Origin of the sequence: Dietzia sp. KRD202 (assembly GCF_017168155.1) — a bacterium.
GTDB lineage: Bacteria > Actinomycetota > Actinomycetes > Mycobacteriales > Mycobacteriaceae > Dietzia > Dietzia kunjamensis.
On the sequence record NZ_JABFAN010000018.1, the window covers coordinates 64,473 to 116,426 of the forward strand.

Here is a 51,954-nt window from a genome sequence, read left to right on the forward strand (position 1 = left end):
CTCCGGGTGTGGCGACTCTCGTTCCCGGCCTCCCCGTGCCGGTGCCGTCCAGCCTGGTCCCCCCGCCGCCTCCGGGGATGCCGGTCATCCCGCTCCCGCTCGACGGGCTGCGGATCTCGACCACGCTGCAGATCCCGATCGACACCCAGCGGATCCAGGATTTCCTGTCACCGACGACCGGACGACAGGGTGACGAGGCGGATGACGACCGGGTGGTGCCGGCGCCGACGCCGAGCCGCACCACCGTGACCCAGGTCCCGACTCCCACGCAGCCGGCGCCGACCGACTCACAACAGACCTCGCAGTCGGTCCGGCCGACGAACTGACCCCGGGAAACGACTCGATCCCCGCCCCTCTCGGAGGGACGGGGATCGAGTCGTCCGGGCCGGGCCGGGCCGGGCCCGGGTCGAACGGGCGGCACCCGCGCGCGGCGACCGCCTATGCTCAGCGGCGCCAGTTGAGTCGACGGGGGCGCAGGGCCCGGGCGGCGTCCGCGTATCCGCGGCAGTACTCCCAGGTGACGTAGTCGTCCGGGATCGGGTCGAAGGCAGGCTCGTGGGGGAGGAGGGAGCCGTCCTCGAGGAGCTGCATGAGGTTGGCGCGGAGCATGTCCCACTCGTGGTAGTGCTCCTCGGCGCAGTCGTCACACTGGACCGCGACCCCCTTCACCCCGATCGGGGCCAGCAACCGACGGAACTCCGAGAGATCCGCGAGGTCCTCCTCGATCGCCCGCCGCTCGTCCGCGTCGAGCGGGCCCGTGGGCATGTCGTCATCGACGGGGTCGAGCTCGGCCAGCTCCGCGGCCGGATCATCCGGATCTCCGGCGAACGGGTCGGGCGGCATTCCGTGCCGTAGGGGATCGTCCACGACCTCCACCGTACCCGTGACCACGGTCTCACGTGGTCGACGGTTCGAGCCGTGGCCCCCGGAACCACTATCCTCGAAAGTCAGCACCTAGACGACCCCCCAGGAGGACGGCAGATGAGCGAGTCGAATGGCCCCGTGCGCACCGGCGGCGACGACCCGACCAAGGTCGCGATGGTGGGCCTGACGTTCGACGACGTGCTCCTCCTCCCGGCCGCGTCCGAGGTGGTCCCGAGTGAGGTCGACACCAGCACCCGCCTGACACGGGACATCACCCTGCGGGTGCCGCTGATCTCGTCGGCGATGGACACCGTGACCGAGGCCCGCATGGCCATCGCCATGGCACGGCAGGGCGGGATCGGCGTCCTTCACCGCAACCTCTCCGTGGGGGACCAGGCCGCCCAGGTCGAGACGGTGAAGCGGTCCGAGGCCGGGATGGTGACCGACCCGGTGACCTGCGCGCCCAGCGACACGTTGGCGGAGGTCGATGAGAAGTGCGCCCGCTACCGGATCTCCGGGCTGCCGGTGACCGACGAGCGCGGTGAGCTTGTCGGCATCATCACCAACCGCGACATGCGGTTCGAGATGGACAAGTCCCGACGGGTCGACGAGGTCATGACCCGGGCGCCCCTGGTGGTCGCGCGGGAGGGTGTCACCGCGGAGGCGGCGCTCGGCCTGCTGCGCCGACACAAGATCGAGAAGCTGCCGATCGTCGACGGTGACGGGCGCCTGACCGGACTCATCACGGTGAAGGACTTCGTCAAGACGGAGAAGCACCCCGACGCCACCAAGGACTCGGACGGCCGGCTGCGCGTGGCCGCCGCCATCGGCACCGGGGAGGACGCCTGGCAGCGTGCCGGGGCCCTCACCGACGCCGGGGTGGACGCCCTGGTGGTCGACACCGCCCACGCCCACAACCGCAACGCCCTCGACATGGTCGCCCGGGTCAAGCGGGAACTCGGCGACCGCGTGCAGGTGATCGGGGGCAACCTCGCCACCCGCGGTGCCGCCCAGGCGATGATCGACGCGGGTGCGGACGCCATCAAGGTGGGCATCGGCCCCGGCTCCATCTGCACCACCCGGGTGGTCGCGGGCGTGGGTGCTCCCCAGATCACCGCGATCCTCGAGGCCTCGGTCGCAGCGCATGCGGCGGGCATCCCCGTCATCGCCGACGGCGGTATGCAGTACTCCGGTGACGTGGCCAAGTCGATCGCCGCCGGCGCCTCGGCCTGCATGTTCGGGTCCCTGCTCGCGGGGTGCACCGAATCGCCGGGGGAGCTGATCTTCGTGGACGGCAAGCAGTACAAGGTCTACCGCGGCATGGGTTCGCTGGGCGCGATGCGCGGGCGCGGCAAGCCCGGGCAGGAGAAGTCGTTCTCCAAGGACCGGTACTTCCAGGACGACGTGCTGTCCGAGGAGAAGCTGGTGCCCGAGGGCATCGAGGGGCGGGTCCCGTATCGGGGAGACGTCGGTCAGGTACTCCACCAGCTCGCCGGCGGGCTGCGCGCAGGCATGGGTTACACCGGAGCCGCCACCATCCCGGAGATGCACCGTGCCCAGTTCGTCCAGATCACGGCCGCGGGGCTCAGGGAGAGCCATCCGCACGCGATCCAGATGACGGTCGAGGCCCCCAACTACAACGTCAAGGACTGAAGTCGCGTGCGCAATGTCGTGGAGATCGGCCTGGGTCGCGAGGCCCGTCGGATGTTCGGGCTGGGCGAGGTCGACATCGTCCCCTCCCGCCGGACCCGTAGCTCCAAGGAGGTGTCCACCTCCTGGCAGATCGACGCCTACCAGATGGGCATCCCGGTGATGACACACCCGACCGACGCGGTGGTCTCCCCGGCCTCGGCGGTGGAGTTCTCCAGGCTCGGTGGTCTGGCCGTGCTCAACGGAGAGGGACTCTGGGCCCGTCACGCCGATCCCGATGCCGTGATCGCCGAGCTGAGGGAGCTCGCGCTGGAGGACGTGACCGGCCACCGGGCCGTGGCGCGACTGCAGGAGCTGCACCGTGCCCCGATCGACCGCGAGCTCCTCGCCGCCGCGGTTCACCGGATCCGCGACGAGGGCGCGACCGTGGCGGTGCGGGTCTCACCGCAGCACGCGCGCGAGCTCACCCCGGGGCTCGTCGCGGCGGGGATCGACCTGCTGGTGGTGCAGGGCACGATCATCTCGGCGGAGCACGTCAGCGGTGAGGACGCCCCGCTCGACCTCAAGGAGTTCATCGGTGGCCTCGATGTCCCGGTGATCGCCGGCGGCGTGGTCGACTACAAGACCGCCCTTCACCTCATGCGCACGGGCGCCGCCGGTGTGATCGTGGGATACGGCGGGGTCGACGGCATCACCACCACCGGCCAGGTGCTGGGTATGGAGGTCCACATGGCCACCGCGATCGCCGACGCGGCCGCGGCCCGGCGGGACTACCTCGACGAGACCGGAGGCCGCTACGTGCACGTGTTGGCCGACGGCGACATCTACACCTCCGGTGACATCGCCCGCGCCGTGGCGTGCGGCGCCGACGCGGTGGTCCTCGGGCCGCTGCTCGCCGGCTCGCTGGAGTCCCCGGGCCGCGGTGTCTACTGGGACGCGGTCTCCGCCCACCCCAAGGTGCCGCGTGGGCATGTGTCCGAGGTGGAGGACGAGACGGCCCTGGCGCCACTGGAAGAGGTCCTCGAGGGGCCCACCAGTGTCCCCGACGGCACCCGCAACCTCATGGGCGGACTGCGTCGCGCGATGGCGAAGTGCGGTTACTCCGACGTCAAGGGTTTCCAGAAGGTGGACCTGTCCGTCCGGCCCTGATCGCCGGACCGTGGGTCGGACGGCCCCGCTCTCTGGACAAATCGTGACCTACTGTCGGGTAGGTTCGAGGGTGCTCGGGTACTGTGATGCCCACCATCGACCACTCCTGGGAGTTGCACCATGACGCCGCACACACCGTCGACCCCGACCGACGCCCCCACCACGCCGACGGACACGGATGTCGTCGTCATCGGATCCGGTTTCGGTGGCAGCGTGACGGCCCTGCGGTTGTCGGAGAAGGGGTACCGCGTCACGGTCATCGAGGCGGGTCGCCGCTTCGAGGACGCGGACCTGCCCAAGACGTCCTGGCGACTCCACCGGTACGTGTGGGCGCCCAAACTCAAGCTGTTCGGGATCCAGCGCGTCCACATGATGCGCGACGTGATGATCCTCGCCGGCGCGGGCGTGGGCGGGGGATCGCTCAACTACGCCAATACGCTGTACAAGCCCACGAGCCAGTTCTTCAAGGACCGGCAGTGGGGTCACATCACGGACTGGGAGTCCGAACTCTCCCCGTTCTACGACCAGGGCCGCCGCATGCTGGGCGTGGTCACCAATCCCACCCACACCCACTCGGACGAGGTCATGAAGAAGGTGGCCCGCGACATGGGCGCGGAGGACACCTTCGTCTACACCCCGGTCGGCGTGTTCTTCGGTGAGAAGACCGGCGGTCAGGGCAAGCCCGGTGAACTCGTCCCCGATCCGTACTTCGGCGGGGTGGGACCGGACCGCAACGCGTGCATCGAGTGCGGCGAGTGCATGACCGGCTGCCGGCACAACGCCAAGAACACGCTGATGAAGAACTACCTCGCCCTGGCCGAGCGCGCGGGCGCCCGCATCCTGGACCGGACCACGGTCAGCGACCTGCGTGAGCGCGGCGACGGCACGTGGGAGATCACCCTCGAGCGGACGGGCGCCTGGACGCGTCGCGGTAAGCGCACCACCACGGTGACCGCCGGTCAGGTCGTCGTGGCGGCCGGCACCTGGGGAACCCAGCACCTGCTCCACTACGCCAAGGACTCCGGGTCCCTGCCCAGGCTCTCGGATGCGATCGGTCGGCTCACCCGGACCAACTCTGAGGCGATCCTCGGGGCCATGCGTCCGAACTACAAGCCGGAGCAGGACTTCTCCGAGGGGGTGGCCATCACGTCGTCGTTCCATCCCCGGTCGGACACCCACATCGAACCGGTCCGGTACGGCAAGGGCTCCAACGCCATCGCCATCCTGCAGACCCTGCTCACGGACGGTGACGGGCCGCTCCCGCGGTGGCGCACCCTGCTGAACGAGGTCCGGCGCGAGCCGGCCATGTTCATGCAGCTGTTCTACCTGCGCCGCTGGAGCCAGCGCTCGGTGATCGCCCTCGTGATGCAGAACCTGGACAACTCGCTGCAGACCTACGTCAAGCGCTTCGGTCCGTTCAGGTACGTCACCAGCAAGCAGGGTCACGGGGAGCCCAACCCCACCTGGATCCCCGCCGGAAACGAGGCCACCCGCAAGATCGCCGAGGAGATCGGCGGCCTGCCCGGGGGCACGTGGGGCGAGATCGCGAACATCCCGCTCACCGCCCACTTCCTGGGCGGCTGCGTGATCTCGGATTCGCCGGAGACCGGGGTCGTGGACCCGTACCACCGCGTGTGGAACTACCCGACGATGCACATCGTGGACGGATCGGCGATCTCCGCGAACCTCGGTGTCAACCCGGCGCTCAGCATCACCGCCCAGGCCGAGCGGGCCATGTCGCTGTGGCCCAACAAGGGTGAGGCCGACCAGCGCCCGGCCCAGGGCGAGGACTACCGGCGCCTGTCGCCGGTCCCGCCCGTGTCGCCGATGGTCCCGGAGGCCGCGCCGGGAGCCCTGCGGCTGCCGATCGTCCAGGTCAGCTGACGGTCTACCCGTGGTCAGGAGGCGGTGAGCCCGGTCAGGGGGCGGTGAGCTCGAGCAACTCGTCGAGCGCCGCCGCGATCCCACGGGCCACCGCGTCCGGGTCCGGCACCAGGTGTTCGCACGAGATCACCCCCAGGTCGAGCCGCCCGTCGGTCGACAGGCTGGTCACGGACAGCCCCGCACCGTGGAGCAGCGGGCCGAAGGGGTGCATGTGGGTGATCCGCGCGCCGAGGAAGTAGAGGGCGTGACGGGGGCCGGGCACGTTCGAGACGATGAGGTTGTAGATCACCGGGTGGACGTCGGCGAGTCTCAGCGCCTCGTACGCCCGCATGCCCATGTCGAGTAGCCGACGGGGGCCCATGCGGGCCCAATTGTCCAAGAGCGCCGGTCGGATGCTCGCGGCCTGGCGCTTCGTGGTCTCCGCTGCGGCGGAGATCCGCTCGTACCGTTCGACCGGGTCGGCCACATCCGTGGCCAGGGAGGCGAACATGGCCGACACCTGGTTGGCGCCACCGGTGGCCAGATCGTCTCGGGTGGACATGGGGACGATCGCCGCCATGGACGAGGCGGGGGCGTCTCCGTGGGCCTCGAGATAGGACCTGACAGCGCCGCCGACCACGGTGAGGAGGACGTCGTTGACGGTGCCGCCGAGGCGGGCGGTGACGAGCTTGACGGACGCCAGGTCGAGTGACGCGGTGGCCACGGCGCGGTGCGGGGTGAGCGAGTGGTTGAAGAGGGTCCGCGGCGCCGTGAACGGGGCCGGCATGGATTCCCCGTGGCCGGCCCGGCCGCGGGCGCGTCTCATGGCCGCGGGGACCGACAGCGTCTCGGGGAGCAGACGGAGGAGGGCCAGGGGCCGGCCCAGCACGTCGCGGGCGCCACCGGCGATCAGTTGCAGGGTGTTGGCCCGTCCGACGTGCGTGCGCGCGAGCGCGGGATCCTGGTCGGGCGTGGTGGCGTCCGTCGCGGCGAGGGCGGAGAGCAACTCGGCGCCCAGCATCCCGTCGATCACCGAGTGGTGGACCCGGCAGAACGCGCTGACGGTCGGCGCGTGCGGGTCACCCCGCTCGAGGATCCAGACCTGCCACAGCGGGTGGGCGCGGTCCAGCGGGGTGGAGGCGAGCCGACCGCACGTCTCCAGCAGCTCGTCCTCGGTGCCGGCCGGCCCGAGTTCGATCCGGCGTAGGTGGTGGGTGATGTCGAAGTCGAAGTCCTCGACCCACGCCGGGTGGCCGGGGTTCCACGGTGAGTCGTGGACCTTGCGGCGGAACGGGGGGACGGCCTTGACCCGGCGGGCAAGCCCGGATCGGAGGCGTTCGAACGAGTAGCCCTCCTCGATGGTGGTCACGTCGAGGTGGACGAGGCCGTTGATCACCATCACCTGCTCGGGGGTCTCGAGGTAGAGGAAGCTCGCGTCGAGCCCGGTCATCCGTTCCACGTGTCAGCGCTCCCCGGCGGCCGCCGACCGCGCCGCCTCCCGGGTGAGTTCCAGCATTCGGGCCATCGCCTCCCGGATCCCGGTGGCGAGCAGGTCGGGGTCGGGGGCGAGGTGCTCGCAGGCGTTGATCCCCACGTCGAGTCGACCGCCCATGGACATGGCGGTGACCGAGAGTCCGGAACCGTGCATGAGGGGCCCGAGCGGGTAGACGTGGGTCACCCGGCATCCGAGGAAGTCCAGTCCCTGACGGGGCCCGGGGATGTTCGACACGACGAGGTTGTGCACGACGGGATGCAGGTCCGCCAGGTGGAAGTCGCCGTAGATCCGCATCAGCATCTGCAGGGTCCGGGCGGGGGCGAGCGTGGCGACGTCCTGGATGAGGTCCGGCCGCATGCCGTTCTTCGACTGCTTCTTGCCCCGGCTGGTGCGGGCGGCGATGGCGCGCAGGCGCTCGAGCGGGTCGGCGATGTCGGTCCCCAGGGACGCGAACAGGACCGTCACGCGGTTGTTGCCCCGGGCGTCCTCGGCGTCGCGGGTGGAGACGGGGACCACGGCGACGAGCGACGTGTCGGGCAGGTCGTCGTGGGAGCGCAGGTACCGCCGCAGCGCGCCGCCCATCACCGCGAGGAACACGTCGTTGACGGTCACGCCGAAGGCGTCCTTGATCTCGCTGATCTCGCCGAGGTCGAGTGGGGCACCCCAGACCGCCCGGTGGGGGGTGATGGTGGCGTTGAAGCGGGTGCGGGGCGCGGTGAACGGTGCCGCCCTGGGGACGACGACGCCGTCGTCCGTGGCGTCGGCCGTGCCCGTTTCCCCCGGGGCCGGATCGTCCGACTTCTTCTTGGCGGCCGTGGCCCTGCGCAGTGCGAAGGGGAGCGCGACGACCTCGGGTACCAGCCGGGCCAGGGTCAGCGGGCGACGTACGGAGAAATCCCACCACCCGCCGGCGAGGAGCCGGATGGGGTTGGCGTTGCCCGCCTCGACGCGGACCATGTCGAGGTCGCGGGCGGAGGGCTGCTCTCCGGCGGAGGCGAACTTGCGCAGGATGTTCGCGCCGTTGGCCCCGTCGAGGATGGCGTGGTGGGCCCGGAAGTACACGACGATGGTGTCCGGTTCGGCGAGCCGCTCGAGGACCCACATCTCCCACAGGGGGCGTGACCTGTCCAGCGGGCGGCTGCCGAGGGTGCCGCACATCTCGAACACCGCGCGGTCGTCACCGGGGTGGTCCACGTCGACGCGGCGGACGTGTGCGGTGATGTCGAGGTCGTATTCCTCGACCCAGGCGGGGTGGCCGAGGTTGAGCGGGGAGTCGTAGATCTTGCGGCGGAGTTCGGGCAGTTCCTTGATCCGGCGGCCGAGCTCGGTCCGGAGCCATTCGAAGGAGTACCCGACCTCGAGGCCGGAGACGTCGACGAAGAGGACTCCGCCCACCACGAGGGGTTGCTGGGCGGTTTCCATGTACAGCAGGCTCGCGTCGAAACCGGTCATTCGCTCCATCGATGCGCTCCAGCTCTCTCGGTCCCGGGCCGGCCGGGGTCGTGGTGGGGTTCATTGTGAACCCCGGCACGGGGGATGTGGCCGAGTTCGGCGGATGGGCCGCGGGGCCTAGACTCGACCCCGTGGCCGAGAACGCACAGACCGACTCCCAGATCGCCGCCGAGGCGGTGGCGCCCCGCCCAGTACTCGTGGTGGACTTCGGCGCCCAGTACGCGCAGCTCATCGCGCGCCGCGTGCGCGAGGCGCGCATCTACTCCGAGGTGATCCCGCACACCGCGACGATCGAGGAGATCCGCGCCAAGGATCCCGTCGCCCTGGTGCTGTCCGGCGGACCCGCGAGCGTGTACGCCGAGGACGCGCCCTCGCTCGACCCGGCGGTGTTCGAGCTGGGTCTGCCGGTGTTCGGCATCTGTTACGGCTTCCAGGCGATGGCCGGTGCCCTCGGCGGCGAGGTCGCGCACACGGGTAGCCGCGAGTACGGCCGCACCGACGTGAGCGTGTCCGGCGGCCTCCTGCACGCCGGCCTGCCGGAGCGCCACCCGGTGTGGATGAGCCACGGGGACGCGGTCACGGCCGCGCCCGAGGGGTTCACCGTCACCGCGTCGTCGTCCGGTGCCCCGGTCGCCGCGTTCGAGTGCACCGAGCGGCGCATGGCCGGAGTGCAGTACCACCCGGAGGTCCTGCATTCGCCGCACGGCCAGCAGGTGCTGAGCCGCTTCCTCACCGAGGTGGCGGGGCTCGAGCCGACGTGGACCGCGTCGAACATCGCCGACCAGCTGGTGGAGGCCGTCCGCGAGCAGATCGGCGACGGCCACGCGATCTGCGGCCTGTCGGGCGGCGTCGACTCGGCCGTCGCGGCCGCCCTGGTCCAGCGTGCGATCGGGGACCGCCTCACGTGCGTGTTCGTCGACCACGGACTGCTGCGTGCGGGTGAGCGCGAGCAGGTCGAGAACGACTTCGTGGCCGCCACCGGGGCCCGCCTCATCACGCTGGACGACTCCGATGTCTTCCTGGGGCACCTCGCCGATGTCACTGACCCGGAGACCAAGCGCAAGATCATCGGCCGCGAGTTCATCCGGTCCTTCGAGCGGGCGGTGACGCAGGCGCTCGAACTCCAGGGTTCCGGTGAGGCCGCCGCCTCCTCCGTCGACTTCCTCGTCCAGGGCACCCTCTACCCGGACGTCGTCGAGTCCGGTGGCGGTGCGGGTACGGCCAACATCAAGAGCCACCACAATGTCGGCGGCCTGCCGGACGATGTGGAGTTCACGCTCGTCGAGCCACTGCGGTTGTTGTTCAAGGACGAGGTCCGCGCGGTCGGTCGCGAGCTCGGTCTGCCCGAGGCGATCGTCGGCCGCCACCCGTTCCCCGGTCCGGGCCTGGCGATCCGCATCGTCGGCGCCGTGGACCGTGACCGCCTGGAGACCCTGCGCGCGGCGGACGCGATCGTGCGCGAGGAGATGACCGCGGCGGGTCTGGACTCCGCGGTGTGGCAGTGCCCGGTGGTCCTGTTGGCCGATGTTCGGTCGGTGGGCGTGCAGGGCGACGGCCGGACGTACGGTCATCCGATCGTGCTGCGGCCGGTGAGTTCCGAGGACGCCATGACCGCCGACTGGACGCGCGTGCCGTACGAGACCCTGGCGCTGATCTCCAACCGCATCACCAACGAGGTCCCGGACGTCAACCGCGTCGTGCTGGACGTGACGAGCAAGCCGCCGGGCACTATCGAGTGGGAGTGAGCGGGCCGGGCGTCAGCGGCGGATGACCATCATCAGTCCCACGAGCACCGCCAGGACGAGTCCCGCGGCCAGCAACGCCGTCGGGGCGATCGCGGGCGCTCCCAGGATCGCCCACACCGCCACTCCCAGCGAGGTCACGCCGGCCAGGGCGAGCACCGGCGATCCGAACCGCCGGTGCTCCACCACCTCGACGGCGCCGGCCGGGGTGGTCGCGGGCTCGGGGGAGACCCCGAATCCGAGCGGTTCGGGTGTCGGGTATCCGGTGCCGTAGGGCAGCGGGTCGTACAGCTGCGGGTCGAACCGCGGCGACTGGTCGGGCGGGGCTCCCGCGGTGGAGTGGTGGCGGTCGTCTGCGGGCGTGTTCGTACTCATCGGGTGACCTTCACGCTTCCCATCTCGGTGGTGATGTCCAGGGTCAGGACCGGCCCGTCGGTGTCGGCGGGCGGGTCGGGGCAGTCGACGGAGCCGATGTCGGTCCGGCAGTCGGCCTGCACGGCGAGCCCGTCGGGCAGCAGCACCCGCACCTCACCGACCTGGTTGGTGATGCTGTAGCTGCGGTCGCGGTCCAGGTCGAGCTCGCGCATGTCGACGGTGACGGTGCCGACGTCGTGGGTGACCGGCGTGTCCAGTTGGGCGGGGGAGGTGATCTCCACCCGCTCGTCGCCGATGGTCTCCCAGCCACCCGCGGGGACCTGGACCGACAGGGCGAGCAGCACGAACCCGACGAGTGGTCCGGCCACCACGAGCAGCCCGTACCCGCGGCGGGTGACGGCGCCGACGAGCAGCCCGCCGGCCACCACCGCCAGGGCGATCGCGGCGATGCGCGTGGTGTCGAGCCAGGTGAATCCGCCCAGCGTCGACAACCCGGTGGCGACCGCGGTCGCGATGAGTGCCAGGCCGAGCGTGACCTTGGTCAGCCGCGACCGGGGCCGGGTCGGTTCGACCGGGGCGGGGGCGAGGCCGGGTTCGGGCAGGTCCCACGCGAACGGGGCGGCGCCGAGCGGATCCCACGAGGGCGGCACAGGGGGAGCTCCCCAGGAGCCCGGCTCCGGGGCCGGAGCCGGGCTCCTGGGGAGCTCCGGTCGCGCGCCACGGTCCGGCGCCGGTGGCCGGGGCCCGGCCGCGCGACGCGTCGGGTCCGCGAGCGGCGGAGGGCCGCACCGCGGAGACCTCCGCCCACCCGGCGGGCGGTTCGGGGGTGCGCCGGTGCAGGCCGTACCAGCCGGCGAGCATCGCCGCGACCATGAGGAACCCGGCGCCGAGGAGGAGCGTCTCCCCGGAACCGCCGAAGGTGGGGGCGGACAGGAGGACGACGACGACGAGGACCACCGCGGTGACCTTGGAGCCCGACGCCCGGCCCTTCCCCAGGAGCGCCTCCCCGGAGGAGACCTCGTCGCCGGCGGAGCGCAGGAGCAGCCACATCAGGGCGTACAGGAACACGCCCGCCCCACCCCACAGTGCGGCGACGACGAACGCGACGCGGAAGAGGACCGGGTCGACGCCGTAGCGCCGACCGAAGCCGCCGCAGACGCCGGCGATCCTGGAATCGTCCGGCGTCCGGACGGGACGGGTCCGCCACAGGGAGCGGAGCTCTGACGGGAGGTCGGGGGTGCTCGTTCTGGACATGACCCCATCGTGCTCGGCGGGAGTCCGCGGCACATCGGGGTCCGACCCTGATTTCCGACCCCGAGGCCGTAGGGGAGGGAGGATGGCGGGATGGTCGACACCGTCATGGGTTTCCTGGGCTCCGACGAACAGCTGCGGCTCTTCGGGGTGACGCTGGTCGGGGTCAGCGGGCGGACCGTTCTCAAGGTGCTCCTCAGCATCCTGCTGTTCGTGCTGCTGTCGCTGTTCACGTCGATCTCGCGGGCGGTGATGCAGGCGATCACCGGGCCCGCCGGGTCCGCGTCGAGGTTCTGGACGAAGCAGAGTCTGCAGCTGTTCACCGCCGTCGTGGCCGTGCTGGCGCTCTTCTCCATCTGGGTGACCCCGGGAACCGACCTGACGGTGGGGGTCGGACTCGTCACCGCGGGCCTGGCGTTCGCGTTGCAGAAGGTGATCGCGAGTCTCGCGGGATACTTCGTCATCCTCCGGGGGAGGGTGTTCGCGGTCGGCGACCGGATCGCCGTGGGTGGGGTCCGGGGCGATGTGATGTCGCTCGGTTTCCTGCGCACGACCGTCATGGAGATGGGATCCCCGTCGTCGATGGCCGGCGCGGAGACCGGCAACTGGGTACCGAGCCGTCAGTTCACCGGCCGGGTGGTGACGGTGTCGAACGGCGTCATCTTCGACGAGGCGGTCTACAACTACACCCGCGGGTTCCCCTTCCTCTGGGAGGAACTGTCGCTCAAGCTGCCGTTCGACGTGGATCTCCGACGTGTCGACACCGTGTTCCACGCCTGCGCCGACCGGCACACGAGGGAGCTGAGCGACGAGGCGATGGCGAGCATGCAGCAGATGAGCCGCATGTACGCGGTCGATGTCCGGGAGTTCGGGCCGCAGGTGTTCGTCTCGCTGCAGGAGGACGGGATCCTCGCCACCGTCCGCTTCGTCGTGGGCAGTCACGGTGCGCGGTCGGTCAAGGACGCCATCTCCCGGGACCTGGTCGCCGGATTGCGGGAGGGGGGTGTCTCGCCGGCGAGCGTGGCCGTGGATATCCGGGTACTTCCCGATTCCCCTCGGGGCGATGATCTGTGACGATGGCGTCCATGAGTGAGAACGCGACCGATCCCGCGCCGGCCACCGCGGTCCGGTCGGCGTCCCCGGTCGCCGGACCACAGGCGCGGTCCGCCGCCGTGGCGACGACCGATTTCCGCTGGTACCCGCGGTTGACCCGCGGCAGCGACGGATCCGTGGTCGCGGGCGTGTGCGTGGGTCTGGCCGACCACCTCGGGGTGCGGGTCGTCCACGTGCGCCTGGTCATGGTTCTGCTGGCCACGCTCTCGGGCGCCGGCGTGGCCCTGTACTCGGCGCTGTGGGCGCTCACCCCGACGGGGCCCGCGTCGGCGGGCGCGGGCCGGGGCGACGAGCGCGAGCGCAGACGCGGCATGGCACTGGCCGTCGTGGCGGTGGCGGGCGCGGTGCTCTCGTTCATGGTGACCACCGCCACGGGACTGAGCGTCATCGTCCCCGTCCTCGTCGTGGCCCTGGGGGCCGGGCTGGTCTGGCAGCAGTACGACGGTGGGGGACGAGTCGCGCCGCGGTCGGTCTTCGACTGGGCCAGGGTCACCGCAGGGGCCACCCTCGTCGTTGTCGGGCTCGCCGTCGTGGTCCTCGGTCAGGTCGAGTTCGCCGCGCTGCGGTCGTCCCTCCTCGCGGTCGTGGCCACCCTCGTCGGCGTGGGACTGCTCAGCGTGCCGGTCGGACTGCGACTGTGGCGGTCCCTCGAGGAGGAGCGCGCGGCGCGGATCCGCGAGTCCGAACGCAGCGACATCGCCTCCCACCTGCACGATTCCGTCCTGCAGACCCTGGCACTTATCCAGAAGAGGTCCGATGACCCGGGCCAGGTGGCGCGGCTCGCCCGCCGGCAGGAACGGGAGCTCCGACAGTGGCTGTTCGGCGCCGGCTCCCGGATGTCCTCGGGCGCGGCGACCTTCGCGGGGGCGGTCGAGGTGATGGTCGGCGACGTCGAGGACGTCTACGGACTGCGGGTGGACCAGGTCGTGGTGGGTGGCGACGGCCCGGTCGGCGACGCCGGGGAGGCGGTCCTGGGCGCCGTCCGCGAGGCCCTGGTCAACGTCGCCAAGCACGCCGGCGTCGACACCGCCGACGTGTTCGTGGAGAACGACGGACGCACGCTCAGCGCGTTCGTCCGCGACCGCGGACGCGGCTTCGATCCCGATGCCGTGGGCGGCGACCGCCACGGGCTCGCGCAGTCCATCCGACACCGCGTGGAGAGCCGCGGTGGGACCGTGCGCGTGCGCAGTACGCTCGGGCGCGGGACGGAGATCGGGATCGAGATGCCGCTGGAGGGCGAATGACGGACGGGCCGCAGGACGGGTCGGGGGAGTCGATGTGCCGGGTCTTCCTCGTGGACGACCACGCGGTGTTCCGCAGCGGGGTCCGTGCCGAACTCGCCGGGCAGTCGACCATCGAGGTCGTCGGCGAGGCGGGTTCCGTCGCCGAGGCCGTGACCGGCATCGACCGGGTGCGTCCCGACGTGGTGCTGCTCGACGTGCACATGCCCGACGGCGGTGGCGTGGCCGTGCTGCGGTCGGTGCTGGGGGCCGACCCGGGCGGCGTGGCCGATCCCGCCCGCGCCCCGGAACCGACCTTCCTCGCGCTGAGCGTCTCCGACGCCGCCGAGGACGTGATCGCCGTGATCCGGGCCGGCGCGCGCGGCTACGTCACCAAGACCATCACCGGCGAGGACCTGGCAGACGCCGTGCGCCGCGTCGCCGACGGGGACGCCGTCTTCTCCCCGCGACTGGCCGGGTTCGTGCTGGACGCGTTCGCCCGCGCCTCCCCGGGCCCCGCCGATCGTGGCGAGCCCGTCCACGACCCCGAGGTCGACTCGCTCACCCCGCGTGAGAAGGAGGTGCTGCGGCTGCTGGCCCGCGGCTACACCTACAAGGAGATCGCCGAGGAGTTGTTCATCTCGGTCAAGACGGTGGAGACCCACGCCTCCAACGTCCTCCGCAAGACCCAGCAGTCCAACCGGCACGCGCTGACCCGCTGGGCGCAGTCCCGGCACCTGGACTGATCCCCGCGGCCGGCCGGCCGGAGTGGTTTCTCGCCCGGGTCGGCTCCGCGCACCCACCCGGACCGATAGCGTGACCGGGATGAGCGAACCGCGCGACCTGCCCGTGTGCATCATCGGTGACTCGTTCGTGGCCGGATACGGCGATGACACGGGCCGCGGGTGGACCGCGCACCTGATCGAGGCCGGCCCCGCGGCCGGTGTGCACATCCACGCCGCGGTCGCCGGGATCGGCGGGGACACCTCCGAGATGATCCTGGCCCGCTGGGACGAGGTCGATCGTCGGCGGGCCGCGTTCCCCACGACCGCGGTGATCGCGGAGTTCGGCGTCAACGACGTCATGGAGCACGAGGGTGCGTTGCGCGTCGACGAGGCGGGTACCGTCGCGGCGCTGCGCGGAATGATCGACCGGGCGCCCGAGGGGCGGTTCCTCGTGGTGGGGCCGCCGCCGGTGGTGTGGGACGAGGTCAACGAGCGGATCGCGGCCCGGGCCGAGACCATGGCGCAGGTGTGCGACGAGGCCGGGGTGCCGTTCGTGCCGACCTTCGACGTGTTGCTGGCGGGTGGTCAGTGGATGCGCGAGGTCGCCGCCGGCGACGGCGCCCACCCCGGGCCCGGCGGGTACGAGCAGTTCGGCCAGGTGATCTCCGGTCCTGTGCTCGAGTGGTTGCGTCTCCTGCCGGATGTCGAGCCGGGCTACTAGCGGGAACTCTTCATGGCGGCCCTGACCGTCACCGTCGGGTCCGCCTCGAGCTCGGCCACGCGCGTCGAGTCCATGGGCAGCAGCGCGATGCGCCCGTCGGAGTCGAAGTGCAGCGCCCAGCCGTAGGTCTTGGCCAGCGGGGAGGTGCGCAGGCACGGTTGGCCCGTGGAGAAGAACCGTTCGCGTTCGGCTGCGCGGTCGACCTCGGCTATATCCTTGCGCTGGCAGTACACGTCGAAGATCAGGTCATCGCTCGTCCACCTGTAGTCCTCGCCCGAGAGTCGTTCGTACTGCAGCTCGGCCACCGACCCCTTCCCGGAGGGCGGGGCGGTCGCCGCCACGGCCCTGGTGTCCGGGGCGGGCAGGATCAGGGTGTCGGTGTAGTGGGTGGTGTGCATTGTGCGCCTCTGTTCCTGTAGCGGTTCTGGGTGTCCGGTCGTCCCGGCGGTGAGGTGATGGTCTCCGGTAACCTGATTCTCGTCGTACGCCCCGTACGGCGGCAGGAGGATGAATCATGACGAGTCCGCAGAACCCTGACCGTGTCGGCGAGCATTCCGAGGAGCCCGCGGACAAGGCCCGGTATGACCACGACGACGCGGTCGCCGACGAGTGGGGTGACGAGTCCTTCCCGGCCAGTGATCCCCCCGGCGCGCTCTGAGTCAGCGCAGGATCTCGAACTGTTCGGACACCGCCCGCAGTGCACTCGCGCTGCGGGCGAACTGTTCGCGTTCGGTGGTGTCGAGCTCCAGCTCCACCACCCGCTGGACGCCGGTCCGCCCGATCACCGCGGGCACCCCGATGAAGATCCCGTCCTGGTCGTACTCGCCCCGCAGCAGGGTGGAGACCGGTAGCGAGACCTGCTCGTTGCGCAGCACCGCCCGGGTGATGCGGGCCAGCCCCATCCCGATGCCGTAGCTGGTGGACCCCTTCGAGTCGATGATCCGGTAGGCGGCGTCCCGGGTCTCGTCGAAGATCTGCGTCAGACGTTCCCGCTTGGCCGGGTCGCCCGCCAGGTCGCGGCGCAGCGGCACCCCGGAGACGTTGGCGGAGGAGAAGACCGGCAGCTCGGTGTCGCCGTGTTCCCCGATGATCGAGGCGTGCACGCTCATCGGTGCCACGTCGTAGTACTGGCCCAGCATGAACCGGAAGCGCGCCGAGTCGAGGATCGTGCCGGAGCCGATGACCTGCGCGGCGGGGAGCCCGGAGTAGCGCCACGACGCCTGGGTGAGGATGTCGACGGGATTGGTGGCCACCAGCAGGATGCCGTCGAACCCGGTCGCCATGACGTCACCGACGATGTTCTCGAACAGCGTCATGTTCTTGCCCACGAGGTCGATGCGGGTCTCGCCGGGTTTCTGGGCTGCGCCGGCGCAGATGACCACCATGGTGGCGTCGGTGCAGTCGGCATAGGTGCCCTCGGTGACGAGGGTGGGGGAGGGCGCCCACACGACCCCGTGGTTGAGGTCCATGACCTCTCCGAGGAGTTTGTCGTGGTCGATGTCGATGATGGTCAGATGGTCGGCCAGCCCCTGGTTGACGAGCGCGTAGGCGTAGGCGATACCCACGTCCCCGGCGCCGATGAGCACGATGCGATTCCCGACGGAGGCCTTCATGCCCGCAAGGGTAGAGGCGTGGGGTCGCCGCCCGGAGGGTATCGGAGGAACGTCGGTGGGCCCTGCCGTCCGGCTCGGCCCCGCTATCCGGCGGCGTCCAGTACGGCGCGGTGACGACGCTCGATGGTGATCCGGTCGTCGGCGTTGCGGGTGGCTTCGAGGGCGTCGTCACGGAGCTTCGTGGCGTGGTGGGTGAGGACCGCACGACGGTCGGGGTCATCGAGGACCTGCGTCGCGACGGCGAGGACGTCGAGAATCCTGATGCTGACCGCTGGCGCACCCGCACCGTACTGCCGCATCTGGTCGAACATCGTGGCGACGAGGCCGGCGAAGTCGGAGGTCGCCACGACGAGGCGGACCTCCCCGTCCCTGGCGTGCACCCCGGTCGGCCATTCCCTGTCCTCGAGGGTGCACAGGGCGTCCCCGAAGCGGTCCACGACGTCGACGGCGGTGAACGGGTCGTTGGTCCCGGGGCTCAGGGCACGCGTGCCCACCTCGGCGAGTAGACGGACGGCGTGCTCGACATCCTGGTCGCGGGTACGGGATTCACCGACCGTGAGGGCGGGCATGATGCCCTCGGGCAGGGTGGGGACGGCCTCGGCCACGGGGGAGTTCGGATAGAGATAGTCCCCGGGTCGCACGAGGAGCCGGATCGTCGTCCCGGTCTCGACGGCGAGTTCGACGAGCCGCCCGTGGTCGACGAGCTGCAGGTAGCCGCCCTTCTCCACGAGGAGAGTCTCCGCGTCCGCCCAGAACTCCTCCTCTGGTGGGGGCAGCACATCGCGGTCCGGATCCGTCAGTTCGGTGGCGGTGAGCAGGGAGGAACGTAGATCCGTGGTGAGGAGGTTCACGACGCGGGTGGTGTTGATCGACCCGGTGACGTGGCCGATGAAGTACACGAGTGCGCTGATGCACCCGAGCGCCAGGATGAGGGCGAGGGTGACGTTGTACTGGGGGACGAACGGGGTCCCCTCGTCGCCACCGGTGACCGTGCGGAGGCTGTAGAGGCTGAAGGCGAAGGTGGAGATGAAGACGCCCAGTGTGATCTGGTTGCCGCGGTCCTCGGTGAAGTTCTGGAGCAGGCGCGGCCCCATGGTGCCGGCGGCGTAGGAGAGGGCGGCGATGGTGATGGAGAAGACGGTGCCGCCGACGCCGATCGAGCTGCTCGCCACGGCGGCGAGGATGCTCCGGGAGCCCTCCACGCCGCCGCCGTAGATCCAGGAGGCCGCCTCGTCACTCGTGCCCGGGTTGGTGGACAACCACGCCCCCAGGTGGGCGAGGCCCAACGCGACGAGGGTCATCACGGCGGGGAGAAACCAGAAGCGCCGGCTGATCTGTCGGAGTCGGAAGCGTAGTCCGGCCATGGCTGTCCTCTCTGTGGTGGACACAGCGTAGCCGGTGGGTCCGACGGTGAAGCGCGTTCCGGCCTGTCGAACAGGTGTTCTTGCGCGATGTCGTACCCGTGGTGTTCACTGATCGCGTACTCGAAAAGCCATTCGATCAATGGTCTGTCCGGCGTGTCGGGCCCGGTGGGAGGTGGGGATGATGGTAGTGGCGACGTCACCTGTCGACCTGTCCGGCCTCGGCCGGGAGGAGCGTGTCACGGAGCTGCGTCGCCGCCTGGCCGCGATGCCCGGCGGCGGTGCACCCGCCGCGGTTCGCGCCCAGGCCCCGGCAGGGCCGGCTTCGGTCGTCTCTGCGCCCTCTGCTCCGGCTGCCCCGGCTGCCCCCGTTGCCCCCGCGGAAGCGGCGGAGATCGTGGTTCCCGGAGTCGCGGTTCCGGGGTCGGTGGCGCCCCTGTTGCCGGGTGGGGTGCTGCCCGCGGGCCGCGTCACGGCGGTGTCCGGCAGCGCCACCCTACGGGTGGGGTTGCTCGCCGCGGCCACGGCCGCCGGTGCCAGGTGTGCGGTGGTCGGATGGCCGGAGCTCGGCGTGGCCGCGGTGGCCGAGCAGGGAGGTCGACTGGACTGTCTGGCGCTGGTCCCGGATCCCGGCCCGGATCCCGCAGCGGTGGTGTCCGTCCTGCTCGACGGGCTGGACCTGGTCTTGCTGGGGCCTGGTGTGGCCCCGGTCGCCCCGTCCCGTGCGCGGGTGCTGGCGGGGCGGGTCCGAGCCGCTGGCGCGGTGTTGCTCGTGGGCGCCGGGTGGCCCGGGGCGGAGCTGACACTGGCGGGGCGGCACTGCCGCTACGGCGGACTGGGTGCGGGCGCGGGTCGGCTGGCCTCGGTCTCCACGGTGGTGCGCTGTTCCGGCCGGGCGGCACCCGCCCGGACCGCGGAATGGGTGGCGGCGGGATGAGCGCCCGGGTCATGGCGGTGTGGTGCCCGGACTGGCCGACGGTCGCGGCGGCACGGGCCGAGGGGCACGGGCTGCATCTTCCGTTGGCGGTCGTCGGGCCCCGGGGGGTGCTCGCGTGCAACGCCGTCGCCCGCGCGGTGGGGGTGCGTCGTGGTCTGCGCCGGCGTGAGGCGCAGTTCCGCTGTCCCGAACTCGTGGTGGTCGCGGCCGACCCGGCCCGGGACGCCGCGTGGTTCGAGCCCGTGGTGCAGGCGCTCGATGCCGTCGTCCCGGGTATCGAGGTGCTGCGCCCCGGACTGTTCGTGTTCTCCGCAGCGGGTGCCCTGCGCTTCCACGGTGGGGTCGAACAGGTCGTCACCCGCGTCGTCGACGCGGTGGCGGCCGCCGGCGCGGAGTGTCAGGTGGGCCTCGCGGACGAATTGCCCACGGCCGTGCTCGCGGCCCGCGGTTCGGCACTGCTGGAACCAGGTGGGGACGCTGACTACCTGGCCGGATTGCCTGTGGACGCACTCGTGGTGGAACCCGCGTTGGGGGACCCCGAGGTGCTGTCCGAGTTGGTCGGGTTGCTGCACCGCCTCGGCGTGCGGACGCTCGGCGACTTCGCCGCGCTACCGCCGCGTGATGTGGCCACCCGCTTCGGGGAGGGGGGTGCGGTGGCGCACCGTATCGCCCGCGCCGTCCCGTGGCGTCCGCCCTCGGTGTCCGCGGTGCCCACGGGGTCGGCGGTCGAGCACCGGTGCGACCCGCCACTGGAGCGTGTCGACGAGGCCGCGTTCCTCGGCCGGCGGCTGGCGGGGGAGTTGCACGCCGTGCTCGCCGCGTCCGGCGTCTCGTGCCTGCGTCTGTCCATCACCGCCCGGGTGGAGGGCGGTACGGAGGTCAACCGGGTGTGGCGGTGCTCATCGCCCCTCACCCCGGAGGGCACCGCCGATCGGCTCCGCTGGCAACTCGAGGGTTGGCTCACCGGGACCGCGATCGCCGGTGGGGCCGGGGGCGCGGTCACCGCCCTCGTCCTGGAACCGGTGGAGGTGGTCCCCGCCGGCCGCGTACAGGAGGGGCTCTGGGGCGAGGCCGGGCTCGCGGAGGCCCGCGTCCACCGCGCACTGGTGCGGGTCCAGGGTCTGCTCGGGCCCGAGGCGGTCCGTGTGCCCGTGGAAGTGGGTGGCCGCGGGCCGGCCGAGCGGGTGCGGTCACTGCCGTACGGTGACGCCCCGGCCGAGCCCGCCGCTCAGGGGCCGTGGCCGGGGGCGCTGCCCGCCCCCTCGCCGTCGGTGGTGTGGCCGGGGCCGGGCTACCGGTTGGAGATCCGCGAGAGCGGCGACCCGGGAGCCGCCGTCGCGGCGCGGGTGGCCCTCGTCAGGGGAGTCGTGCTGCGCAGTGCAGCCGGAGATGTCGTGGGGGTGACCCCGCGGGGTCTGCTCAGCGGCAGGCCTGCCGCGGTCGAGGTGGGCGGTCGCCGTTGCGCGCTGCTCGGCTGGTCACGGCCGTGGCCGATCGACGAGGCCTGGTGGGAGCCGACGCCCGACGGCGAGCCTCGCCGCCCTCGGGCCCGCATGCAGGTCGTCCCCGAGCGTGCGGCGGCATTGCTGCTCTGCGGCGTGCTCGGGGACGAACAGGGGAACTGGATCGTGGAAGGAGTCTACGAATGAGCCGTTCGCGGATGAGGCGCCCCCGGCGCGGCTCAGCGCTCGATGTCGACCACCAGGCGGGTCGGGTTCTGCAGCAGGAAGGCGGAGAATGCCCGGTCCGAGCCCTCGAGGCCGATCACGGACTGCGCCTGCCCCTCGAACTGTCCCGTGAACGCCACGCCCGCCACCCCGGTCGCGTCGTCGCCGGCCACGGTGCCCACGGGGACCTCCTCCATGCCGGTCTGGGTGGGCAGGACCTGGCCGCCGATCGTCACCTGCAGGAAGGAGTCGCCCGGCACTTCCACCGGAAAGCCGCTGCCCTGCTGGGCCGGGCTGTCCACATAGTCCACGGAATAGCTCGGGGTCCCGCGGCCGTCGAGTTCGAAGACCACACGGTCCTTGCCCTGGAAATTGCCCATGCGGATCTCGGATACCACCAGTTCTGCGCGTCCGGCGGCAGCGTCCGCCTCCTCGCGCTTGGGGGCGGAGTCCGTCGGGCCGGCGGTGGGGTCGGCGGCCTCGGTCTCCTCCGGCGCCAGAGCCTGCGCCAGGGCGGCCGGGGAGGATCCCGCAGTGGTCGTCTGGCTGGTGGCGGGGGCGTCGGTCGAGGTGTCGGCCCCGCAGCCCGCCATGGCCAGGGACGCGGCGGCGGTCAGGGCGGCGGCCGCTGCGAGGCGGCGATGTCGGGTACGCATGGCCCCAGCTTAAGTCCCTCTCATCACTTTTGTCCCACGAGGTGGCTACAGTTACACCACGTCGCGCGGTGGGGCACCATGGGGGCGTGTCAGTCATCGATCCCACCCCACTCACTGCCTGGTGTTCCCTCCAGTCGGCCGATGAGCCGCCCGCCGGTACCGCGGCCCACGAGGAATCGTGGGTCCTGTTGGAGGTTCCCGCGCGCTGGGGACGCGATATCTTCGACGGCGAAGCCCTGGGCGAGGAGCTGTCCGAGCGACTCAAGGAACATGTCTCGGCCTGCGGATCCCGGATGCTCTTCATCCGGCGCCCGGGCCGCGAGGGCCAACGCATCGACCGTCACCGTTTCTACCTGTGCGACACCAGGCCCGGCCGGCGGAGTATCCGGGTCGGCCGTGTCGACCGTCCCGCGGACATGCTCGACCTGGACCTCTCGCCCGGTGGGCACGTGGCGGGTACCCGCGAGATCTCGGCCCCGGTGCCGCTGGTGTGCACCCACGCCAAGCGTGACCAGTGCTGTGCGGTCCGGGGGCGTCCGGTCGTGGCCGAACTGGATGAGCTGGTCGGAGCCCGCCTGTCCGCGCTCGATCCGGACGCCGCGGTGTGGGAGTGCTCCCACACCGGCGGGCACCGCTTCGCCCCGGTCCTGCTGCTCCCCGGCACCGGCTACACCTACGGACCCGCGGAGGCGGATCTCGCGGCCCGCATCGTCGAGGCCGAACTGGACGGTCGGGTCGTCACCGAGCACCTGCGGGGTCGCAGCACGTGGGCGCCGGCCGGGCAGGTGGCAGAGGTCGCCGTCCGGGAGTCCGGCGTGGAGGCGGGGATCGACGATCTCATCGTCGACGTCGACCCGGATGACCCGCTCGTGGTCGTCGTCCGGCACACCGACGGACGCGCCTGGCGGGTCGAGGCAGGGAAGCGACCGCTCCCGCCACGCCAGCAGAGTTGCCGCAAGCCCGCCGGCGAGGCCTCGGCGTGGGTCGTGGAGTCCCTCACCCTGCTCTGAATCGACCCACCGACACCGGGCGGGTGAGCACCGGTGAACTGGTACCACGGACCCAGGACGTGGTCGGAACTCGAACGGGTGCTCTCCGGACGACCGGGCCCGCGAGGGGCCGAGAACCCGCACCCCGGCGACGGCAGCGACGCCCCCGCCTGGTCACGCAAGCGTGGCGGGTACACGGCCCCTCCGCGGGCCCGCGCCCGGGGGCGAGTGCCGTACGCGGAGCTGCACGCCCACACCGCGTTCAGCTTCCTCGACGGGGCCTCCTCTCCCGAGGCCATGGCCGAGGCGGCGGCGGAACTGGGGCTCACGGCGCTCGCGATCACCGACCACGACGGGTTGTACGGGGTCGTGCGCTTCGCCGAGGCCGCCTCCGAGCTGGGACTGGCCACGGTGTTCGGGGCGGAACTCTCGCTACCGGGCGGCGAGCACCTGCTGGTCCTGGCCAGGGGTGAGGAGGGCTACCGGCGGTTGTCGCGCTCGATCGCCCACGCCCACCTGCGGGGTGGGGCAAAGGGCGAACCGCGGTACGAGATGACCGAGCTCGCGGAGGCGGCCGGCGGTCACTGGTATGTGCTCACCGGCTGTCGTCGAGGCCGGGTCCGTCGGTCCCTGGAGCGCGGCGGGACGGGGGCGTCCGACTTCGACATCCCCGCTGCCGGTGCGGCCCTGGACCAGCTCGTCGAGCTGTTCGGTCAGGACAGGGTGGTCGTGGAGCTGACCTGTCACGGGGTTCCCGAGGACACGGAACGATGCGACGCGTTGGCGGGTCTCGCCGCGCAGGCGGGCCTGCCCGTCGTCGCGACCACCGCTGCCCACTGCGCCGGGCCGGAGGACGCGCGACTGGCCTCGGTCATGGCGGCGCTCGGTGCGCGCGACGCACTGGAGACCCACGCAGCGCACCTGCCCGCCGCGGGCGGGGCGCACCTGCGCTCGGGCGAGGAGATGACGGAACTGTTCGACCGCTGGCCCGATGCCGTGGCCGGGGCGGACAGGCTGGGCCGGGAGTGCGCGTTCGACCTCCGGCTCATCGCCCCGCAGCTACCTCCGTTCGACGTCCCCGAGGGCTACACCGAGGACACGATGCTCGCCGAGCTCGCCTACGCCGGCGCCGCCCGTCGCTACGGGACACGCGAAGAGGCCCCGGAGGCGTATGCGCAGATCGACCGCGAACTACAGGTGATCGCCGAACTGGGCTTTCCCGGGTACTTCCTCGTCGTCCACGACATCGTCGAGTTCTGCCACCGCGAGGGCATCCTCTGCCAGGGCCGCGGCTCGGCCGCCAACTCGGCGGTCTGCTACTCGCTGGGGATCACCAACGTCGACCCGGTGGGCGCCCAGCTGTTGTTCGAGCGGTTCCTGGCGCCGGAGCGAGACGGTCCGCCGGACATCGACGTGGACATCGAGTCGGGCCGTCGGGAGGAGGCCATCCAGTACGTCTACTCCCGGTACGGCCGGAACCACGCCGCCCAGGTCGCCAACGTCATCACCTACCGCGGACGATCGGCCGTGCGGGACGTGGCCCGGGCCCTGGGCTACTCCCCGGGGCAACAGGACGCGTGGTCGAAGAGCGTCGACCGGTGGTCGGGGTTGAAGAACCACGAGAGGGAGGCCACCGAGCACACCGTCCCGCCCGATGTGCTCGCGCTGGCACGGCGGCTCGTCGGACTGCCCCGCCACCTGGGGATCCACTCGGGAGGCATGGTGATCTGCGACCGCCCGGTGGCGGACGTGGTACCCGTCGAGTGGGCACGCATGCCGGGACGGACGGTCCTGCAGTGGGACAAGGACGACTGCGCGGCGGTCGGGCTGGTCAAGTTCGACATGCTGGGCCTGGGCATGCTCACCGCACTGCATCACGCCATCGACCTCGCGGCGGAACACAAGGATCTCGACGTGGACCTGGCCCGGTTGGACCTCGCGGACCCGAAGGTCTACGAGATGCTGTGCCGGGGCGACTCGGTGGGTGTGTTCCAGGTGGAGTCCCGCGCACAGATGGCCACCCTGCCCCGGCTCCGACCGCGGACGTTCTACGACCTGGTGGTCGAGGTGGCGCTCATCCGCCCCGGCCCCATCCAGGGCGGGTCCGTGCACCCCTACATCCGTCGCCGCAACGGCCGGGAGAAGGTGGTGTTCGACCACCCCGCGCTGGAGGAGGTGCTGGGACGCACGCTGGGGATCCCGCTGTTCCAGGAGCAGCTCATGCAGATCGCCACCGTCATCGCGGGCTTCACCGGAGCGGAAGCCGACCAGTTGCGCCGCGCGATGGGGTCCAAGCGGTCACCCGAACGGATGGCCCGACTGAAGGAACGGTTCTTCGACGGGATGCGCGACCTGCACGGGATAGGCGCCAGCCCGCCCGGGACCCCGGTCACCGGGCCGGAGGTGGGGGAGCGGATCTGGGAGAAGATGTGCGCCTTCGCCAACTACGGCTTCCCCGAGAGCCACTCCCAGTCTTTCGCCGCCATCGTCTACTACTCCGCATGGTTCAAGTGCCACCACCCGGCGATCTTCTGCGCGGCGCTGTTGCGCAGCCAGCCCATGGGCTTCTACTCGCCGCAGTCGCTCGTCGCCGACGCCCGCCGGCACGGTGTCACCGTGCACCGACCGTGCGTCAACCGCTCACTCGGTGGGGCCACCTGCGAGAACGATGGTGCCGAGGTGCGCCTCGGACTGGAGTCGGTCCGGGCGATCGGTGAGGACCTGGCCACCGCGATCGCCGACGAACGCGACACCCACGGCCCGTACACCTCCGCCGCCGACCTCGCCGGCCGCACCGGCCTGTCCGTCCGGCAGATGGAGGCGCTCGCCACCGCCGGGGCGCTCGACTCGCTCGGCACCGGGGGCCGTCGGTCCGCCCTGTGGTCGGCGGCCACCGCGGCCCGCGAGAAGCCCGGCATGCTGCCCGGGCTCAGCCAGGTCGACGCCCCGGCCCTGCCCGGCATGAGCGTCCTCGAACTCACCTCCGCCGACCTGTCGGCCACCGGGATCAGCCCCGAGGAATACCCGACCGTCCACGCCCGGCCGTGGCTCGACTCCCGCGGCGTATGCACCACCGCCGGGCTCGCCCACGTCCCCGACGGCAGCCGCGTCGAGGTCGCCGGAGCCGTCACCCACCGTCAGCGTCCCGCCACCGCGGAGGGCGTGACCTTCCTCAGCCTCGAGGACGAGACGGGCATGACCAACGTCGTGTGCTCGGTGGGACTGTGGGCGCGATACCGGCCGATCGTCTCCGCGTCCCCGGCGCTCATCGTCCGCGGCACCGTGGAGAACCGCTCCGGCGCGGTCAGCGTGGTGGCGGACAAGATCGAACGCCTGCACCTGGGTATGGCCATCGGTCGCAGTCGGGACTTCCGGTGAGCCGCCCCCGGTCAGGCGGCCCGCGCCCTCGCGATCGCCCGCACACTGGCGACCGCGCACAGCGACCAGATGACGATCAGCACCATCACCGTGAACACACTCGCCGCATCCCAATCCAGGTAGAACGACCCCAGGGCGCACGTCGACAGCGGGTACGCCATCGCCCACCACCCCGGATTGAACGGCATGCGCGCCAGGAAGCCCCTGATCGTGGAGAACACCGCGTAAGCGCCCAGCCCGGCCCCCGCCACCAGCACCGAGGCGGCATAGGCCCGGGCGACACCCCCCAGGGTCGCGCCGAACAGCACCTGCGCGGCGGCCGCGGACTGACCCACGATCCCCAACGGGATCCACGTCGTGGTCGCCAACTCCACCGGGACGGGAGTCCGAAACCAGGCGTGGTGATACGTCCTGGCGATCACCGCGCCGCCCAGCACCAGGGCCAACACGAAGCACACCGAGCACGCGCCCACCAGAACCGACCGGACAGCCTCCGAATCGACGTGCCTGGACATCAGGCCCCCCGCACCCGCGGACACCATCGGCGGCACCACCGGCAACGCCCACGTCGGCAACGGATGGTCGGGACGGGCGGTGACCAGCCACACGGTGAACCTCAGCGCGGTGGCCAACCCCAGCACGGTCCCCGCAGCCCACAACGCCGCGTCCACCCCGAACGCGATGGTCGACAGCGCCGGCGCGCGGGCATCGACCACCACAAAGGACGCGGAGCCCACCGCGAGCAACCCCATCGAGACCATGCCCCACAGCGGCAGCATCGCCGCATCCCGGACCGAGGACGTCCACATGTCCGGGGCGCGCGCCACCGATCGCGCGAACCCCGCGCCGAGCCCCAGCAACAGAACCCAGCCCAGGATCACCATGACCACCGCGGCCGGCGCGAACCCCGGAACCCGCACCGCGTGGATCTGCAGGAGCGTCGCCAGACCACCGGTGCCCATCACGGCACCGAACCAGGCGGGGCCGGGCCCCGGGACGGACGGGGCCGCGGGCGCTGATCGCGGTCCCCGGCTCGTGGTCACCAGGACACTATGCCCGCCCCTCGTCGTCGTCAGAAAACCTGGGGGGACAACGACATCCGCCGCTCCGTCGCGCCCCGGCGAGCGACTGCCCGGATCCCCGACGCCCACGGGCACGACACCGTACGTTCGATCCCATGAGCGCCCCGACCGCCTCCCGTGGCCCCGATCCCGCCGCCCCGCTGGATGAACTGCGAGCCCGACTCGACACCGCGCGGATACTCACCGACCCGGACCTTCTGGAGGGCTACCGCCAGGACTGGGCCAAGGCCCCCGACCCGGGCCTGCCCCTGGCGGTGGTCCGGGCCCGCACCACCGAGGACGTGCAGGAGGTCCTGCGCTGGGCGAGCGCGCACGGCGTCCCCGTGGTCCCGCGGGGTGCAGGATCCGGCCTGTCCGGCGGCGCGACGGCGGTCGACGGCGGGATCGTGCTGTCCACCGAACTCATGCGCGACATCGACGTCGACCCCGTCACCCGGACGGCCACCGTCCAACCGGGGCTTTACAACGCCGAGGTCAAACGGGCCGTCGCCGCGCACGGTCTCTGGTACCCGCCGGACCCGTCGTCCTATGAGATCTGCTCGATCGGCGGCAACATCGCCACCAACGCCGGCGGACTGTGCTGCGTGAAGTACGGGGTGACCACCGACTACGTCCTGGGGATGACGGTCGTGCTCGCCGACGGTACGGCGGTGCGCCTGGGCGGGCCGCGCCTCAAGGACACCGCCGGGCTGAGCCTGACCAAACTGTTCGTCGGCAGCGAGGGGACGCTGGGGATCGTCACCGAGATCATCCTCCGGCTGATCCCGGAGCAGCCGCCGCGCTCGACGGTGGTGGGGATCTTCCCCGACGTGGTCGCCTGCAGCGAGGCCGTGCTGGCCATCACCCGGCGGATCCGCCCGGCGATGCTCGAATTCATGGACACCGTCTCCATCCGGGCCGTCGAGGCGGACCTGCGGATGGGCCTGGACACCACGGCGGGGGCGATGCTCCTGGCCCAGTCCGACCTCACCGGCCCCGACCGCGCGGCCGAGACCGGGTTCATGGCCGAGGCGTTCCGCACCCACGGTGCGACCGACGTGTTCGCCACCGACGACCCCGACGAGGGTGAGCAGTTCACCATGGCCCGCCGGGCCGCGTTCACCAGCCTCGGCAAGACCGGCACCCTGCTGCTCGAGGACGTGGGCGTGCCCCTGCCCTCGCTTCCCGACCTGGTGGCCGGGATCGAGGAGATCTCCGCCCGCCGTGACATCCCGATCGCGCTGGTCGCGCACGCCGGGGACGGCAACACCCACCCCATCATCGTGCTGGAGGACGGCGACCCGGACCGGGCCGAGCGTGCCCGGATCGCGTTCGGCGAGGTGATGGACCTGGCGATCGGGATGGGCGGGACGATCACCGGTGAACACGGTGTCGGTCGGCTCAAGGCGCCGTGGCTGCCCGCCCAGCTGGGGGAGGACGTCATGGAGCTGAGCCGGCGCATCAAGTCCGCTCTCGACCCGCAGGGCATCCTCAACCCCGGGACGATGCTGTAGCGGCCGGGCGGGTCGGGCGGCCGGGCGGGTCGGGCTACTGCAGCCGCGAGCCGCCCCGGCTGCGGGGGACGCGAGCCGCGGGAATCAGGTCCGATCCCGGGGAAATCCCCGATGTGCGGCCGTCACCGGTCGGCGAGTATCGGGTTCATGGCGACCGACCGACTCAGCCTCCTGCTCTACCGGGCGTTACTCCTGTCGACCGCGGCGGTGGCCCTGGGGCTGGGAGTCGCCGCCGGGCTCGAGGCACCCACCATCACCCCGGAGTACCAACTCACCGCCTATTGGCGGGCCTACGGCCTGCTCGTCTTCGCCGCCCTCACCGGCTACCTGGGTGCCACCCCGCCCGGGGCCGCCGTGCTGTGGGTGGTCGTGGTCTCCCACAAGGCGTCCATGACCATGACCGCCGTGCTCCTGCTGCGCCACGACGTGACCGGGGCACCGGCCGCCGCCGCGGTCGACGGGGCGATCGTCCTGGCCACCCTCGTCGCACTCGGCCTGCGGTGGCCGGCCTCGCGGGCGGCCCACCCTGACCGCTCGGCGAACGCCACTGCTACCCGCACGAGAGCACCGGCCACCGTCCCCGACGCGGCGTGAGCGACCGCGGGCGGTGGGTCCGCCGCGGACCTCGTCGTCGTGGCCAGCTCAACCGTCGTCGTCGGATCCCGTCCCGGCGGTGACCCGGACGCGCACCGCGGCGGCCACCGGCGTCCCCACCTGGACGATGCGCCCGCCCAGGGACACCCCGATGATCCCCAACTCCACCTGGCGCGAGACCACCTCGACGGGCGAATCGGGGCGCAGGCCGATCTCCGCGAGGTGGCGCAGGACGGCGTTGTCGCGATCGGAGACCCGGGTCACGACACCTGTAGCGCCTTCCGGGGCCTGATCCAGCGGCACGTCCCCGAGGGGGTCGACCCGCCCGTCGCGCGTGGGGATGGGGTCACCGTGCGGGTCGCGGCGCGGGTGGTCGAGGAACTCGTCCAGGGCGTCGACGAACCGGTCCGACACCACGTGTTCGAGCGCGTCGGCCTCGGCGTGGACCTCGTCCCACGGGTAATCCAGGCACCGGGCCAGGAACGTCTCGATGATCCGGTGGCGGCGCACCATCGCCACCGCGAACGACCGCCCGGCCTCGGTGAGCTCGACGGGCGCGTAGGGGCGGTGCTCGGCCAGGCCCATCGCCACGAGTTTGCGCACGCCCTCGGTGACGGAGGAGGGGGACGCACCCAGCCGTTCGGCCAGCGCGCCGGACGTGACGGGGTCGCCGCCGGACCCCAGCGCGTGGGCGGCCATGAGATAGGCCTGGATCGTCGGGGTGAGGTCGGCGAGCCCGGTCGGGTGGTCGACGGTCATGCCGACATCATCCCCGACCGCCGCGCGCGCATGCCGGCCGCCGCCCGGGGGATGACCCCGCGCCGGGGCGCGACGAGCTGTACCACCGTGAAGATGACGGCCTGGGTGAGGACCACGACGGCGCCCGGGGGCAGGTCGGCGTAGTAGCCGACGTACAGCCCGGTGACACCGCCGACGAGGGCGACGACGACGGCGAGGATCATCGTCCCCCGCATGGTGTCCGCCACCAACTGGGCGGTCGCGCCCGGGATGATGAGCGTCGCCACGACGAGGATCACGCCCACCGACTGGACCCCCGCCACGGTCGCGGTGGCGAGCGTCGCCAGCAGCAGGGCGGTCAGTGCCCGGGTGCGCAGTCCCAGGGTGTGGGCGTGGAGTCGGTCGAACGCCACCATGACGAGGTCACGGCGGAACGCCAGCAGCACGATGACCGTGAACGCGGAGACCGCCATCACCTGGACGAGTTCGGAGTCGCGGACGCCCAGCACACTGCCGAACAGGATCGAGTGCAGGTCCTGCTGGGTGGGGAAGCGGGCGATGAGGATCAGGCCGAGGGCGAACAGGGCCGTGAAGACGATGCCCATCGCCGCGTCCTCACGCACCGTTCCGCTCTCGCGCACCGCGCCGATCATCGTGACCGCGACCAGTGCGGCGACCAGGGCGCCCACCGCGAACGGGGTGCCGGTCATCGCGGCTATCACCACCCCCGGCAGGACCGCGTGGGACACGGCGTCACCCATGAGCGACCAGCCCATGTGGACCAGCCAGCAGCTCAGCAGGGCGCCGGCGATCCCGGAGGCCGTCACCACGATCAGGGCGCGGCGCATGAAGTCGTAGCTCATCGGCTCGGCGAGCAGGTCGATCACGGCAGGGCTCCCTCGGTGACGGTGCGCTCGGCGGTCCCGGTCTGCCGGGCGCCGAGCAGGGTGGACAGGATCTGCGGGGTGGTCGTCTCGGCGACCGGGCCGTGGGCGATGAGGGAGCCGTTGAGCAGGGCCACCGAGTCCGCGAGCCGCTCGACGGTGCCCAGGTGGTGGGTGGAGACCAGCGCGGTGCGCCCCTCGGCCGTGAGCTCGCGCAGCACGTCGATGTACACCTCCTCGCTGCCTGCGTCCATCCCGTTGAACGGCTCGTCGAGCAGGAGCAGGTCGGCCTCCTGTGCCAGGCAGCGTGCCAGCAGGACACGACGGCGCTGACCGCCGGAGAGTTCGCCGATGCGGCGGGCCGCGAGCCCGGACAGTCCCACGCGGTCGAGGGCTGCGGCCACGGCGGCGCGGTCGGCGGCGCTCGGTCGGCGCCAGGGGCCGGTGAAGTGACGGCGCCCCTGCATGACCACCTCGGCGGCGGTCACGGGGAAGCCCTCGTCGAGCCCGTCGGCCTGGGGGACCGCCGCCACCCGGCCGCTGCGCAGGGCGCGCCGGACGGACGACCCGAGGACGCGGACCGTCCCGGCGGACGGGGTCACCAGGCCGAGCATCGCCTGCAGGAGGGTGGACTTGCCGGAGCCGTTCGGTCCGAGCAGGACCGTGATCTCGCCGCTCGGAACCGAGAGGGAGACCGAGTCGAGGGCGCGGACCTGGCCACGATCCACGGTGAGGTCGGTGACGACGACGGGGGGTGGCCCGGTGAACGGCGAGTACGGCAGTGGTCGGTCTGTCATGGCGTCAGCTCCCGGGAGATGATCTCGAGGTCGTGGTCGAGCAGGTCCAGATAGGTGGGGACCGGTCCCGTCGGGCCGGAGAGCGAGTCGACGTACAGCAGGCCGGCCAGGCGACTGCCCGTCTCGTCCGCGACCTGCTGCATGGCGGCGTCCGACACCGTCGACTCGCAGAACACGGCGCCGATCTCGCGCTCGCGGATCTCGTCGATCAGGGCCGTGATCTGGCGGGGCAGTCCCTGGTTCTCGCTGTTGACCGGCCACAGGTACAGCTCCTCGAGGCCCAGGTCGCGGGCGAGGTAGGAGAACGCGCCCTCGCAGGTGACCAGTACGCGCCGGTCCTCCGGGACGGACTGCACGGCCGCGCGGGCCCGGTCCGTCATGTCCTCCAGTTCCCGGATGTAGTCCCCGGCCCGGGCGGTGTACGAGCGCTCGCCGTCCGGGTCGAGGTCGGAGAGCGCCGCGGCGATCGTGCGGATGTACTCGGCCCCCTCGAGCGGCGACATCCAGGCGTGCGGATTGGGCCGGCCGGTGTAGTTGCCCGCCCGGACGGGCAGGGGATCGACCCCGTCGGAGGTGACCACGTGGCGCGCGTCGGTGCCGTCGATGAAGCGCAGCAGCCAGTCGTCCATCCCGAGACCGTTGCTCACCACCAGATCCGCGCCCTCGACCCGCTTGAGGTCCTCGACGGACGGCTCGTACTGGTGCACGTCGGCGCCCGGGGTGGTGACGGACTCCACCTGTACGCGGTCCCCGCCCACCCGGCGGACCATGTCGGCGAGGACCGTGAACGTCGTGGCCACCACCACCCGGTCACCGGGGTCGGCGAACCGCGGCCGGTCGTCCGCGTCGGCCGCACCGGTGGGGCCGACCGCGCACGCCGAGATCGCCGTGATGCAGGCGGTGACGGCGGCGGCGACGACCGCCACGGCGGACGGGCGGGCACCACATAACTTACGGGCACCGCTCGGACGGAATTTCGGCATACCGAAATTCTAAGTCACGCGGGCGGAAAAGTGCTAGCTGCCGGCGTAACCGTGCTGGCGCCAGGCCTCGTACACGGCCACCGCGGCCGCGTTGGACAGGTTCATCGACCGGCGACCCGGCAGCATGGGGATGCGAACCGTCGCCGTGACCCGATCGTCGGACAGCACCTCCTCGGACAGGCCCGTGGGCTCGGGACCGAAGAGCAGGACGTCGCCGGGGGAGAACCGCACCTCCGGGAGCGCCAGGTCCGCCCTCGCGCTGAAGGCCCAGACCCGCGCGGGCAGGAGGCTCGCGTACGCGGCCTCGAGATCCTCGTGCACCTCCACGTGGGCGAGGTCGTGGTAGTCCAGCCCCGCACGCCGCAGCTGCGGGGCGGAGAGGTCGAAGCCGAGCGGGCCGGCGAGATGCAGCTCGCAACCCGCCCCCGCCGCCATCCGGATCGCGTTGCCCGTATTGGGCGGAATGCACGGACGATCGAACAACACACGCACACCCACACCGGTCATGGGGCCATTCTCGCAGCGCCGTGCCGACGGACCCGCCGGGGAGTGGGATACTGGTCCGCGTGACCGCGATCAAGCTGGACGGAAAGCTCACCCGCGACGAGATCGTCGCCGACCTCACCGCACGCGTGACCGCGTTGCGGGACAAGGGCATCACCCCGGGACTGGGCACCGTCCTGGTCGGGGACGACCCCGGTAGCCACTCCTACGTGAAGATGAAGCACCGCGACTGCGAGCAGGTCGGCATCGCCTCTATCCGGCGTGACCTGCCCGCGGACACCACCCAGGCCGAGCTCGAGGCCGTGATCGACGAACTCAACGCCGATCCCGCGTGCACCGGCTACATCGTGCAGCTGCCGCTACCGAAGCACCTGGACGAGAACGCGATCCTCGAGCGGATCAATCCGGACAAGGACGCCGACGGCCTGCACCCGGTGAACCTGGGCAAGCTCGTGCTGAACGAACCCGCGCCACTGCCGTGTACCCCCAACGGCAGCATCCACCTGCTGCGTCGGTTCGGGGTGGGGCTCGACGGCGCGCACGTCGTGGTGATCGGGCGCGGCGTCACCGTGGGCCGTCCGATCGGGCTCATGCTGACCCGGCGCAGTGAGAACGCCACCGTCACCCTCTGTCACACCGGGACACGCGACCTGGCGGCCGAGACGCGGCGGGCCGACGTGATCGTGGCCGCTGCGGGCGTCGCCCACATGGTGACCGCCGACATGGTAAAGCCCGGAGCCGCGGTGCTGGACGTCGGCGTGTCACGGTTGGACGGCAAGCTCGCCGGGGACGTGCACCCGGACGTGTGGGAGGTCGCGGGGGCGGTCTCGCCTAACCCGGGCGGCGTGGGCCCGCTGACGAGGGCGTTCCTGCTGAGCAACGTGGTCGAGCGCTGCGAGCGGCTCGACTCGGGCGACTAGGCCCCCGATGACCCACCCCGCTCCCGACCGGCCCCGTGACGGGGCGACCGACGCGAGGCCGCGCCGTACGCGGCCCGCGCGTCTGACGTGGGCGCAGGTGCGGGCGCAGTGGCCACTCGCGCTCGTGCTGGCGGGGGTGATGGTCGCGCTGGGGTTCGTGATCCTGGAGCGGTGGCGACGCGGCGCGTTCCTGCTGGGCGTGGTCGCGCTGGCCGCGGCCGTCCTACGGGCGGCGGTGCCTGATGAGCGGGCGCGGTTGCTCGGGGTCCGGGGACGGACCTTCGACGTCGCCTTCTACACCGGGCTCGCCGTCGTCATCCTGTGGCTGGCGACATCGGTCGACTCGCTCGGCACCGGGTAGCGGAGCCGGGTCTGCGCGGACGCCTACGCCGAGTCGGCCGATTCTGCACCGGCTGACGGCGGCCGGGTCTGCGCGGACGCCTACGCCGAGTCGGCCGATTCTGCACCGGCCTGCCGTCGCGCGCCGTTGCTATCGCGGGCCGTTGCCGTCGCGCGCCTGTGTTCCACCACGCGCGTGCCCTGCCGCATCCGCCGAACCCCCGCGCCACCTATCGGATGGCGAGTCACCCAGCGGGTCCGATAGGTGGAGGGCGATCAGATAGGTGGCGGGCGATCCGATAGGTGGCGATCACGTGGCGTTGCTTCTGGCCATCGTCGGCCGGCAACCCGGTCGGCAATCAAACACGTCGGGCAAACACGTCGGGGCCGAGTCCGCTCACGATAGGGCAGGTGGTCTGGTCACGCGGCTGCGGAGAAGAGCACCCGCTTGATTCGCGCAGCCAGGACATGAGGCTCCTCGAGATCACGCCACCGCCAATGTAAGACTCGATAGCCGAGTGCCATGAGTTCGGCATCGCGATCCTTCTCCATCCCCAATCGATGCCGTGTCTCTGCGGGGGTCAGCCCCTCGAAGTACTTACCGAAACCGTCACATTCTCCCACCACGCCGTACTCGGGCCACAGGAAATCCACGCGCGCTACTCTGATGCCGCGGGAGTTGACGATGTCGACCTGGATCTCGGGCTCCGGCAGGCCGTGGTCACGGAATGTCAGCCGGCTCAGGGTCTCTGCCACACTCTCGCTCCGCCCGTCCGCGAGGCTCAGCGAGTGTCGGGCGCGCCTGATCCCGCGACGGCCCGCGGACTTTTCCAGAGATTCTTCGAGCGCGATCCTGGTGACGAGTTCGCCGTGGAGCGCAGCATCGGCAACCGCCACGCAGGCATCCCTGTTCGTCGAGATCGCGATGTCCGACACTGTTCGCGCCGGAGTGGTGACCCGCAATCCGTTGACCGTCGTGACCTCACCGGCGAGATCAGGAACAAAGCGGAAGGTCGTCAGATCGGTGGTGCGGGATCGCGGTGACGCCCCCTCCTCGCACACCGCGACCTTTCGCAGCGGCAGACCCCAGTCCGGAAGACCGTGGATGAGAGCCGCAGATGCGTGAGAGAACACCGGCGAGTCAAGTGCAGTGTTCGTGGCCAGAACCGACAGGAGGTGGCGGTCACGCCGGCAGAGATCGCGTGCTCTCTTCTCTACGAAGAACCCGGGTCTGAGCCGGATCAGATCGCCGGATCTCACAGCGCGGCTCAGGCTGTGGCTCGTCATTCCACGGCTGAGCAGCCGATCGGTGGTGAGGAGCAGAGGGATCAGATCGTCTGGTGTGTTCATGCCCCGATGATCGTGGCCATCTCGCAGGGAGATCGGCTCAGTGCCGTCTGACGACGGCCGCCTGTGGAGACCGAAGGGCCTGGGGGAAGAGGGCCCGCGCTTCACGTATCCCGCGCGGAGCAGCGAGAACGGCGCCTATCGCGATCCGCGGGGGGACGATCTCACGATCATCGCATCGCCGCAGAGCAGATTCCCTCCGCGGCCAGGTTTCCTCCGCGCCGGTGTGGATCACCTATCGGATCACGCGCTGCCCTTGGCACCCGATGGGTGGCGCGACGCCCGATGGGTGGCGTTCTGGAAGGGCGGCGCGACGGAGGGGAGCGAGTCAGCGGAGCCTGAGAGGTACGCCCTCGCGGACGTGCTCCCGAATGCTGTCCGACGCGAGCAGATAGCCCATCGTCACCAGGACCAGCAGGGAGAAGATGCTTCCCACCACGGAGATGAACGTGAGGCTGTCCAGCACGACTCGTGCCAGTGAGTTCGCAGCCAGGAGCGCCACCGCCGCCCCGAGGACCACCCGGGACCAACGGTGGGCCCGCCACAGGAGCACGCCGCCGACGATCAGCAGTATGCCCAGGGCAGATGAGGACACGGCGGTCACAGCCATCGGCCGGTACCGGGTGATGTCGTTGCCGCCGCTGGCGGTTGCGGTGATACCCAGGAGGGTGGCGAACCCGACGGCCACCCCGATGGCCCCGAATCCCACGGCGAGACCCGCAAGTCCGAGGGCGGCAGGCCGGGGGGTGCGATCGAATTCGGTCATACGTGTCCTCGTGTCCGGTCCGTGGATCCCTGCTCGGCGAGTTCCAGGGTCCGCTGAAGCATCGGTCCCACCACGTCGGATTCGGTGAGGAACCCGTCGTGGCCGGCCGGGCTGTCGATCACCACGAGTGGGTCGGCAGCCGGGAGCAGCGCCGCCAACTCTCGCTGCTGCCGTAGGGGGTAGAGCCGGTCGGTGGTGACCCCGCCGATCACGCACGGGACCGGGCACGACCGCAGCGCTTCCTCGACGCCACCGCGGCCCAGGCCCACGTCGTGCCGGTTCAGGGCGTCGGTGAGCAGGACGTACGAGCAGGCGTCGAACCGTGAGACGAGCTTGCCGGCCTGATGGTCGAGGTAGGACTGGACGGCGAACCTTCCGGACATCGACAGGTCCTCACCGCGGGGATCCTCCCCGGGCTGCGGGCGGTTGGAGAACCGCTCGTCCAGTTCCTGCTCGCCCCGGTAGGACAGGTGCGCGATGCGTCGCGCGATTCCCAGGCCGGTGACCGGGGTGCGGCCGGTGCCGTGGTATCCGCCCTGCTGCCAGTGCGGGTCCGAGGTCACGGCCATGATCTGGGCAGTCTGGATGCCGATCTGGTCGGCGGAGGCGCGGGCGCCGACGGCCAGGACGCACGCCGCACGGACGCGGTCCGGGTACGTGACCATCCACTCGAGCGTCCGGGCGCCGCCCATGGAGCCGCCGATCACCGCCGCCCAGCGGCCGATCCCCAGCAGGTCCGCCAGCAACCGCTCGGACTCGACCATGTCGCGCACCGAGACGGCCGGGAACCGCGCGCCCCAGTAGTGGCCGTCGGGGTGGAGCGAGCTCGGCCCCGTCGACCCCCGGCAGCCCCCCAGGACGTTCACGGACAACACGCAGTAGCGGTCGGTGTCCAGCGGGAGTCCGGGCCCGACGAGCCCGTTCCACCACCCCGGGGTGGGGTGCAGGGAGTCGACCGGCCCCACGACGTGCGAGTCACCGGTGAGTGCGTGTTCGACCAGCACGACGTTGGACCGGTCGTCCGCGATCCGCCCCCACCGCTGGACCGCGAGGGTCACCCCCGGGAGGACGACACCGGTGACCAGCGTGATGTCGCCGAGGGCGACGTGGCCGAGGGTGCCGTCGCCCGGGGGCAGCAGCGCGAGCGGATCGGAAGAGCGGACCATGGGGGCGGGTCAGGAGATCGCGGCGAAACCGAGCTCGAGGTCGCCGATGAGGTCATCGGCGGACTCGATGCCCACCGACAGGCGGACGGTCGCGAGGGTGATCCCGGCGATCGCGTTGGCCTCGGGGGTGCCCTGCGAGTGGGTGGTGGTCGCGGGGTGGCACACGAGTGACCGCACGTCACCGATGTTGACCAGGCACGAGTGCAGCTTGAGGGCGTCGATGAACGCCCAGGCACGGGCCTTGACATCGTCGTCGGACGTGCCCTCCGGCACGGCCAGGTCGAACGTGACGATCGCGCCGGCGCCCTTGGGGGCCAGCTTCTTCTGGAGCTCGTGGTAGGGCGAGGAGGCCAGGCCCGCGTACTGGACCTTGGCCACGTCGGAACGGGCCTCGAGCCACTCGGCTATCCGCTGCGCGTTGGACACGTGGCGCTCGACCCGCAGGCTGAGCGTGTCGATGCCCTGGGCGAGGGTCCACGCGTTGAACGGGGAGGCCGCCGCGCCGGTGTCACGCAGGAGGGTCACCCGGGCCTTGAGCGCGAGAGCGGGCGCGCCGAGATCGGCGTAGACGAGGCCGTGGTAGGCCGGGTCCGGGGTGGTGAAGGACGGGAAGACGTCCTGGCCGTCGCGCTGCACACGCCAGTCGAACTTGCCGCCGTCCACGAGCACTCCACCCAGGGACGAGCCGTGGCCACCGAGGTACTTGGTGGCCGAGGAGACCACCACGTCAGCACCCAGCTCCAGCGGGCGGATGAGGTAGGGGGTGGCCACGGTGTTGTCGATGACGAGCGGAACCTGGTTGCGGTGCGCGACCTCGGCGATCGCCGGGATGTCGAGGATGTCGTTGAGCGGGTTCGAGATCGACTCGCCGTAGAAGAGCTTCGTGTTGGGGCGCACGGCCGCCTCCCAGGAGGCGGGGTCGTCGGGGTTCTCGACGAACGTCGTCTCGATGCCGTACTTGGGCAGGGTGTGGCGCAGCAGGGTGTCGGTGCCGCCGTACAGGCGGGGGGACGCCACGACGTGGCCGCCGGACTGGGCGATCGCCTGCACGACGGCGGTCTCGGCCGCCTGTCCCGACGCGAACAGCAGACCCGCGACGCCGCCCTCCAGCGAGGCGATGCGATCCTCGACCGCTGCCACGGTGGGGTTGGTGATGCGGGTGTAGATGGGGCCCATCTCCGCCAGCGCGAACCGGTCGGCCGCCTGCTTGGCATCGGCGAACACGTACGAGGTGGTCTGGTAGATCGGCAGATTCCGGGCTCCGGTGTCGGAGTCGACGGGCTGCCCGGCGTGGATCTGACGCGTCTCGAAGGCCCAGTCCGTATTGCTGTTGTCGTAGGTCATAGGGGCGGAGCCCCTCCTCTCATCGAAAAGGGTCCGCCCGCTTGACGACAGCGGACCCGCGCTTGCCCGTCACCCGGTCGGGTGGTGGCCAGGTCGTCTCCCGGGGCACCCCACCGCGGTGGAGGGTTGCCGTCCAGCGAGCCGGGGCTTTCCGCTGGAACTCATGACCTGGGGTCAGGCTAGCCTAAGCCGCTCGACGGAGGCAACGAGGGGTTACCCGTCGCAGCGGCGGCTCCGGACCGTGCCGAGCAGTAAAGTGAGACCTACGTCACGTAAGGGCCGACAGCGTCGGCCCCACAAGGGCCGGGCGGGGAAAGAGGATCCGATGTCGAAGATCAAGGTCGACGGGACCGTCGTGGAACTCGACGGCGACGAGATGACCCGCATCATCTGGAAGTTCATCAAGGACGAGCTGATCCACCCCTACCTCGACGTGGATCTCGAGTACTACGACCTCGGCATCACCAGCCGTGACGCGACGGACGACCAGATCACCGTCGACGCGGCCAACGCCATCGCCAAGCACGGCGTCGGCGTCAAGTGCGCGACCATCACGCCCGACGAGGCCCGCGTCGAGGAGTTCGGGCTCAAGCGGATGTACCTCTCACCGAACGGGACCATCAGGAACATCCTCGGCGGGACGATCTTCCGCGCGCCGATCATCATCTCCAACGTCCCGCGACTGGTCCCCGGCTGGACCAAACCGATCATCGTCGGCCGCCACGCCTTCGGCGACCAGTACAAGGCGACCGACTTCAAGGCCCCCGGCCCGGGAAAGGTCACCATCACCTACACGCCGGCCGACGGGTCCGAGCCGATCGAACACGAGATCGTGAACCTGCCCGAGGAGGGCGGGGTGGTCATGGGGATGTACAACTTCACCAAGTCGATCGAGGACTTCGCGCGGGCCTCGTTCAACTACGGTCTCGACCGCGGGTACCCGGTGTACCTGTCCACCAAGAACACGATCCTGCAAGCCTACGACGGCGCGTTCAAGGACATCTTCCAGGACGTGTTCGACCGCGAGTTCAAGGACGAGTTCGACAAGGCCGGCCTGACCTACGAACACCGCCTCATCGACGACATGGTGGCCTCCGCGCTCAAATGGGAGGGCGGTTATGTCTGGGCGTGCAAGAACTACGACGGTGACGTGCAGTCCGACACCGTGGCCCAGGGGTTCGGCTCACTCGGTCTGATGACCTCCGTCCTGCTCACCCCGGACGGGAAGACCTGCGAGGCGGAGGCCGCCCACGGCACCGTCACGCGACATTTCCGGCAGCACCAGGAGGGCAAGGCGACCTCCACCAACCCGATAGCCTCGATCTTCGCGTGGACCCGGGGTCTCGAGCACCGCGGCAAGCTCGACGGCACCCCGGAGGTCATCGAGTTCGCCCACCAACTCGAGGACGTGGTCATCAAGACCGTCGAGGAGGGGCAGATGACCAAGGACCTCGCGCTGCTCGTCGGCGATGGCCAGGAACACCTCACGACGGAGGAGTTCCTCGCGGCGCTGGATGAGAATCTCAAGCGCACCCGAGCAGAGGCCTGATCCCGCGCGCCCACCGTTCGGCGACGACCCCGCGCCCGCCGGTGTGGGGTCGCGGCGGCGCCCGATCGGTTACCGTAGTCGGACAGTGGTCCACGTCACAGGCGTGGCCAGCCGTTCCGTCGTGAGCCCAGGAGACGTCCGTGGATCAGAGCCCCTTGGTCGATATCGGCCTGCCGATCGCCCTGGCCATCATCATGGTCGGCATCGGGTTGAGTCTGACCAGGGAGGACTTCGCGGTCCAGGCCAGATCGCCCAGGGCCACGATCGTCGGACTGTTCGGCCAACTGGTCCTGGTTCCGCTGGTCGGTGTCGGTGTGGCCCTGCTCTTCGGCCTCACGCCGATGCTGGCGCTCGGGGTGGTGCTCGTGGCCGCGACGCCGGGCGGGGCGACGTCGAACCTCATCACTTATCTCTCCCGCGGCAACGTCGCCCTCTCGGTCATCCTCACCGCCCTCACCTCCGTCGCCGTCATCCTCACCCTGCCGATGTGGTTCGGCATCGGCGCGCGCCTCATCCCCGGAGCCGCGGACGAGGAGGTGACCGTCCCTCTCGGCCAGACCTTCGGACTCCTGCTGGGCGTCATCCTCATCCCGGTCGCGATCGGGATGATCCTCCGTGCCAGGAGGCCCGCGCTCGCCTCCCGCATCGAGCGCTACGTCGGGATCGTCGGCCTCGTCGTGCTGGTCCTGCTCATCGTGGGGATCGTCCTCGGCGAACGGGACCGGATCGTCGACCTCGTCGTGACCGTCGGCCCCGCCGTGATCGTCCTCAACCTCGCACTGATCGTTCTCGGCGGCCTCCTGGCATGGGTGAGCAGGCTGAGGCGGGCGGAGCAGATCGCGATCGCCGTGGAGTTCGGCATCAAGAACACCACCCTGACGCTGTTGATCGCCTTCACCGTGATCGGTGACGAGGAGGTCGGGCTCGCGGCCGCCGTCTACAGCATCGTCATGTACGTCACGGCGTTCGCGCTGGTCTACGGTGGCCGACGCCTCATGCGCACCGCCCCCTGATCGGGCTGACGTGGCAGGCCCGGCCGGGGTGGTGGGCGTAGCCTTCGTCGGTGACCACGAGCCCCGCAGCCGCCCCGGCGCCGGACACCGAGCCCGCCGCACCCACCCCTCGCCGTGTGGCGCTGGCGATCCTCGCGCTCGCGCTGGGCGGGTTCGGCATCGGCGTCACCGAGTTCGCGGCGATGGGACTGCTGCGGTCGATCGCCGAGGGCTTCGGGCTCACCGAACCACAGGCCGGCAACGTCATCAGCGCCTACGCGCTCGGCGTGGTCGTGGGTGCCCCGCTGCTGACCGTGTGGACCTCACGGTGGCGGCGCCGCACCCTGCTGCTCGTCCTCATGGCGATGTTCACCGCGGGCAACGTCGCGGCGGCCTTCGCCCCGGCCGCCGAGATCCTGGTGGCGGCCCGGTTCGTCGCCGGAATCCCGCACGGGGCGTACTTCGGGGTCGCCTCCCTGGTGGCGGCCTCCCTCGCGGGTCCCGGACGGCAGGCGCGGGCGGTGTCCCAGGTGCTGCTCGGACTGTCGGTCGCGAACGTGATCGGTGTCCCGGCGGCGACCTGGCTCGGGGAGACGATCGGGTGGCAGTCCGCCTTCCTCGCGGTCGGGGTGATCGGCGCGCTGACCGTGGCGGCCATCTTCGTCGTCGTCCCCGAACCCACGGGGACGGTGGTCGTCAGGGCGCGCGAGGAGCTCGCCGCGTTGGCGAGGCCACAGATCCTGGCGACGCTCGCCGTGGGGTCCGTCGGGTTCGGCGGCATGTTCGCCGTCTACACCTACATCCAGTGGACGATGGTCGACGTCGCCGGGATCGATCCCGGCTGGATGCCCGCGGTGCTCGCCGTCTACGGACTCGGCATGGTGGCCGGCAACCTGCTCGGCGGTGTGGTTGCGGACCGGGACCTCGACCGCGGGCTGGTCGCGATCGCCGCGGTGATGACCGTGGTGCTGGCGCTGTTCGCCGTCGCCGCGCACCATCCCGTCACGGCGCTGGTGGGTCTGTTCCTGGTGGGCACGACCGGATCCGCGTTGGTGCCGGGGCTGCAATCCCGGCTGATGACATACGCGGGCAGGGGTCAGACCCTGGCCGCCTCGCTCAACCACTCGGCCCTCAACGCCGCCAACGCGCTGGGCGCGTGGCTCGGCGGGGCCGTGATCGCGCTGGGCTTCGGCTACACGTCCCCGGCGCTCGCCGGGGCGGCCCTGGCGGCGGCGGGTCTCGCGATCCTGGTGGGCGCGGTCTGGGCGGCGCGACGGACGGCGACGGGGTAGCCGAACCGTCACGTCCCCGGCGATCGGTAGCCTGTGGGCCGTGAGCCTCACCGTGAGCACCGTCAACGTCAACGGGATCCGCGCCGCCGTCAAGCAGCGGTCGGAGACCAACCTCGGATTCCTGCCCTGGCTGGAGGGCAGCGGGGCGGACGTCGTCGCCCTCCAGGAGGTGCGCGCCGACTCCGACCAGACCCGTAAGGCGCTCGCGCCCGCCCTCGACGCCGGGTGGCATCTGGTGGGCGCTCCGTCCTCGCTCAAGGGTCGAGCCGGTGTGGCGATCCTGTCCCGCGCCGAGCCGACCGACGTGCGCGTCGGGTACGGCGACGAGGAGTTCGAGGAGTCCGGCCGGTACATCGAGGCCGTCTACCCCGGGGCTGTCGACGGTGAGACCGTCACCGTCGCCAGCCTCTACCTGCCCTCGGGGTCTGCCGACACCCCCAAGCAGGACGAGAAGGACCGTTTCCTGGGGACCTTCCGCGAGTACCTCGCCGAGCGGGCCGGGCATCTGAAGACCCGTGAGGGTCACGAGATGGTCATCTGTGGCGATTGGAATATCGCCCACCGTGAGGCCGACCTGAAGAATCACAAGGGCAACCACAAGAGCTCCGGTTTCCTGCCGCACGAGCGGGAGTGGATGACCGACGTCTTCGCCGACGGCAGCGGCTGGACCGACATCGTGCGGTATCGCCGCCCCGACCAGATCGGCCCGTACTCGTGGTGGAGCCAGCGCGGTAAGGCCTTCGACAACGACGCGGGCTGGCGGATCGACTACCACGTGGTGTCCGACGGACTGGTCGACCGGGCGGTGTCTGATCGAGTGGACCGGGCGAGCGCGTACGACATGCGGTGGTCCGACCATGCGCCGGTCACCGTCGTCTACGAGTAGGTCCGAGACGAGTATGTCCGAGACGAGTGGTGACGACGACGAAGGCGACTTCTGAGATCGGGCCCGCGGTCGCGGATGTCACGCGGGGGACGGGTCCGTAACCTCGGCACCATGCCGAAGTATGCGACCGCCGAACGTCCCGATCGAGCCGGCCTCGACGATTTCGTCCGCCCCCGACACCGCGCCGTCCTCATCACCCGTCGGTCGTCCGGCGGGCTGCAGACCTCGCCGGTGACTTGCGGTGTCGACTCCGAGGGCAGGCTCGTCGTGGCCACCTATCCGCAGCGGGCGAAGGTGACCAACATCCGCCGCGACCCGGCCGTGAGCGTGTGCGTACTGTCCGACGACTTCAACGGCCCGTACGTCCACCTCGACGGCACCGCGGAGATCGTCGACCTGCCCGAGGCGGTGGAGCCGCTGGTGGAGTACTTCCGCAGCATCGCCGGGGAGCACGACGACTGGGACGAGTACCGGGCGGCGATGGTGCGGCAGGGCAAGTGCCTCATCCGGGTGGCCATCGATGACTGGGGCCCGATAGCCACGGGCGGCTTCCCGCCGGAGATGGCGCCGCCCGCCGACCGCTGACAGTGCGGAGATCGCCCGCGCGAGGGCGTGGGCGGTGGGTTGTCGGGGACGTGGGAAGATGAACGCCATGTCTGAGCAATCCTCCTCCGCAGCTCCCACGCCCGCAGAGCCGACCGGGTCGCAGGCGCCCGCGAAGCGCCAGCGTGTCCTGTCCGGCATCCAGCCGACCGCCGACTCGTACCACCTCGGCAACTACCTGGGCGCGGTGCGGCAGTGGGTCGAGCTGCAGGACGACTACGACGCGTACTACTTCATCCCCGATCTGCACGCGATCACCGTCAAGCAGGACCCCAAGGAGCTGCGCGAGCGTGTCTTCCGCGGCTGTGCGCAGCTGCTCGCGCTGGGGGTGGACCCCGCCCGGTCGGTGCTGTTCGTGCAGTCGCACGTCCCCGAACACGCCGAGCTGGCCTGGGTGCTGGGGTGCATCACCGGGTATGGCGAGGCCGCCCGGATGACGCAGTTCAAGGACAAGGCCGCCAAGCAGGGCACCGACGGCACGACGGTGGGTCTGTTCACCTACCCGGTGCTCATGGCCGCCGACATCCTGCTCTACCGCCCGCACCTGGTGCCGGTGGGGGAGGATCAGCGTCAGCACCTCGAGTTGACCCGCGACCTGGCGATGCGGTTCAACTCCCGCTACAAGAAGACCTTCGTGGTGCCTGAGGGCAAGATCCTCGAGGGGTCCGCCAAGATCTACGACCTCCAGGATCCCACCGCCAAGATGAGCAAGTCCGGTGAGAACCCGAAGGGCATCGTCAACCTGCTCGACGACCCCAAGGTCTCCGCCAAGCGCATCCGCAGCGCGGTCACCGACTCCGACGGCACCATCCGCTACGACCGCGAGATGAAGCCGGGGGTGTCCAACCTGTTGGCGATCCAGTCGGCGTTCTCCGGGCGACCGATCGCCGACATCGTGGCCGATTACCAGAGTGCCGGCGCCGGCTACGGGGCCCTGAAAACCGACACGGCCGACGCGCTCGAGGCGTTCGTGACCCCACTGCGGGGCCGGTTCGACGAGTACATGTCCGACCGTGCCGAGCTCGAACGGATCCTCGCCGACGGCGCGGACCGTGCCCGCGCGGTGGCCAGCCCGGTCCTCTCGCAGGTGTACCAGTCAGTCGGCTTCACCGCGCCCCGCCGTGGCTGACCAGTGATGATAGGCCCAAAAACTACTAGTCAGGTGTAGTAACTCTAGCGGCGGTCGAGTTCACGACGTTCATCGTCGACTGAAACGTCGACGTCACACTACGTCCTTAGAGTCGGGCCCAGCTCATCGGAGACGAAGCTCCGATGAGCAGTCGTATCCCGCCACCTGACAAGGAGTCACACAATGGGTCTAGTTGCTGGTCTCATCGGAATCGTCGGCGATCTCCTCCACCTGCTTCTCGGTGGCCTGTAGGCGCCCGCCAGCGCCGGGAAATGGTGCCCCTCACCGGACGCGGTGAGGGGCACCTTCTCGTGCGGGACGGGGCTCAGGCCTCCGACGTCCCCTGCTGGAACGTCTGACGCCACGACCCGCCGGAGCGGACCCAGACCGAGCTGCGCAGCGTGGAACCGTCGCCCGACCGCTCCCGCCACACGAGCAGGATCGACTCCGCCCCGACCCGGCGGGCCTCGATGAGGTCCATCGTGCGTTCAGCCGTCGACCGACCGGATGATCCGGCGGCGGCGAGCCTGTCCGCGCGGGACCACACCTCGCCCCGGGCGCACACGTGACTCCACGAGGGATCCAGCAACGCCTCCAGCCGGGCGCGGTCACCACGGACCGCCTCCGTGAGCAGCGACCGCTCGAGATCCACGACCAGGTCCAGGTCCGTCCGGTCCGGTGCGTCGTCGGCGTCGTCGGCCAGCGAGAACAGATCGGGCTCGGCGGCGGAGGATGCCCTCGTCGTCGTCGCTTTGGTCGTCGTCGCCCTCGTCTCACCCCCGCCTGCCGGGGCGGACGCCGGCACCGACGCGGACGCCGACCGCCGAACGGTGCCACCCGCCGCTGGGGGAGCGGCCGGGTCGTCGCCGGCGCCGACGGCCTGCGCGCCCGGATAACCCGGGCCGGCCTCTGGCTCCTTCTTGGCGGCATGCGCCTTGGCGGCGCCGTTGGCCAGGACGTCGGCCTTCTCGTTGAGCTCGTGGCCGGCGTGGCCCTTGACCCACTCGAACGTGACCTTGCGGCCCTGCATGGCCTCGTCGAGGGCCTTCATCACCTCGACGTTGAGCACGGGCTTGCCGTCGGACTTCTTCCAGCCCTTGCGCTTCCAGCCCGCCATCCACTTGGTGATGGAGTTGATGACGTACTGCGAGTCGCACAGGACGTGGAGGGGCTCCGGGGCGTGCGCGGTCTGGCGCAGCAGGTCCAGGACGGCGGTGAGCTCGCCCTGGTTGTTGGTCCCGCGCTTCCAGCCGCCGCAGCGCCACGTCGAGTCGTCGATGTACCAGGCCCAGCCGGCGGGGCCTGGATTTCCGAGGGCGGAGCCGTCCGCTGCGGCGATGATCGTCACGGTCGACGATCCTGCCACCGTTGCGGACGCGACCATTCACCGGCTCCCCGGGGCTGAGCCGCGGACAGGCTGAACGACTGAGCTGCAGACGGGCTGAGCCTCAATCCAAGATCCACCGATCGAATTACGATCCACCTACGGAATTCCCTAGGTGGATCGCAATTCGATAGGTGGATTGCCTGGCGCGGTGGAGTTGGGCGGCGTCCCGGCGACCGCGGGCCACCGAGCCCCGTCGCGCGTGTCAGCCCTGGAGGTCGCCGTCCTCGATGCCGTCGAGGTCGATCGGCCAGGTGTCCTTCTCCGCGACCTTCTCCGCGCCGGGTCGCCCCCCGCGCTGCTGTTCCTCGCGGCGGGAGATTCGGGCGGCCTCACGCATTTCGATGCCCTCGGTGACGAAGTCGCCGACCTCCTTGGCGATCGAGCCGATCGCGTCCGTGATGATGACGGCGATACGTCCCACCAGCGACGCGCCCGCCTGGACACCTGCCTGGACCTGGTCCTTGTTGCGTTCGAAGTCGCTCATGGACCGCTCCCTTCGTCGGTGATGCCCTTAGACGGTACCCGCGGCTCAGGCGGCGACGGGAGTCTTCCTGCGCTCGATGATCACCGCCGGCGTGTCCGCCGCGGTGGGAGGCAGGGGCAGCGCGAGGCGGAACATCTTGGACCAGACTCCTCCGACCTGCTTCCACAACGGGCCGGTCGTGTACGGCAGGCCGTGCTCCTCGCAGATCGCGCGCACCTCGTCCGCGATCTCCGGGTAGCGGTGCGCGGGAAGGTCCGGGAACAGGTGGTGCTCGATCTGGTGCGAGAGGTTGCCGGTCGCCAGATGCATGAACGGGCTGCCCGAGATGTTGGCCGACCCCAGCATCTGCCGGACGTACCACTCGCCGCGGGTCTCCTCGGCCGTCTCCTCCTGCGTGAACACCTGGGCGCCGGACGGGAAGTGACCGCAGAAGATCACCGAGAAGGCCCAGATGTTGCGGACGACGTTCGCGGTGAGGTTGCCGGCGAACGTGAGCGGGAACAGCGGGCCAGTGAGCGCCGGGTGCACGACGTAGTCCTTGGCCACCTGGCCGCGGACCTTGTTCCACCAGCCGGCGAGCAGGCCCTTGACGTCGGACCACTTGCGCTTGCCCTTGAGGACGTTGTCGTACTCGAGGTCGTGCATCATCACGCCCCACTCGAACAGCATCATCAGCGCGAACGCGTACACGGGGTTGCCCAGACGCAGCGGGGTCCACTTCTGCTCGTACTCCATCCGCAGCAGGCCGTAACCGATGTCGCGGTCCAGGTCGAGGATGTTGGTGTACGTGTGGTGCATGTAGTTGTGCGAGTGCCGCCACTGGTCCGACGGGCACACGTTGTCCCACTCGAAGCTCGAGGAGTGGAGCATGTCGTCGCGCATCCAGTCGTACTGGCCGTGCATGACGTTGTGGCCGATCTCCATGTTGTCGAGGATCTTGGACGCGCTCAGCGCGGCGACGCCGGCCAGCCAGGCCGGGGGCAGGAAGCCGAGGAACATCAGCCCGCGGCCGGCCAACTCCAGGCGGCGTTGGGTGCGCACCACCCGCAGGATGTAGTCGCGGTCGGCGGTGCCGAGGTCGGCCCTCACGCGGTCGCGGATGGCATCGAGTTCGCGGCCGATGATCTCGACCGACTCGGCCGACAGCACGATCGGCTCGGGGCCGGGGGTCTTCGCGGTCTTCGCGTCGGCGGACTTACCGGCCGCCTTGCCGCTGGCCTTCGGCGCCTTCGGCGTGGTGGACTTCTTCGGGCGGAGGCCGGGCAGTTGCAGGAGTGTCATGATGGGGTCCTTCCGGGTCGTTCCGGGCGGGTGGGGATGCAGGTCTAGAGCTCGATCTCGACGTCGCCGACGGGCGCGTTGACGCAGATCTGGACGTGGCAGTCGGGCGTGGAGTCGACCTCGCCGGTGCGCAGATCGCGGGTGGTGCCGGAGACGCGCACGGCCGTGCAGGTGTGGCAGATGCCCATCCGGCAGCCGTGCTGGGGGCTCAGGCCGGCGGCCTCGGCGCCCTCGAGCAGGGTGGTTCCCTCGTTCCGGGCGGTGATGCCGCTGCGCAGGTGGGTCACGGTGCCGCCGTCCCCGTCGGGCACCGGCCCGGTCGCGGAGGTGAAACGCTCACGCAGGACGCCGGAGAACCGCTCGGCACCGAGGACCTCCTCGAGGCCCCGGGCCAGCGGTTCGGGGCCGCAGAGGAACACCGCGGCGTCATCGTGCCAGGGGGCTGTCTCCTCGAGATGGTCGGCGGAGAGGTGACCGGCCAGGCCGTTGGGGGTCGTCCCCTCGGCGGTGGGGACCACCGTGACCGTCACCCCGGACCGGGCCAGCTCACGGAGCTGATCCCGGAAGGGCACGTCCTCCACGCGGCGGGCGTAGTGCAGCCACGCCACGCGGCCCGGCGCCCCGTCGCCGCAGTGGCCGTCTGAGGCGAGCGTCGAGGCGATCGCCAGCATCGGGGTGATGCCGCTGCCGCCGCTGACCAGCAGCAGATCGGCGGGGCGGGCCTCGGGCAACGCCATCTCGCCGACCGGGCTACCCAGGAGAAGTCGCATCCCGGGCGCGGCCTCGTCCCAGAGATGGTTCGAGACCACGCCGTCGGGTTGCCTGCGAACGGCGATGGTCGCCAACCCGTCGCGGCGGGACGCCGGATCGACGGGGGAGTAGTGGCGGCGGTGGACGACGCCGTCCACCACGACCCCGATCTCGAGCGCGGCGCCGGGGGCGGGGCGGTCGACCCCGGCGGGCAACCGCAGGGTGAGGACCGTGACGTCGGGGACCGGCCGGTCGACTGTCGCGACGGTCGCCCCGGTGGGGTCGTCGGACCAGTCCACGCCCAGGGAGCGGACGTAGTGTTCGACCGGATGGGGAGTGAGTAGGGTGCGCGTGACCCTGCGGGAGAAGAGCCTGCGGATGGGCGGGGCGGTCATGTGGACCTCCGTCGAGGATATGGGTCGGTGTGGTCGGACGCCGTCGGATGCGGTCGCTCCCCGGCGGTCGTCGCGCCTCGCACCGGGTCGGTGCCGTCGCGGTCGGGGTGCGCATCCGTCCGGTTCGACCACCGGACGTTTTTGAGTGTACAGCCGTTCTCCGAAATGGGAAGAGGGTCGATTTGTGGCCCGGCCCACACTCCGCGGACGGGTGGTTTCTGACGCGTCAGTCCAGGCTGTCGATAGGATGGCGAATGTGACGACGCCCAGGACACGTGCGGAACAGAAGCGGCACACCCGTGCACTCATCGTCGAGGCGGGCCGGAACGGGGTGGCCACGCGCGGCTTCACCGGGCTCGTCGTCCGCGAACTCGCGCGCGAGGTCGGCATCGTCCCCACCGCCTTCTACCGGCACTTCGAGTCCGTCGACGACCTCGCATCGGAACTCGCGTCCGGCGCGGCCGACGCCCTCGGGTCGTTCATCGACGAGCTGATCTCCACCGCGACCGACGACCCCGCGACCGACTGGCCCCGCCTGGCCTCCGCCGCCGCCACCCGGGATCCGCAGACCTGGGCCATGCTCGCCCGCGGCCTGGTCGACACCGCGCATCCAGACCACCGGATCCTCGCGGCCGCCGTCGATTCCGCCCGCCGCCGGCTGGGGATCACCCTGGGTCGGCTCGAGACGCTCTCCGGAGCGGACGACACCTCCATCGACATCGCGGCCGACCTCGTCGTCGTCGTCCTCCTCCGCGCCCTCGTCGAGATGGCCGACGATTCCGACGCCCGCACCACGGTCGACGAGTGCGCCGGGCGTCTGCGGGTCATTCTCGCCGGCGCCGGCGCCGTCTCCTGACCGGCCGTTCCCCGGCCGTACGCGCCGACGCGGCGGCCGCTACGGACGTGGGGCCGGGCCCCGGGCTAGTTCCGTGACCGCAGTGTGAGGACCGCCCCGGCCACCACGACGAGTCCCGCCGCGCCCAGCGCCAGCCACGTGCTGTAGCGCTCGAGCACCGAGCCGCCGACGATCGCCGTCTCCGGCGTGCCCGCCCCGCCGAGGCCGCCGGCCAGGTGTTCGGTCGCATGATCGGTCGAGTCCTGCGGCCCGGCCTCGAGCACGCCCACAGGGTCCGAGTCGCCCGCCGCGTACCCCGCGTCCAGGAGTGCGGCCGCCTGCTGCCACGGCGGGCTGGGCACACGCGTGCCGTCGAGCAGCACCACCGCGAGCCGCCGACCGTCCCGCTCGGCCGCCCCGATGAACGTGTGCCGGGCATCGTCGGTGAAACCGGTCTTGCCGCCGATCGCGCCCGGGTAGTTGTGGAGCAGCAGGTTGTCGTTGCCCAGCACGAAGCCGGGGTTGATCAGGACCCCGTCCGCGCCCATCGTCGGGCCGGTGTGCTCCGGTACCGCCGCCGGATCCGGTGGTTCGGTGCCCGGACCAGCGGGGTATCCGGGGAAGCCCGTGGACGGGGTGGCGACGATCTCCGCGAACGCCGGGCGGGCCATCGCGTCCCGGAAGATCAGCGACATGTCGTAGGCCGTGGACATCATGCCCGGGCCGTCGAGGCCGTTCACGGTGGCGACATACGTACTGCGGGCCCCGAGCGCGACGGCGTGCGCGTTCATCGCGGCGCACGTCTCCTCGATGCCCCCCAGCTGCCGCGCCAGGACCACCGCGGCGTCGTTGCCGGAGGCCAGGAGCAGGCCGCTGAGGAGCCGTCCCACGGAGTACTCGCCGCCCGGCCCGATGCCCACGAGGCTGCCCTCGGCCCCCTCGAGGTCCGCGTCGGTGACCTCCACGACCCGGTCGACGTCGAGCGAGTCCAGCGCGACGGAGGCGAGCAGTGTCTTGATCACGCTCGCGGGGCGGTATCGGCCGTGCGGGTCCTTGGCCGCCACGATCTGGCCGGTGTCCAGGTCGGAGACCAGCCACGCGCTGGCGGTGACGTCGCGTGGCACCTCGAATCCGTCGGGCGCCACGACCTCGCAGCCGGCGAGCCCGTCACCGCCCGGAGGGGTGTCGGGCAC

48 protein-coding genes, 2 pseudogenes and 1 riboswitch are annotated in these 51,954 nt (G+C 71.0%); of the genes and pseudogenes, 25 read left to right on the plus strand and 25 right to left on the minus strand.

What is annotated here, in order from left to right; all coding sequences use genetic code 11:
* Positions 1-326 (plus strand): annotated as a pseudogene (locus J1M64_RS14165) (hypothetical protein); the annotation flags it as partial.
* 118 nt (positions 327-444) lie between these two features.
* On the opposite strand, the gene J1M64_RS14170 reads toward J1M64_RS14165, so the two are convergent.
* A complete protein-coding gene (locus J1M64_RS14170; protein WP_372502191.1) occupies positions 445-867 on the minus strand; it encodes a DUF5319 domain-containing protein in 423 nt (140 codons plus the stop codon).
* Positions 868-981: 114 nt separating this feature from the next.
* Between J1M64_RS14170 and guaB the strand changes: the two genes are divergently transcribed.
* The 3 genes from guaB (at position 982) to J1M64_RS14185 (ending at position 5,547) form a co-directional block, all read left to right on the plus strand.
* Positions 982-2,517, plus strand: a complete 1,536-nt coding sequence (guaB, locus tag J1M64_RS14175; protein WP_069390000.1) for an IMP dehydrogenase — start codon at positions 982-984, stop codon at positions 2,515-2,517.
* A 6-nt stretch (positions 2,518-2,523) separates the two neighbouring features.
* Positions 2,524-3,663: a GuaB3 family IMP dehydrogenase-related protein gene (locus J1M64_RS14180; protein ID WP_119192257.1), complete on the plus strand. Its 1,140-nt coding sequence runs from the start codon at positions 2,524-2,526 to the stop codon at positions 3,661-3,663.
* A gap of 120 nt (positions 3,664-3,783) precedes the next feature.
* Positions 3,784-5,547 (plus strand): FAD-dependent oxidoreductase, encoded by a 1,764-nt coding sequence (locus tag J1M64_RS14185; protein WP_206474523.1) that lies wholly within the window; start codon positions 3,784-3,786, stop codon positions 5,545-5,547.
* 34 nt (positions 5,548-5,581) lie between these two features.
* Here the strand turns inward: J1M64_RS14185 and J1M64_RS14190 are convergent, their stop codons facing one another.
* Together J1M64_RS14190 and J1M64_RS14195 are read right to left on the minus strand one after the other, a co-directional pair.
* Positions 5,582-6,976 (minus strand): wax ester/triacylglycerol synthase family O-acyltransferase, encoded by a 1,395-nt coding sequence (locus J1M64_RS14190; protein WP_241261594.1) that lies wholly within the window; start codon positions 6,974-6,976, stop codon positions 5,582-5,584.
* A gap of 12 nt (positions 6,977-6,988) precedes the next feature.
* Positions 6,989-8,482, minus strand: coding sequence for a wax ester/triacylglycerol synthase family O-acyltransferase (locus tag J1M64_RS14195; RefSeq protein ID WP_206474525.1), 1,494 nt, complete (start codon positions 8,480-8,482; stop codon positions 6,989-6,991).
* A 2-nt stretch (positions 8,483-8,484) separates the two neighbouring features.
* Here J1M64_RS14195 and guaA point away from each other — a divergent pair, with 2 nt between their 5' ends.
* On the plus strand, positions 8,485-10,218 hold the full coding sequence (guaA, locus tag J1M64_RS14200) for a glutamine-hydrolyzing GMP synthase (protein WP_241261567.1): 1,734 nt from the start codon (positions 8,485-8,487) through the stop codon (positions 10,216-10,218).
* Positions 10,219-10,230: 12 nt separating this feature from the next.
* On the opposite strand, the gene J1M64_RS14205 is transcribed toward guaA, so the two are convergent.
* The 3 genes and pseudogenes from J1M64_RS14205 to J1M64_RS20440 all read right to left on the minus strand — a co-directional run.
* Positions 10,231-10,590, minus strand: coding sequence for a hypothetical protein (locus J1M64_RS14205; RefSeq protein ID WP_206474526.1), 360 nt, complete (start codon positions 10,588-10,590; stop codon positions 10,231-10,233).
* Positions 10,587-11,240, minus strand: coding sequence for a hypothetical protein (locus tag J1M64_RS20435; protein ID WP_307872460.1), 654 nt, complete (start codon positions 11,238-11,240; stop codon positions 10,587-10,589). Before J1M64_RS20435 ends, J1M64_RS14205 begins: the two co-directional genes overlap by 4 nt.
* A gap of 442 nt (positions 11,241-11,682) precedes the next feature.
* Positions 11,683-11,844, minus strand: a pseudogene (locus J1M64_RS20440) (PspC domain-containing protein); the annotation flags it as partial.
* Positions 11,845-11,934: 90 nt separating this feature from the next.
* Here J1M64_RS20440 and J1M64_RS14215 point away from each other — a divergent pair.
* The 4 genes from J1M64_RS14215 to J1M64_RS14230 all read left to right on the plus strand — a co-directional run bounded on the left by J1M64_RS14215 (position 11,935) and on the right by J1M64_RS14230 (position 15,620).
* Positions 11,935-12,915, plus strand: a complete 981-nt coding sequence (locus tag J1M64_RS14215) for a mechanosensitive ion channel domain-containing protein (protein ID WP_119192262.1) — start codon at positions 11,935-11,937, stop codon at positions 12,913-12,915.
* Positions 12,916-12,926: 11 nt separating this feature from the next.
* Entirely contained in the window at positions 12,927-14,198 is a 1,272-nt protein-coding gene (locus J1M64_RS14220) for an ATP-binding protein (RefSeq protein WP_119192284.1), read from the plus strand.
* Complete coding sequence (locus tag J1M64_RS14225; RefSeq protein ID WP_096905917.1) at positions 14,195-14,920, plus strand: response regulator transcription factor; 726 nt, start codon at positions 14,195-14,197, stop codon at positions 14,918-14,920. Before J1M64_RS14220 ends, J1M64_RS14225 begins: the two co-directional genes overlap by 4 nt.
* 79 nt (positions 14,921-14,999) lie before the next feature.
* On the plus strand, positions 15,000-15,620 hold the full coding sequence (locus tag J1M64_RS14230; protein ID WP_096907330.1) for a GDSL-type esterase/lipase family protein: 621 nt from the start codon (positions 15,000-15,002) through the stop codon (positions 15,618-15,620).
* Here J1M64_RS14230 and J1M64_RS14235 read toward each other — a convergent pair.
* Positions 15,617-16,018 (minus strand): DUF6157 family protein, encoded by a 402-nt coding sequence (locus tag J1M64_RS14235; RefSeq protein ID WP_096905916.1) that lies wholly within the window; start codon positions 16,016-16,018, stop codon positions 15,617-15,619. The two genes, J1M64_RS14230 and J1M64_RS14235, sit on opposite strands and share 4 nt — an antisense overlap.
* Before the next feature lie 116 nt (positions 16,019-16,134).
* Between J1M64_RS14235 and J1M64_RS14240 the strand changes: the two genes are divergently transcribed.
* Positions 16,135-16,278, plus strand: coding sequence for a hypothetical protein (locus tag J1M64_RS14240; RefSeq protein WP_167457923.1), 144 nt, complete (start codon positions 16,135-16,137; stop codon positions 16,276-16,278).
* Position 16,279: 1 nt separating this feature from the next.
* Here the strand turns inward: J1M64_RS14240 and J1M64_RS14245 are convergent, their stop codons facing one another.
* Both J1M64_RS14245 and J1M64_RS14250 read right to left on the minus strand, forming a co-directional pair.
* Entirely contained in the window at positions 16,280-17,233 is a 954-nt protein-coding gene (locus tag J1M64_RS14245) for an L-lactate dehydrogenase (protein ID WP_096905915.1), read from the minus strand.
* An 83-nt stretch (positions 17,234-17,316) separates the two neighbouring features.
* Entirely contained in the window at positions 17,317-18,597 is a 1,281-nt protein-coding gene (locus J1M64_RS14250; protein ID WP_096905914.1) for a DUF2254 domain-containing protein, read from the minus strand.
* Between the two features lie 181 nt (positions 18,598-18,778).
* On the opposite strand from J1M64_RS14250, the gene J1M64_RS14255 reads away from it, so the two are divergent.
* Positions 18,779-19,531, plus strand: a complete 753-nt coding sequence (locus J1M64_RS14255; RefSeq protein WP_241261596.1) for a hypothetical protein — start codon at positions 18,779-18,781, stop codon at positions 19,529-19,531.
* The gene (locus tag J1M64_RS14260; RefSeq protein WP_206474528.1) at positions 19,528-21,180 is read left to right on the plus strand and encodes a DNA polymerase Y family protein; all 1,653 of its coding nucleotides are present in this window, start codon (positions 19,528-19,530) and stop codon (positions 21,178-21,180) included. The genes J1M64_RS14255 and J1M64_RS14260 overlap by 4 nt, the downstream gene beginning before the upstream one ends.
* A gap of 32 nt (positions 21,181-21,212) precedes the next feature.
* Here the strand turns inward: J1M64_RS14260 and J1M64_RS14265 are convergent, their stop codons facing one another.
* Positions 21,213-21,854 (minus strand): hypothetical protein, encoded by a 642-nt coding sequence (locus J1M64_RS14265; RefSeq protein WP_067712563.1) that lies wholly within the window; start codon positions 21,852-21,854, stop codon positions 21,213-21,215.
* Between the two features lie 86 nt (positions 21,855-21,940).
* Between J1M64_RS14265 and J1M64_RS14270 the strand changes: the two genes are divergently transcribed.
* Both J1M64_RS14270 and J1M64_RS14275 read left to right on the plus strand, forming a co-directional pair.
* Complete coding sequence (locus J1M64_RS14270) at positions 21,941-22,864, plus strand: sucrase ferredoxin (protein WP_067712561.1); 924 nt, start codon at positions 21,941-21,943, stop codon at positions 22,862-22,864.
* Positions 22,865-22,897: 33 nt separating this feature from the next.
* Entirely contained in the window at positions 22,898-26,221 is a 3,324-nt protein-coding gene (locus J1M64_RS14275; protein ID WP_206474529.1) for an error-prone DNA polymerase, read from the plus strand.
* An 11-nt stretch (positions 26,222-26,232) separates the two neighbouring features.
* Here the strand turns inward: J1M64_RS14275 and J1M64_RS14280 are convergent, their stop codons facing one another.
* Positions 26,233-27,264 carry a C4-dicarboxylate ABC transporter gene (locus J1M64_RS14280; RefSeq protein WP_200841548.1) on the minus strand — a complete coding sequence of 344 codons (1,032 nt, stop codon included), beginning with the start codon at positions 27,262-27,264 and terminating at the stop codon, positions 26,233-26,235.
* Between the two features lie 134 nt (positions 27,265-27,398).
* On the opposite strand from J1M64_RS14280, the gene J1M64_RS14285 reads away from it, so the two are divergent.
* Positions 27,399-28,796 carry an FAD-binding oxidoreductase gene (locus J1M64_RS14285; RefSeq protein WP_206474530.1) on the plus strand — a complete coding sequence of 466 codons (1,398 nt, stop codon included), beginning with the start codon at positions 27,399-27,401 and terminating at the stop codon, positions 28,794-28,796.
* A gap of 147 nt (positions 28,797-28,943) precedes the next feature.
* On the plus strand, positions 28,944-29,390 hold the full coding sequence (locus J1M64_RS14290; RefSeq protein WP_206474531.1) for a hypothetical protein: 447 nt from the start codon (positions 28,944-28,946) through the stop codon (positions 29,388-29,390).
* Between the two features lie 48 nt (positions 29,391-29,438).
* On the opposite strand, the gene J1M64_RS14295 is transcribed toward J1M64_RS14290, so the two are convergent.
* The 5 genes from J1M64_RS14295 to J1M64_RS14315 are packed head-to-tail and all read right to left on the minus strand — an operon-like array spanning position 29,439 to position 33,299.
* Positions 29,439-30,149, minus strand: coding sequence for a metal-dependent transcriptional regulator (locus J1M64_RS14295; RefSeq protein WP_132063534.1), 711 nt, complete (start codon positions 30,147-30,149; stop codon positions 29,439-29,441).
* Entirely contained in the window at positions 30,146-31,015 is an 870-nt protein-coding gene (locus tag J1M64_RS14300; RefSeq protein WP_206474532.1) for a metal ABC transporter permease, read from the minus strand. Before J1M64_RS14300 ends, J1M64_RS14295 begins: the two co-directional genes overlap by 4 nt.
* Positions 31,012-31,809 (minus strand): metal ABC transporter ATP-binding protein, encoded by a 798-nt coding sequence (locus J1M64_RS14305; RefSeq protein WP_154830329.1) that lies wholly within the window; start codon positions 31,807-31,809, stop codon positions 31,012-31,014. The genes J1M64_RS14300 and J1M64_RS14305 overlap by 4 nt, the downstream gene beginning before the upstream one ends.
* Positions 31,806-32,792 (minus strand): metal ABC transporter substrate-binding protein, encoded by a 987-nt coding sequence (locus J1M64_RS14310; protein WP_206474533.1) that lies wholly within the window; start codon positions 32,790-32,792, stop codon positions 31,806-31,808. The genes J1M64_RS14305 and J1M64_RS14310 overlap by 4 nt, the downstream gene beginning before the upstream one ends.
* A gap of 33 nt (positions 32,793-32,825) precedes the next feature.
* On the minus strand, positions 32,826-33,299 hold the full coding sequence (locus tag J1M64_RS14315) for a tRNA (cytidine(34)-2'-O)-methyltransferase (RefSeq protein ID WP_120286204.1): 474 nt from the start codon (positions 33,297-33,299) through the stop codon (positions 32,826-32,828).
* Positions 33,300-33,358: 59 nt separating this feature from the next.
* Between J1M64_RS14315 and J1M64_RS14320 the strand changes: the two genes are divergently transcribed.
* Positions 33,359-34,216: a bifunctional methylenetetrahydrofolate dehydrogenase/methenyltetrahydrofolate cyclohydrolase gene (locus J1M64_RS14320; protein ID WP_206474534.1), complete on the plus strand. Its 858-nt coding sequence runs from the start codon at positions 33,359-33,361 to the stop codon at positions 34,214-34,216.
* Between the two features lie 7 nt (positions 34,217-34,223).
* Positions 34,224-34,577, plus strand: a complete 354-nt coding sequence (locus J1M64_RS14325; protein WP_120286202.1) for a DUF3017 domain-containing protein — start codon at positions 34,224-34,226, stop codon at positions 34,575-34,577.
* Positions 34,578-34,975: 398 nt separating this feature from the next.
* Here the strand turns inward: J1M64_RS14325 and J1M64_RS14330 are convergent, their stop codons facing one another.
* The 4 genes from J1M64_RS14330 to J1M64_RS14345 form a co-directional block, all read right to left on the minus strand.
* On the minus strand, positions 34,976-35,905 hold the full coding sequence (locus J1M64_RS14330) for a type IV toxin-antitoxin system AbiEi family antitoxin domain-containing protein (RefSeq protein WP_206474535.1): 930 nt from the start codon (positions 35,903-35,905) through the stop codon (positions 34,976-34,978).
* 325 nt (positions 35,906-36,230) lie between these two features.
* Positions 36,231-36,668 carry a hypothetical protein gene (locus tag J1M64_RS14335; protein ID WP_119192267.1) on the minus strand — a complete coding sequence of 146 codons (438 nt, stop codon included), beginning with the start codon at positions 36,666-36,668 and terminating at the stop codon, positions 36,231-36,233.
* Entirely contained in the window at positions 36,665-37,834 is a 1,170-nt protein-coding gene (locus J1M64_RS14340) for a homoserine O-acetyltransferase (RefSeq protein ID WP_206474536.1), read from the minus strand. The genes J1M64_RS14335 and J1M64_RS14340 overlap by 4 nt, the downstream gene beginning before the upstream one ends.
* Before the next feature lie 9 nt (positions 37,835-37,843).
* Entirely contained in the window at positions 37,844-39,178 is a 1,335-nt protein-coding gene (locus J1M64_RS14345; RefSeq protein WP_206474537.1) for an O-acetylhomoserine aminocarboxypropyltransferase/cysteine synthase family protein, read from the minus strand.
* 53 nt (positions 39,179-39,231) lie between these two features.
* A riboswitch (SAM riboswitch) is annotated at positions 39,232-39,347 on the minus strand.
* A gap of 156 nt (positions 39,348-39,503) precedes the next feature.
* Here J1M64_RS14345 and J1M64_RS14350 point away from each other — a divergent pair.
* From J1M64_RS14350 to trpS, 6 genes are all read left to right on the plus strand, one after another.
* Complete coding sequence (locus J1M64_RS14350; protein ID WP_167492429.1) at positions 39,504-40,727, plus strand: NADP-dependent isocitrate dehydrogenase; 1,224 nt, start codon at positions 39,504-39,506, stop codon at positions 40,725-40,727.
* A gap of 140 nt (positions 40,728-40,867) precedes the next feature.
* Positions 40,868-41,740 carry a bile acid:sodium symporter family protein gene (locus tag J1M64_RS14355; protein WP_067712517.1) on the plus strand — a complete coding sequence of 291 codons (873 nt, stop codon included), beginning with the start codon at positions 40,868-40,870 and terminating at the stop codon, positions 41,738-41,740.
* A gap of 50 nt (positions 41,741-41,790) precedes the next feature.
* Positions 41,791-43,011: an MFS transporter gene (locus J1M64_RS14360; RefSeq protein ID WP_374220857.1), complete on the plus strand. Its 1,221-nt coding sequence runs from the start codon at positions 41,791-41,793 to the stop codon at positions 43,009-43,011.
* A gap of 40 nt (positions 43,012-43,051) precedes the next feature.
* Positions 43,052-43,897, plus strand: a complete 846-nt coding sequence (locus tag J1M64_RS14365) for an exodeoxyribonuclease III (RefSeq protein ID WP_069389964.1) — start codon at positions 43,052-43,054, stop codon at positions 43,895-43,897.
* A gap of 111 nt (positions 43,898-44,008) precedes the next feature.
* On the plus strand, positions 44,009-44,482 hold the full coding sequence (locus tag J1M64_RS14370) for a PPOX class F420-dependent oxidoreductase (protein WP_067712723.1): 474 nt from the start codon (positions 44,009-44,011) through the stop codon (positions 44,480-44,482).
* 67 nt (positions 44,483-44,549) lie between these two features.
* Positions 44,550-45,629 carry a tryptophan--tRNA ligase gene (gene trpS / locus J1M64_RS14375; RefSeq protein ID WP_182608798.1) on the plus strand — a complete coding sequence of 360 codons (1,080 nt, stop codon included), beginning with the start codon at positions 44,550-44,552 and terminating at the stop codon, positions 45,627-45,629.
* Positions 45,630-45,954: 325 nt separating this feature from the next.
* On the opposite strand, the gene J1M64_RS14380 is transcribed toward trpS, so the two are convergent.
* The 4 genes from J1M64_RS14380 to J1M64_RS14395 form a co-directional block, all read right to left on the minus strand.
* Positions 45,955-47,013: a ribonuclease HI family protein gene (locus J1M64_RS14380; protein ID WP_241261570.1), complete on the minus strand. Its 1,059-nt coding sequence runs from the start codon at positions 47,011-47,013 to the stop codon at positions 45,955-45,957.
* A 205-nt stretch (positions 47,014-47,218) separates the two neighbouring features.
* Positions 47,219-47,500 (minus strand): hypothetical protein, encoded by a 282-nt coding sequence (locus tag J1M64_RS14385; protein ID WP_206474538.1) that lies wholly within the window; start codon positions 47,498-47,500, stop codon positions 47,219-47,221.
* A 45-nt stretch (positions 47,501-47,545) separates the two neighbouring features.
* Positions 47,546-48,781: an acyl-CoA desaturase gene (locus J1M64_RS14390; RefSeq protein WP_206474539.1), complete on the minus strand. Its 1,236-nt coding sequence runs from the start codon at positions 48,779-48,781 to the stop codon at positions 47,546-47,548.
* A 44-nt stretch (positions 48,782-48,825) separates the two neighbouring features.
* Entirely contained in the window at positions 48,826-49,926 is a 1,101-nt protein-coding gene (locus J1M64_RS14395; RefSeq protein ID WP_206474540.1) for a flavin reductase family protein, read from the minus strand.
* Positions 49,927-50,173: 247 nt separating this feature from the next.
* Between J1M64_RS14395 and J1M64_RS14400 the strand changes: the two genes are divergently transcribed.
* Positions 50,174-50,782, plus strand: a complete 609-nt coding sequence (locus J1M64_RS14400) for a TetR/AcrR family transcriptional regulator (RefSeq protein ID WP_241261571.1) — start codon at positions 50,174-50,176, stop codon at positions 50,780-50,782.
* Between the two features lie 65 nt (positions 50,783-50,847).
* Here J1M64_RS14400 and J1M64_RS14405 read toward each other — a convergent pair.
* A partial coding sequence (locus J1M64_RS14405; protein WP_206474541.1) for a D-alanyl-D-alanine carboxypeptidase family protein occupies positions 50,848-51,954 on the minus strand: 1,107 nt, incomplete at its 5' end.

Excerpts from the sequence above, each read along its gene's own strand:
- guaB (WP_069390000.1), top strand. The coding sequence starts at position 982 with ATGAGCGAGTCGAATGGCCCCGTGCGCACCGGCGGCGACGACCCGACC.
- J1M64_RS14185 (WP_206474523.1), top strand. The coding sequence starts at position 3,784 with ATGACGCCGCACACACCGTCGACCCCGACCGACGCCCCCACCACGCCG.
- J1M64_RS14190 (WP_241261594.1), bottom strand. The coding sequence starts at position 6,976 with ATGACCGGGCTCGACGCGAGCTTCCTCTACCTCGAGACCCCCGAGCAG.
- J1M64_RS14195 (WP_206474525.1), bottom strand. The coding sequence starts at position 8,482 with ATGGAGCGAATGACCGGTTTCGACGCGAGCCTGCTGTACATGGAAACC.
- guaA (WP_241261567.1), top strand. The coding sequence starts at position 8,485 with ATGCGCTCCAGCTCTCTCGGTCCCGGGCCGGCCGGGGTCGTGGTGGGG.
- J1M64_RS14205 (WP_206474526.1), bottom strand. The coding sequence starts at position 10,590 with ATGAGTACGAACACGCCCGCAGACGACCGCCACCACTCCACCGCGGGA.
- J1M64_RS14215 (WP_119192262.1), top strand. The coding sequence starts at position 11,935 with ATGGTCGACACCGTCATGGGTTTCCTGGGCTCCGACGAACAGCTGCGG.
- J1M64_RS14220 (WP_119192284.1), top strand. The coding sequence starts at position 12,927 with ATGAGTGAGAACGCGACCGATCCCGCGCCGGCCACCGCGGTCCGGTCG.
- J1M64_RS14225 (WP_096905917.1), top strand. The coding sequence starts at position 14,195 with ATGACGGACGGGCCGCAGGACGGGTCGGGGGAGTCGATGTGCCGGGTC.
- J1M64_RS14230 (WP_096907330.1), top strand. The coding sequence starts at position 15,000 with ATGAGCGAACCGCGCGACCTGCCCGTGTGCATCATCGGTGACTCGTTC.
- J1M64_RS14235 (WP_096905916.1), bottom strand. The coding sequence starts at position 16,018 with ATGCACACCACCCACTACACCGACACCCTGATCCTGCCCGCCCCGGAC.
- J1M64_RS14240 (WP_167457923.1), top strand. The coding sequence starts at position 16,135 with ATGACGAGTCCGCAGAACCCTGACCGTGTCGGCGAGCATTCCGAGGAG.
- J1M64_RS14245 (WP_096905915.1), bottom strand. The coding sequence starts at position 17,233 with ATGAAGGCCTCCGTCGGGAATCGCATCGTGCTCATCGGCGCCGGGGAC.
- J1M64_RS14250 (WP_096905914.1), bottom strand. The coding sequence starts at position 18,597 with ATGGCCGGACTACGCTTCCGACTCCGACAGATCAGCCGGCGCTTCTGG.
- J1M64_RS14255 (WP_241261596.1), top strand. The coding sequence starts at position 18,779 with ATGGTAGTGGCGACGTCACCTGTCGACCTGTCCGGCCTCGGCCGGGAG.
- J1M64_RS14260 (WP_206474528.1), top strand. The coding sequence starts at position 19,528 with ATGAGCGCCCGGGTCATGGCGGTGTGGTGCCCGGACTGGCCGACGGTC.
- J1M64_RS14265 (WP_067712563.1), bottom strand. The coding sequence starts at position 21,854 with ATGCGTACCCGACATCGCCGCCTCGCAGCGGCCGCCGCCCTGACCGCC.
- J1M64_RS14285 (WP_206474530.1), top strand. The coding sequence starts at position 27,399 with ATGAGCGCCCCGACCGCCTCCCGTGGCCCCGATCCCGCCGCCCCGCTG.
- J1M64_RS14290 (WP_206474531.1), top strand. The coding sequence starts at position 28,944 with ATGGCGACCGACCGACTCAGCCTCCTGCTCTACCGGGCGTTACTCCTG.
- J1M64_RS14295 (WP_132063534.1), bottom strand. The coding sequence starts at position 30,149 with ATGACCGTCGACCACCCGACCGGGCTCGCCGACCTCACCCCGACGATC.
- J1M64_RS14305 (WP_154830329.1), bottom strand. The coding sequence starts at position 31,809 with ATGACAGACCGACCACTGCCGTACTCGCCGTTCACCGGGCCACCCCCC.
- J1M64_RS14310 (WP_206474533.1), bottom strand. The coding sequence starts at position 32,792 with ATGCCGAAATTCCGTCCGAGCGGTGCCCGTAAGTTATGTGGTGCCCGC.
- J1M64_RS14315 (WP_120286204.1), bottom strand. The coding sequence starts at position 33,299 with ATGACCGGTGTGGGTGTGCGTGTGTTGTTCGATCGTCCGTGCATTCCG.
- J1M64_RS14325 (WP_120286202.1), top strand. The coding sequence starts at position 34,224 with ATGACCCACCCCGCTCCCGACCGGCCCCGTGACGGGGCGACCGACGCG.
- J1M64_RS14330 (WP_206474535.1), bottom strand. The coding sequence starts at position 35,905 with ATGAACACACCAGACGATCTGATCCCTCTGCTCCTCACCACCGATCGG.
- J1M64_RS14335 (WP_119192267.1), bottom strand. The coding sequence starts at position 36,668 with ATGACCGAATTCGATCGCACCCCCCGGCCTGCCGCCCTCGGACTTGCG.
- J1M64_RS14340 (WP_206474536.1), bottom strand. The coding sequence starts at position 37,834 with ATGGTCCGCTCTTCCGATCCGCTCGCGCTGCTGCCCCCGGGCGACGGC.
- J1M64_RS14345 (WP_206474537.1), bottom strand. The coding sequence starts at position 39,178 with ATGACCTACGACAACAGCAATACGGACTGGGCCTTCGAGACGCGTCAG.
- J1M64_RS14350 (WP_167492429.1), top strand. The coding sequence starts at position 39,504 with ATGTCGAAGATCAAGGTCGACGGGACCGTCGTGGAACTCGACGGCGAC.
- J1M64_RS14370 (WP_067712723.1), top strand. The coding sequence starts at position 44,009 with ATGCCGAAGTATGCGACCGCCGAACGTCCCGATCGAGCCGGCCTCGAC.
- trpS (WP_182608798.1), top strand. The coding sequence starts at position 44,550 with ATGTCTGAGCAATCCTCCTCCGCAGCTCCCACGCCCGCAGAGCCGACC.
- J1M64_RS14380 (WP_241261570.1), bottom strand. The coding sequence starts at position 47,013 with ATGGTCGCGTCCGCAACGGTGGCAGGATCGTCGACCGTGACGATCATC.
- J1M64_RS14385 (WP_206474538.1), bottom strand. The coding sequence starts at position 47,500 with ATGAGCGACTTCGAACGCAACAAGGACCAGGTCCAGGCAGGTGTCCAG.
- J1M64_RS14390 (WP_206474539.1), bottom strand. The coding sequence starts at position 48,781 with ATGACACTCCTGCAACTGCCCGGCCTCCGCCCGAAGAAGTCCACCACG.
- J1M64_RS14395 (WP_206474540.1), bottom strand. The coding sequence starts at position 49,926 with ATGACCGCCCCGCCCATCCGCAGGCTCTTCTCCCGCAGGGTCACGCGC.
- J1M64_RS14400 (WP_241261571.1), top strand. The coding sequence starts at position 50,174 with ATGGCGAATGTGACGACGCCCAGGACACGTGCGGAACAGAAGCGGCAC.